Source organism: Flavobacterium glycogeni, from assembly GCF_048286775.1.
Classification (GTDB): domain Bacteria; phylum Bacteroidota; class Bacteroidia; order Flavobacteriales; family Flavobacteriaceae; genus Flavobacterium.
Genome location: NZ_JBLVPV010000023.1, coordinates 1 through 57,671 on the forward strand (window position 1 = coordinate 1; position 57,671 = coordinate 57,671).

Annotated in this window: 45 protein-coding genes and 1 tRNA gene (1 of these 46 running past the window's edge); 21 read left to right on the forward strand and 25 right to left on the reverse strand. The window is 34.3% G+C overall.

Translation table 11 applies throughout. The annotated features are described in order from the left end of the window. Nucleotides 1-75: 75 nt before the first annotated feature. Together ACNQGX_RS15050 and ACNQGX_RS15055 are read right to left on the reverse strand one after the other, a co-directional pair. Nucleotides 76-2,265 carry a SusC/RagA family TonB-linked outer membrane protein gene (locus tag ACNQGX_RS15050; protein ID WP_417977599.1) on the reverse strand — a complete coding sequence of 730 codons (2,190 nt, stop codon included), beginning with the start codon at nucleotides 2,263-2,265 and terminating at the stop codon, nucleotides 76-78. Nucleotides 2,266-2,700: 435 nt separating this feature from the next. Then, a tRNA-Met gene (locus tag ACNQGX_RS15055) sits at nucleotides 2,701-2,777 on the reverse strand. 155 nt (nucleotides 2,778-2,932) lie between these two features. Between ACNQGX_RS15055 and ACNQGX_RS15060 the strand changes: the two genes are divergently transcribed. Further along, on the forward strand, nucleotides 2,933-3,325 hold the full coding sequence (locus tag ACNQGX_RS15060) for an START-like domain-containing protein (protein ID WP_131915224.1): 393 nt from the start codon (nucleotides 2,933-2,935) through the stop codon (nucleotides 3,323-3,325). 55 nt (nucleotides 3,326-3,380) lie between these two features. After that, nucleotides 3,381-4,220 (forward strand): aminotransferase class IV, encoded by an 840-nt coding sequence (locus ACNQGX_RS15065; RefSeq protein WP_417977601.1) that lies wholly within the window; start codon nucleotides 3,381-3,383, stop codon nucleotides 4,218-4,220. Here the strand turns inward: ACNQGX_RS15065 and ACNQGX_RS15070 are convergent. The 5 genes from ACNQGX_RS15070 to ACNQGX_RS15090 all read right to left on the reverse strand — a co-directional run bounded on the left by ACNQGX_RS15070 (nucleotide 4,217) and on the right by ACNQGX_RS15090 (nucleotide 8,809). Next, nucleotides 4,217-4,777, reverse strand: coding sequence for a YqgE/AlgH family protein (locus tag ACNQGX_RS15070; protein ID WP_131915222.1), 561 nt, complete (start codon nucleotides 4,775-4,777; stop codon nucleotides 4,217-4,219). The genes ACNQGX_RS15065 and ACNQGX_RS15070 overlap by 4 nt on opposite strands. A gap of 117 nt (nucleotides 4,778-4,894) precedes the next feature. Continuing rightward, nucleotides 4,895-5,167 (reverse strand): HU family DNA-binding protein, encoded by a 273-nt coding sequence (locus tag ACNQGX_RS15075; RefSeq protein ID WP_073017033.1) that lies wholly within the window; start codon nucleotides 5,165-5,167, stop codon nucleotides 4,895-4,897. A gap of 181 nt (nucleotides 5,168-5,348) precedes the next feature. Further along, the gene (fmt, locus tag ACNQGX_RS15080) at nucleotides 5,349-6,296 is read right to left on the reverse strand and encodes a methionyl-tRNA formyltransferase (protein ID WP_417977604.1); all 948 of its coding nucleotides are present in this window, start codon (nucleotides 6,294-6,296) and stop codon (nucleotides 5,349-5,351) included. Further along, a complete protein-coding gene (locus ACNQGX_RS15085) occupies nucleotides 6,296-8,191 on the reverse strand; it encodes a RecQ family ATP-dependent DNA helicase (RefSeq protein ID WP_417977606.1) in 1,896 nt (631 codons plus the stop codon). The genes fmt and ACNQGX_RS15085 overlap by 1 nt, the downstream gene beginning before the upstream one ends. An 81-nt stretch (nucleotides 8,192-8,272) precedes the next feature. After that, entirely contained in the window at nucleotides 8,273-8,809 is a 537-nt protein-coding gene (locus ACNQGX_RS15090; protein WP_131915219.1) for an AAA family ATPase, read from the reverse strand. Nucleotides 8,810-8,956: 147 nt separating this feature from the next. Here ACNQGX_RS15090 and ACNQGX_RS15095 point away from each other — a divergent pair, with 147 nt between their 5' ends. From ACNQGX_RS15095 to ACNQGX_RS15110, 4 genes are all read left to right on the forward strand, one after another. Beyond that, on the forward strand, nucleotides 8,957-9,241 hold the full coding sequence (locus ACNQGX_RS15095; protein WP_417977608.1) for a DUF493 family protein: 285 nt from the start codon (nucleotides 8,957-8,959) through the stop codon (nucleotides 9,239-9,241). An 89-nt stretch (nucleotides 9,242-9,330) separates the two neighbouring features. Beyond that, entirely contained in the window at nucleotides 9,331-10,056 is a 726-nt protein-coding gene (locus ACNQGX_RS15100; RefSeq protein ID WP_131915217.1) for a DUF4290 domain-containing protein, read from the forward strand. A gap of 79 nt (nucleotides 10,057-10,135) precedes the next feature. After that, the gene (gene murA, locus ACNQGX_RS15105) at nucleotides 10,136-11,446 is read left to right on the forward strand and encodes a UDP-N-acetylglucosamine 1-carboxyvinyltransferase (RefSeq protein ID WP_417977610.1); all 1,311 of its coding nucleotides are present in this window, start codon (nucleotides 10,136-10,138) and stop codon (nucleotides 11,444-11,446) included. Between the two features lie 115 nt (nucleotides 11,447-11,561). Continuing rightward, nucleotides 11,562-12,428 carry a cation diffusion facilitator family transporter gene (locus ACNQGX_RS15110; RefSeq protein WP_417977612.1) on the forward strand — a complete coding sequence of 289 codons (867 nt, stop codon included), beginning with the start codon at nucleotides 11,562-11,564 and terminating at the stop codon, nucleotides 12,426-12,428. Between the two features lie 103 nt (nucleotides 12,429-12,531). On the opposite strand, the gene ACNQGX_RS15115 is transcribed toward ACNQGX_RS15110, so the two are convergent. From ACNQGX_RS15115 to ACNQGX_RS15125, 3 genes are all read right to left on the reverse strand, one after another. Further along, nucleotides 12,532-15,018 (reverse strand): DUF5686 and carboxypeptidase regulatory-like domain-containing protein, encoded by a 2,487-nt coding sequence (locus tag ACNQGX_RS15115; RefSeq protein WP_417977614.1) that lies wholly within the window; start codon nucleotides 15,016-15,018, stop codon nucleotides 12,532-12,534. Nucleotides 15,019-15,115: 97 nt separating this feature from the next. Continuing rightward, nucleotides 15,116-15,529 carry a type II 3-dehydroquinate dehydratase gene (gene aroQ, locus ACNQGX_RS15120; protein WP_417977616.1) on the reverse strand — a complete coding sequence of 138 codons (414 nt, stop codon included), beginning with the start codon at nucleotides 15,527-15,529 and terminating at the stop codon, nucleotides 15,116-15,118. A 76-nt stretch (nucleotides 15,530-15,605) separates the two neighbouring features. Next, nucleotides 15,606-16,169, reverse strand: a complete 564-nt coding sequence (locus ACNQGX_RS15125; protein ID WP_417977618.1) for a porin family protein — start codon at nucleotides 16,167-16,169, stop codon at nucleotides 15,606-15,608. Nucleotides 16,170-16,494: 325 nt separating this feature from the next. Here ACNQGX_RS15125 and ACNQGX_RS15130 point away from each other — a divergent pair, with 325 nt between their 5' ends. The 3 genes from ACNQGX_RS15130 to ACNQGX_RS15140 all read left to right on the forward strand — a co-directional run bounded on the left by ACNQGX_RS15130 (nucleotide 16,495) and on the right by ACNQGX_RS15140 (nucleotide 19,759). Next, nucleotides 16,495-17,064, forward strand: a complete 570-nt coding sequence (locus ACNQGX_RS15130) for a porin family protein (RefSeq protein ID WP_417977620.1) — start codon at nucleotides 16,495-16,497, stop codon at nucleotides 17,062-17,064. A gap of 80 nt (nucleotides 17,065-17,144) precedes the next feature. Next, nucleotides 17,145-18,041, forward strand: coding sequence for a site-specific tyrosine recombinase (locus ACNQGX_RS15135; RefSeq protein WP_417977622.1), 897 nt, complete (start codon nucleotides 17,145-17,147; stop codon nucleotides 18,039-18,041). A gap of 191 nt (nucleotides 18,042-18,232) precedes the next feature. Further along, the gene (locus ACNQGX_RS15140) at nucleotides 18,233-19,759 is read left to right on the forward strand and encodes a PAS domain-containing sensor histidine kinase (RefSeq protein ID WP_417977624.1); all 1,527 of its coding nucleotides are present in this window, start codon (nucleotides 18,233-18,235) and stop codon (nucleotides 19,757-19,759) included. Between the two features lie 281 nt (nucleotides 19,760-20,040). On the opposite strand, the gene rny is transcribed toward ACNQGX_RS15140, so the two are convergent. The 3 genes from rny to ACNQGX_RS15160 form a co-directional block, all read right to left on the reverse strand. After that, nucleotides 20,041-21,606 (reverse strand): ribonuclease Y, encoded by a 1,566-nt coding sequence (gene rny, locus ACNQGX_RS15145; protein WP_315211536.1) that lies wholly within the window; start codon nucleotides 21,604-21,606, stop codon nucleotides 20,041-20,043. Nucleotides 21,607-21,814: 208 nt separating this feature from the next. Continuing rightward, a complete protein-coding gene (locus ACNQGX_RS15155; protein ID WP_282718127.1) occupies nucleotides 21,815-22,108 on the reverse strand; it encodes a cell division protein ZapA in 294 nt (97 codons plus the stop codon). Nucleotides 22,109-22,116: 8 nt separating this feature from the next. Beyond that, nucleotides 22,117-22,407, reverse strand: a complete 291-nt coding sequence (locus tag ACNQGX_RS15160) for a hypothetical protein (protein ID WP_417977626.1) — start codon at nucleotides 22,405-22,407, stop codon at nucleotides 22,117-22,119. Nucleotides 22,408-22,581: 174 nt separating this feature from the next. Here ACNQGX_RS15160 and ACNQGX_RS15165 point away from each other — a divergent pair, with 174 nt between their 5' ends. The 3 genes from ACNQGX_RS15165 (at nucleotide 22,582) to ACNQGX_RS15175 (ending at nucleotide 27,606) form a co-directional block, all read left to right on the forward strand. Continuing rightward, a complete protein-coding gene (locus tag ACNQGX_RS15165; RefSeq protein ID WP_417977628.1) occupies nucleotides 22,582-24,279 on the forward strand; it encodes a M23 family metallopeptidase in 1,698 nt (565 codons plus the stop codon). A 12-nt stretch (nucleotides 24,280-24,291) separates the two neighbouring features. After that, nucleotides 24,292-26,763: a TonB-dependent receptor gene (locus tag ACNQGX_RS15170; protein ID WP_417977630.1), complete on the forward strand. Its 2,472-nt coding sequence runs from the start codon at nucleotides 24,292-24,294 to the stop codon at nucleotides 26,761-26,763. Between the two features lie 120 nt (nucleotides 26,764-26,883). Beyond that, on the forward strand, nucleotides 26,884-27,606 hold the full coding sequence (locus ACNQGX_RS15175; protein ID WP_417977631.1) for a hypothetical protein: 723 nt from the start codon (nucleotides 26,884-26,886) through the stop codon (nucleotides 27,604-27,606). A gap of 11 nt (nucleotides 27,607-27,617) precedes the next feature. Here ACNQGX_RS15175 and ACNQGX_RS15180 read toward each other — a convergent pair whose 3' ends face one another. The 6 genes from ACNQGX_RS15180 to ACNQGX_RS15205 form a co-directional block, all read right to left on the reverse strand. After that, nucleotides 27,618-28,319: a hypothetical protein gene (locus ACNQGX_RS15180; protein WP_417977633.1), complete on the reverse strand. Its 702-nt coding sequence runs from the start codon at nucleotides 28,317-28,319 to the stop codon at nucleotides 27,618-27,620. Nucleotides 28,320-28,395: 76 nt separating this feature from the next. Next, the gene (locus tag ACNQGX_RS15185) at nucleotides 28,396-30,264 is read right to left on the reverse strand and encodes an ABC transporter ATP-binding protein (RefSeq protein ID WP_417977635.1); all 1,869 of its coding nucleotides are present in this window, start codon (nucleotides 30,262-30,264) and stop codon (nucleotides 28,396-28,398) included. Further along, entirely contained in the window at nucleotides 30,265-31,302 is a 1,038-nt protein-coding gene (locus ACNQGX_RS15190) for a PDDEXK nuclease domain-containing protein (RefSeq protein WP_417977637.1), read from the reverse strand. A gap of 8 nt (nucleotides 31,303-31,310) precedes the next feature. Then, entirely contained in the window at nucleotides 31,311-33,038 is a 1,728-nt protein-coding gene (locus tag ACNQGX_RS15195) for a phospho-sugar mutase (RefSeq protein ID WP_417977639.1), read from the reverse strand. A 492-nt stretch (nucleotides 33,039-33,530) separates the two neighbouring features. After that, the gene (locus tag ACNQGX_RS15200) at nucleotides 33,531-34,487 is read right to left on the reverse strand and encodes a glycosyltransferase family 2 protein (protein WP_417977641.1); all 957 of its coding nucleotides are present in this window, start codon (nucleotides 34,485-34,487) and stop codon (nucleotides 33,531-33,533) included. Nucleotides 34,488-34,493: 6 nt separating this feature from the next. Then, nucleotides 34,494-35,024: a DUF4199 domain-containing protein gene (locus tag ACNQGX_RS15205; RefSeq protein ID WP_131915195.1), complete on the reverse strand. Its 531-nt coding sequence runs from the start codon at nucleotides 35,022-35,024 to the stop codon at nucleotides 34,494-34,496. Between the two features lie 240 nt (nucleotides 35,025-35,264). On the opposite strand from ACNQGX_RS15205, the gene ACNQGX_RS15210 reads away from it, so the two are divergent. Both ACNQGX_RS15210 and ACNQGX_RS15215 read left to right on the forward strand, forming a co-directional pair. After that, nucleotides 35,265-35,516, forward strand: coding sequence for a type B 50S ribosomal protein L31 (locus tag ACNQGX_RS15210; RefSeq protein WP_039109118.1), 252 nt, complete (start codon nucleotides 35,265-35,267; stop codon nucleotides 35,514-35,516). 177 nt (nucleotides 35,517-35,693) lie between these two features. Then, nucleotides 35,694-36,869 (forward strand): GlmU family protein, encoded by a 1,176-nt coding sequence (locus tag ACNQGX_RS15215; protein WP_417977643.1) that lies wholly within the window; start codon nucleotides 35,694-35,696, stop codon nucleotides 36,867-36,869. A gap of 77 nt (nucleotides 36,870-36,946) precedes the next feature. On the opposite strand, the gene ACNQGX_RS15220 is transcribed toward ACNQGX_RS15215, so the two are convergent. Further along, nucleotides 36,947-37,480 carry a murein L,D-transpeptidase catalytic domain family protein gene (locus tag ACNQGX_RS15220; RefSeq protein WP_417977645.1) on the reverse strand — a complete coding sequence of 178 codons (534 nt, stop codon included), beginning with the start codon at nucleotides 37,478-37,480 and terminating at the stop codon, nucleotides 36,947-36,949. A gap of 391 nt (nucleotides 37,481-37,871) precedes the next feature. Between ACNQGX_RS15220 and ACNQGX_RS15225 the strand changes: the two genes are divergently transcribed. Together ACNQGX_RS15225 and ACNQGX_RS15230 are read left to right on the forward strand one after the other, a co-directional pair. Further along, nucleotides 37,872-39,506: an ABC-F family ATP-binding cassette domain-containing protein gene (locus ACNQGX_RS15225; protein ID WP_417977647.1), complete on the forward strand. Its 1,635-nt coding sequence runs from the start codon at nucleotides 37,872-37,874 to the stop codon at nucleotides 39,504-39,506. A 370-nt stretch (nucleotides 39,507-39,876) separates the two neighbouring features. Further along, nucleotides 39,877-40,395 carry a hypothetical protein gene (locus ACNQGX_RS15230; RefSeq protein WP_417977648.1) on the forward strand — a complete coding sequence of 173 codons (519 nt, stop codon included), beginning with the start codon at nucleotides 39,877-39,879 and terminating at the stop codon, nucleotides 40,393-40,395. Nucleotides 40,396-40,462: 67 nt separating this feature from the next. Here the strand turns inward: ACNQGX_RS15230 and ACNQGX_RS15235 are convergent, their stop codons facing one another. Further along, entirely contained in the window at nucleotides 40,463-41,410 is a 948-nt protein-coding gene (locus tag ACNQGX_RS15235; RefSeq protein WP_417977649.1) for a TerC family protein, read from the reverse strand. Nucleotides 41,411-41,706: 296 nt separating this feature from the next. Between ACNQGX_RS15235 and ACNQGX_RS15240 the strand changes: the two genes are divergently transcribed. Then, nucleotides 41,707-43,896, forward strand: coding sequence for a glutamine synthetase III family protein (locus ACNQGX_RS15240; RefSeq protein ID WP_417977651.1), 2,190 nt, complete (start codon nucleotides 41,707-41,709; stop codon nucleotides 43,894-43,896). Between the two features lie 112 nt (nucleotides 43,897-44,008). Beyond that, nucleotides 44,009-44,854 carry an OmpA family protein gene (locus ACNQGX_RS15245; protein ID WP_417977653.1) on the forward strand — a complete coding sequence of 282 codons (846 nt, stop codon included), beginning with the start codon at nucleotides 44,009-44,011 and terminating at the stop codon, nucleotides 44,852-44,854. A 203-nt stretch (nucleotides 44,855-45,057) separates the two neighbouring features. On the opposite strand, the gene ACNQGX_RS15250 is transcribed toward ACNQGX_RS15245, so the two are convergent. Then, nucleotides 45,058-45,339 (reverse strand): DUF4242 domain-containing protein, encoded by a 282-nt coding sequence (locus ACNQGX_RS15250; protein WP_417977655.1) that lies wholly within the window; start codon nucleotides 45,337-45,339, stop codon nucleotides 45,058-45,060. Nucleotides 45,340-45,959: 620 nt separating this feature from the next. On the opposite strand from ACNQGX_RS15250, the gene ACNQGX_RS15255 reads away from it, so the two are divergent. Beyond that, the gene (locus tag ACNQGX_RS15255; RefSeq protein ID WP_417977657.1) at nucleotides 45,960-47,138 is read left to right on the forward strand and encodes an AIR synthase related protein; all 1,179 of its coding nucleotides are present in this window, start codon (nucleotides 45,960-45,962) and stop codon (nucleotides 47,136-47,138) included. Nucleotides 47,139-47,156: 18 nt separating this feature from the next. Next, nucleotides 47,157-47,516 carry a hypothetical protein gene (locus tag ACNQGX_RS15260; protein ID WP_417977658.1) on the forward strand — a complete coding sequence of 120 codons (360 nt, stop codon included), beginning with the start codon at nucleotides 47,157-47,159 and terminating at the stop codon, nucleotides 47,514-47,516. A 207-nt stretch (nucleotides 47,517-47,723) separates the two neighbouring features. On the opposite strand, the gene ACNQGX_RS15265 is transcribed toward ACNQGX_RS15260, so the two are convergent. Together ACNQGX_RS15265 and ACNQGX_RS15270 are read right to left on the reverse strand one after the other, a co-directional pair. Further along, nucleotides 47,724-50,564 (reverse strand): M16 family metallopeptidase, encoded by a 2,841-nt coding sequence (locus ACNQGX_RS15265; RefSeq protein ID WP_417977660.1) that lies wholly within the window; start codon nucleotides 50,562-50,564, stop codon nucleotides 47,724-47,726. Nucleotides 50,565-50,903: 339 nt separating this feature from the next. Next, nucleotides 50,904-54,761 carry a TIM-barrel domain-containing protein gene (locus ACNQGX_RS15270; RefSeq protein ID WP_417977662.1) on the reverse strand — a complete coding sequence of 1,286 codons (3,858 nt, stop codon included), beginning with the start codon at nucleotides 54,759-54,761 and terminating at the stop codon, nucleotides 50,904-50,906. A 166-nt stretch (nucleotides 54,762-54,927) separates the two neighbouring features. Here ACNQGX_RS15270 and ACNQGX_RS15275 point away from each other — a divergent pair, with 166 nt between their 5' ends. Beyond that, the gene (locus ACNQGX_RS15275) at nucleotides 54,928-55,563 is read left to right on the forward strand and encodes a GNAT family N-acetyltransferase (RefSeq protein WP_417977664.1); all 636 of its coding nucleotides are present in this window, start codon (nucleotides 54,928-54,930) and stop codon (nucleotides 55,561-55,563) included. On the opposite strand, the gene ACNQGX_RS15280 is transcribed toward ACNQGX_RS15275, so the two are convergent. Next, nucleotides 55,560-57,671, reverse strand: partial view of a PAS domain S-box protein gene (locus ACNQGX_RS15280; protein ID WP_417977666.1) — the 3' portion only. It continues 42 nt past the right edge of the window; only the last 2,112 of its 2,154 coding nucleotides appear in the window; the start codon falls outside the window, past its right edge; the stop codon is at nucleotides 55,560-55,562. The two genes, ACNQGX_RS15275 and ACNQGX_RS15280, sit on opposite strands and share 4 nt — an antisense overlap.

Sequence of the window (57,671 nt, forward strand, 5' to 3'; positions counted from 1 at the left end):
GATTTCATTACTAACCTCGTAAAAGCTACAAGCAAAAAAGAGGTAATGAGTATCTGTGGATATAGCTATGTGTTTTTAGATGAAATTTGGACTATATAATACATGTGTTTGGTATAATGTTACTCTTTTGTTGAAAAACTGAGCTTCAACACCTACTTCATAGGATGTTGCGATTTCAGGTTTCAAATTGCTGTTTAAAATAGTACTTGGATTTGTTAATGTACCTGCTAAAGCTCCATTTTCATACGTTTTTACTAAACGGTACGGATCAGTATCATTTCCTACAGATGCCGCATTTGCTCTAAATTTTAAAAAATCAATGTTTTTATTCATTTCAAACAATGAAGTAGGGATAAAACTCAAAGATGCCGAAGGATAGAAATAAGAATTGTTATCTGCCGGAAGTGTAGAAGACCAGTCGTTTCTGGCGGTCAGATCTAAATAAAGATAATTTTTGTAGCCAATATTTGCCATTCCATAAGTACTATTTATACGTTTCTTATAAATATTTCGGGATTGTATAGGCATTACATTAATGTTCTGTAAGTTGTAAATTCCAGGAATACTAATTCCCTGTCCTTCAATTTTACCTTCAGATGTGTATTGATTCATTCGGTTTGCACCCAAAGAAAATTTTGTGGAGAAATCTCCAAAAGTACGATCGTAAGTAAGTAAAGCATCTGCATTGTACTCCGTAAAAGCGATACTTTGTTCACGGTACATTCCTTGTGGATATCTGGAAGATCCAATAGGTCTTCGTGACCAACGGAAATCATTAGAATTGTCCATTCCCATTCGAACCATTAAAGAAAGGTTTTCATTGAAATCATACGTTGATGCCATGTTTCCAAATAGACGTCCCTTTTTAAAGGCATTGATGTTTTCATAAGCAATTTTAAAAGGATTGTCTCCCCAGCTGAACATGCTGTTTTGTTTGACATCTTTTATAATCCAATAATCCTTAAGCCAGTCTAAATCAACATTGGTATGATTCCATAATAGATTATACATCAGCCCTTGACTTCCATATCCTGTTACAGGAGTATTGTCACTGCCGCTTTTTGTATAGGTAGCTATCGTTATTACTTTCCATTTATCAGAAATTTTATAGTTTAAGTTTAAACTGATATTGTCTCTTTTTAAATTTGAATTCGGTACAATATCTTCACTTGTGGTTTTTCCATAACTCAAACGAAAGTTAGTTTTCTCATCTGAACCGGTTATGGATACCGAATTAGAAATTGAATTTCCTTTTCTGAAAAAGTCATTCAAATCATATCTGAATTGGAAAGGAAGTGCTACTCCTTGACCAACAGAATAGCCTGGGCTTCCGTTTTGTAAAATAGACAATCCGGCATCTAATCTAGGACCTAAATTAGTATCTGCTCCCGGATCATAGGTTAGTTTCGATCCTGCACCGTAAACACCTTGTATTTCTGGTAGTCTTAACGCTTCACTTGTCATGAAAGAGGAAGAAATGGAAACGCCGAGTCCTTTATTTTTTTTACCTGATTTTGTGGTAATGACAATAACACCATTTGCCGCTCTTGATCCGTACAGGGCAGATGCCGCTGCACCTTTTAATACATTCACACTTTCTACATCTTCTTGGTTTATTTCGGATGCGCCATTTCCATAATCCGTTGGTAAATCACGTTGATTGGTTGAGTTGCCTCCAACTCCATACGTGTTGTTGTTAATCGGTATTCCGTCAACAACAAATAATGGGCTGTTATTATTAATGTTTAAAGATTTATCGCCGCGTATCACCACTCTCGAAGAGCTTGTAATTCCATTTCCGGAACCTGTTATTTGAACACCGGCCACTTTTCCTGATAAATTGGAAACAAAATTAGTGGAGTTGACTTTATTGATGTCATCTGATTTTAATTCTTGTGAAGCATATCCAAGAGCCCGTTTGTCTCTTTTGATACCTAAAGCAGTTACTACGACTTCCCCCAAAGCCATTGAATTATCATCCAATACCACATCTACTTTAGATGCGTCGGAAGTTAAAATCTCTCTAGTTTTAAAACCCATAAAGGAGAATACTAACGTTTTCCCATTTTCAGCTTTAATGGAATAGTTTCCATCTAAATCTGATATGGAACTTAGTTTGCTCTCTTTGACCATTATACTGGCGCCTGGTAATGGAAGCCCCGATTGGTCGGTTACTTTTCCTGTAATTGTTTTTGTTTGTCCATTAATTAAATGAACAGAAAAAACAAATAAAAAAAACAATAATTTTTGTCCTAAGATTTTCATTTTTTGTAAAGTTTGATTTTCAAGGGCAAACTTAGTTGTAGGATGTTTATAGGATATTATGATACTTTTAACAAAACGTATTCTTTTATTAAAAAACAAATCATAATGTAAAGTTATTGGTTAGTGAGCTTTAAGGGAGTGTTTAAGAAATTTTAGTCGTGCCCTAAAGTTGCAAGTCATAAAGTTTTAAATCCTTATAGATCTTGCATTTTTTGATTTTAAGCTTTCAATAGCAATGTCCTGTAGATTCAAATCTCTTGAAAGAACTTCATTTTCTCTTATTTTGATAATTGATTTTATAGAAGGATGTCTAATTCGTGGATATAAATCTTGATTTTTGAATACTTTTTTATGTTCTAATGGTGTATTTTTAGTAAAACAAAAAAGTGCAAGCATAAAAAAATCCCTAACACTTTAGTATTAGGGATTTTACCTTGGTAGCGAGACCGAGATTTGAACTCGGGACCTCAGGGTTATGAATCCTGCGCTCTAACCGACTGAGCTATCTCGCCATGATTCCGGATGGATAACCATCCCTGAATGCGGGTGCAAATATAAAAATAAAATTAATGCTTGCAAGCATATTTTTAATAAAAAAAAATATTTTTAAAAATGCTTTTTTTTCGGAGTTATATTCTATATATTTCCAAAAAATTAAATGTAGCTCATGGATCAAAAAGTACGTTACGAAATCGAGTTTCCCATAAATTCTTCGCCTCAATTATTGTATCAATATATATCGACTCCGTCAGGTTTGTCTGAATGGTTTGCCGATAATGTGAACTCTCGAGGTGAGTTTTTTACCTTCATTTGGAATGACTCCCAAGAAAAAGCCAGACTTGCTTCCAAGAAAACAGGTGAAAAAGTAAAATTCAAATGGGTCGATGAGAATAGCAAAGACACGGAATACTTTTTTGAATTGCATATTTTAGTCGATGAACTAACCAAGGATGTATCTTTAATGGTTGTTGATTTTGCCGATAAGGATGAGGTTGATGAAGCAACATTGCTGTGGGAAAATCAAATTTCGGATCTTAAACATCTCATCGGTTCCGTATAGTAAAATAGTATTTTATAACTTATATTTGCCCTGAATAAAATTTAGGGCTTTTTTTATGATTAATTTTAATGGGACTATTGTATCTGAGGATGCTAATATATTGACACAAAACCGAGCTTTTTTATATGGCGATGCCGTTTTTGAAACGGTTAAAATACTAAACAGTAAAATCCTTTTTCTCGAGGATCATTATTTTAGGTTAATGTCTTCGATGCGTGTCGTTCGAATGGAAATTCCAATGAATTTTACCATGGAATATCTTGAAGAACAAATACTTTCTTTAGTGAAAAAAAAGGCATTGACTGATTCTTCTCGAGCCCGAATCACCGTTTATAGAAATGATGGAGGTTATTATTTACCACAAAATAATACGGTATCTTTTTTGATCCATACAGTAGCACTTGAGAACACGTTGTATTCAATTGAAAAAAAGCAATATGAAGTAGATTTATACAAAGATTTTTACATTACAAAACAATTGCTTTCGTCTATTAAAACGACTAATAAAATCATAAATATAACAGGAAGCATTTTTGCGAATGAAAATGGTTTGGATAATTGTCTATTATTGAATGACAGTAAAAATGTTGTTGAGGCATTGCAGGGGAATATCTTTATGCTGTTGGGAAGCAAACTAATTACCCCCCCGATTTCTGAAGGATGTTTGAATGGTGTTATGAGAAAGCAGATTCTAGCTTTGGCTAAAAAAATAGAAAATTTAGAAGTTGTAGAGGAAGTAATCTCTCCGTTTGACCTTCAAAAAGCGGATGAATTATTTATTACTAATGTGATAAAAGGAATTCAACCGATAACCCAATACCGAAAAAAAGTATTTACTACCGCTATATCAGTCCAATTGACTGAAAAGCTTAATGAAATGATCGGTACTACTTAATTTAAGTATGGATTTTCAGGGGCATTAGACCAGATGAGGTATTCTCCACCTAATTCCATGATTTGTTCTTTCCAGAAATGTGTTGCTGATTTTCCAATTATTTTATTTTCATAGCTATTTGCGGTAATAATCCATGAATGGCTTTCCATTTCGCTCTCTAATTGGTTTTCGTCCCAACCTGTATACCCTAGAAAGAATCGGATGTTATCATTGTTAATTACGCCTTTATTGATGAGTTCTTTTGTCGATTCAAAATCACCTCCCCAATAAATTCCATTAGAGATTTCGATACTATTAGGAATCAAATCTGGAATGTTATGAATGAAATAAAGGTTGTCTTGTTCTACTGGACCGCCATTATAAATCTTAAATCGTGCGTCAATATCCGGGATTAAATCATGAATGGTATACTTCAAAGGTTTGTTAATTATAAAACCAACTGATCCTTCCTGATTATAATCAGCTAATAAAATTACCGATCTGTTAAATGATAGATCCCCAATTATCGTAGGCTCTGCAATAAGCAGATATCCTTTTTTTAGTTTATCTGTAATCATCGGAATATAATTTTTATTAAATTTAAGTTTTTTATTATAATAGTACAAAATAAAATCGTTGAAATGCATAAAAAAACCTTCCATCTGGAAGGTTTTAGTTATATTGGAAAACTTAAATTAGTTTACCGCTCCTTCTAATTCTGCACCAGCTTTAAATTTCACTACATTTTTAGCAGCGATTTGAATCGTTTTTCCTGTTTGAGGATTTCTACCGTCTCTAGCAGCTCTCGCTGAAACTGACCATGATCCGAAACCTACTAAAGATACTCTTCCACCTTTTTTCAAAGTACCACCTACGTTTCCTAAAAATGACTCTAAAGCTAATTTAGCTGCAGCTTTTGTAATTCCTGCATCAGCAGCGATAGCATCGATTAATTCTGATTTGTTCATAATAAATAGTTATTAATTGTTGGTTAAAAAAAAATTGTTAATACACAAATTTAGTAGGAAATACGTTCCTTGCAAGCGTTTTGTACGATTTTAGTTTGTTTTGTTGATAACTTGTTTTATTTGTTAACAAAAGCAAGGTTTTTTCTGATTAAAATGAACAAAATACCCGTTTTTGTTGATGTTAATAGGCCTTTGCCTCAGCTGAAAATGTGATTCCATTGAGCAATTCGGGTGTATTCATCTTCTTTTTACCTGGAAATTGTAAACTCAACACGTGTATAAATCCATTTTTTACCGCAACCTTCATTTCTTTTTTGGTACAAATCAGACTTCCAATCGTGTGATTATGATCTTCTAAAACAATTTTAGTTTCGTATATTTTTACATTCCACTCTTCATTTTTATCTCCAATAAAACACCAAGCTGCTGGATACGGACTCAAACCTCGAATCAGATTGTTTATTTCTAAAGCCGGTTTTGTCCAGTCTATTTTGCAATTTTCTTTGTTAAGTTTGTAAGCCGTTTTAATATCGGCAGTGTCTTTTTGAATAATTGTGGACACATTTCCTTTTTCAATCATCTCCAAAGTATCAATAACGGTCTTGCTTCCCAAATCCATTAATCGGTCATGCAATTGACCCGCATTTTCGGTTTCGTCAATTGGTGTTTCCGAGCTTAAAATCATTGCGCCGGTATCAATTTTATCGTCAATAAAAAAAGTAGTCACGCCCGTTTTAGTCTCTCCATTTATTATTGCCCAATTAATAGGTGCGGCTCCGCGATAGTTCGGTAGGAGTGAAGCGTGAAGATTGAAAGTTCCTAACGATGGCATTTCCCATACTACTTTTGGTAACATTCTGAAGGCAACCACAATTTGTAAATTGGCATTCAATGATTTCAATTCCGATAAAAAAGTTTCGTCTTTTAGGTTTACAGGTTGTAATAAAGTAAGATTATTGGCTAGCGCATATTCTTTTACTGCTGAATATTTTAATTTTTGTCCACGACCGGCAGGTTTGTCTGCGGCAGTAATGACACCCACAACTTCGTAGTTGTTTTTAAGTATTGTATCTAATATTCCCACAGCAAATTCGGGCGTTCCCATAAAAATAATTCGTAATTTTTCCATTATGTTCTTAAAGTATATTTATTATTTGGTTTAACCAAAATAGTGTTGTTTTCTAATAAATCCTGAAGTACAAAGATAACTTCGTCAGGACTGTTTTTAGTTTTATTTTGAATGTCTCTCGAATTTAAATCTTCGGTTTGCAATAAAGCAATGATTTCTTTCGAAAGTAACGTACTATCTTTTTTCTTGATTTTTTTGGTAATGCAAAACGAACAAATACCGCAATCAACGTTTGTTTCTTCGCCGAAATAATTCAAAATCAGTTTGTTTTTGCACACCTTTTTCTCATTGACATAATGAAGAACGGACTGGAGTTGTTCTTTTTTTAACTGATTTTGATTTTCTAAATATTTTGAAACCCGACTGATAGTTCTTTCATCTTCTCGAATTTCATTAAATAATATTGTGGCATCATTATTTTTCGAATGGTACTCAATAATCTCTTTTTCTTTTAATTTATGTAAAACTGCTTGTATTTCAGATTCCTTGTGATTTGATTTTTTGGCAATCAATTGTAAGTTGAAAGCAGTTTGCATTTCATAAATTCCGGGATAGGTTCGCAATATTGCCAAAATAATTTCCTCGTCATTAGGATTCAAACTCATATAACGAATCACTTCTTTGGAAGGAATAAGAAATTGTAACGTGATTTTTTCAGAAAATTCTTGAGACAAATTGATAATTCCTTGTCGATCCAGAAATTGCATCGCATTGTATGTTTTCAATGTGGGGAATTCATATTTTAAACAAAAATGATGCAAATTGAATGTAAACTGTTCGTTGATTCCTTCTCCGTAAGCAATCTGGAAATAATTACAGAGTTTGACATACATTAGATTCAAAAACTTTTTATCGGGAAGAATATTTATAAATTGATTTTCAGTTTGTATTATGTCAGAAGGGCTGGTCAATAAGATTGCAAATGCTCTTTCTCCGTTTCTTCCAGCACGTCCCGCTTCTTGGTAATAATTCTCCATGTTTTCGGGAAGTTGAATGTGAATTACAGTTTTTACATTGGCCTTGTCAATTCCCATCCCAAAGGCGTTGGTCGCCACAATAACGGGTACGTCTTCATTCATCCACAACTGCATGTTTTTATCTTTTTCTTTGGACGAAAGTCCACCGTGATAATACGTTGCTTTAAATCCTAACGAATTTAGTTGTGAGGAAATGTCCAAACAGGATTTTCTGTTTCGCGCATAAATGATTGATGGTTGCGGGTTTTTCTTCAGGATTTGTTCTGTTCTGAAAAGTTTATCTTCCACTTCAAAAACCATGTAGGCGATATTTTCTCTTTCAAATGATTTTTCGAACACTTGCGGATCATGCAATCCCAGTTCAGTAATGATGTCTTCTTTGACTTTTGGAGTCGCAGTAGCCGTTAATGCAAGGAAAGGTACTTTAGGGAAATGTTTTTTTAATGCGGAAATCTTCAAATAAGCAGGTCGGAAATCATGTCCCCATTGCGAAACACAATGCGCTTCATCAATGGTAATTAAGTTTATGGGAAGGTTTTTTATTCGTTCCAGAATCCAGTCAGATTGCAAGCGTTCGGGAGATAAATAGAGAAATTTATAATTACCGAATTGACAATTGTCCAGCAAATCAATCATTTCTTCGGATCTGATGCCGCCAGTTAATGCAATGGCTTTGATGTTTCGCTTTTGCAAATTAGCAACTTGATCTTTCATCAGCGCTACTAATGGCGAAATTACAAGACAAATCCCTTTGTTCATCATTGCCGGAATCTGAAAACAGACTGATTTGCCTCCGCCGGTTGGCATCAATGCAAAAGTATCTTGGCCACTTAAAACGGAATCGATAATTTCCTTTTGCAGTGACCTGAATTTGTCGTGTTTCCAATATTTTTGAAGAATAGCTAACGCTTCAGTCATTGTTTGAGAGTTATGAGTTATAAGTTATAAGTTGTTGATGAATACAGTTAGCATGTGCACACAACACTTAACTCTTAACTTTTAACTAATTTTGTCTAAGATAAAAAGAATTCTGTTATCCAGGGTATCTTTAGGGACTTCTATCAGTTCGTAGCCGTAACTTTGATACGTTTCAGTAAGGTGATTACAGATGAGTTTAGCTTGTTCAAAGTTTTCATAACGTTCGTGATCGCTAATATAGATTTCTTCCCAAGGCGGAAGAAAGAAGATTTTAGAGTACTTATGTTCGCGACAAGCTATATCAAAAGTAGCAGGATAGCTATCGCCAATATAATGCATGTAAGCCAAAACATCCGGAATTCCCCGGTCAATAAAAACGACTTCATGTGGCTCTTTTGAAGCATTCTGGAATTGTTTTTTTCTTCCTTCAAGAAGTAATTCGCTGAATAGCAGTGGTTTTTCGAGGAATAATTGCTCGATTCCTTGTTTTTTTGCTTCTAAAGTTACTTCCCGCGAAATTTCGGGATAGCAACAATATCCATTAGCTATCAATCCATCGATGATAGTTGTTTTACCTGTTCCTGGACCGCCAATGATAACTATGATTTCTTTCTGCACTTTTAAAAAATAAGGGGCAAATTTACTTAAACTTATTGGGATTTGAAAAAATCATTGCGGTTAAAATAATATTAGGTAAAAAATCATAATTCAAAATTCATAATTTACGTTTGAAACTGTATATTTGCCTTTATTTTTAAATAGAAAATGGATAAGAACACTCAAGAATTTTATGATAGATTAAAAGTAGAGTTGGATATGAGCAATACATGGCCGGCGGAATACTTATTTAAATTTATTGTGCCAACAGATAATGATAATATTGAACGTGTTGAGTTGGCTTTTGATTGTATGGGAGCGGTTATAAAAACGACAAAATCGAGGACGGGCAAGTTTACCAGTATATCTGTTGACGTAACCATGAAAGATTCGCAAGAAATAGTAGATAAATACCTAGAAGTTTCTACCATTAAGGGAATTATTTCTCTTTAGATATAAAACAAAATTTTTGATGCAATATACTCGAATGATTATAAATCTTCGAAAAAGAGCATGTAAGATCAAAAAATATACATTCGAATATGAATTCAAAATATATTAAAGAAAACTCGAACGATGTGGTGCATCATTTGGAATACAATGCGGAAAGATCGCATTTGATTATTCCGGAATATGGACGCCATTTGCAAAAACTGATTGATCAGGCAACTAAAATTGAAGATGATGTGGAGCGCAACAAAGCTGCAAAATACATTATTCAGGTTATGGGTAGCTTGAATCCGCATTTGCGTGATGTTCCTGATTTTCAGCACAAATTGTGGGATCAGATTTTTATCATGTCTGATTTTAAATTAGTGGCTGATTCTCCGTATCCAATTCCATCCCGTGAAGTATTACAATTGAAACCGGATGTGTTAAGTTATCCTCAGAATTTTCCAAAATACAGGTATTATGGCAACAACATAAAATACATGATTGATGTGGCCAATAAATGGGAAGATGGAGAGATGAAAAGTGCTTTAGTGAAAGTGATCGCTAATCACATGAAAAAATCCTATTTGAGTTGGAACAAAGACACCGTTAAAGATGATGTCATTTTCGAACATTTATACGAATTGTCAGATGGTAAGCTGAATTTGCTTCAAAGTACGGAAGAGCTGCTGAATACTACTGATTTATTACGAACGAATAAACGGGTTTCGAATAAAATCTTGCCGGTAGGGCAGCCAAAAATCCTTAGCAATAAGAATGTAAAAACTGGAAAACCAAATCCGACGCACAAAAATCAAAATAGAAAACCTTTATAAAACAGTTATTGGTTAAGAGTTATGCGTTCTTTATGAGCAACCCATAACCCATAACCCGTAACCCATAACCTAAAAAAAAATGGGAATTTTCAAAATAGAAGGAGGCATTAGTCTAAAAGGAGAAATCACGCCACAAGGGGCAAAAAATGAAGCATTACAAATTTTATGTGCTGTTCTTTTAACGCCTGAAAAAGTGATTATTAATAATATTCCTGATATTATTGACATCAACAAACTAATTACGCTTTTAGGAAATTTAGGAGTTAAAATCCAAAAAACAGGATCTGGCTCTTATACTTTTCAAGCTGACGAAGTGAATATAGAGTATTTAGAAACCGAAGCCTTCAAGAAAGAAGGCGGTTCTCTTCGTGGATCTATTATGATTGTTGGACCACTTTTGGCACGATTTGGAAAAGGATATATTCCAAAACCAGGTGGTGATAAAATTGGACGCAGAAGATTGGATACTCACTTTGAAGGTTTTATAAATCTTGGAGCTAAGTTTCGTTACAACAGAGAAGATCATTTTTATGGTGTAGAAGCGCCTAAAGGATTGAAAGGTGCCGATATGTTACTGGACGAAGCATCCGTAACCGGAACCGCTAATATTGTTATGGCTGCCGTTTTGGCCAAAGGAAGAACAACAGTTTATAACGCTGCTTGTGAACCTTATTTACAACAATTGTGTAAAATGTTAAACTCCATGGGAGCTAAAATAACGGGTGTTGGATCTAACTTATTGACTATTGAAGGTGTTGAAAGTTTAGGTGGTTGTGAGCATAGAATTCTTCCTGATATGATCGAAATAGGAAGTTGGATTGGTCTTGCTGCAATGACAAAATCGGAGATTACGATAAAAGATGTAAGTTGGGATAATTTGGGTGTTATACCTAATACTTTTAGAAAACTTGGAATTACTCTGGAACGTAAAGGAGACGATATATACATTCCTGCTCACGTAGATGGGTATGAAGTAAAAACAGATATTGATGGTTCTATTCTAACAATTGCAGATGCACCTTGGCCTGGATTTACTCCTGATTTATTGAGCATTGTTCTTGTAGTTGCCACTCAAGCGAAGGGTGATGTATTGATTCATCAAAAAATGTTTGAAAGCAGATTGTTCTTTGTTGATAAATTAATCGATATGGGAGCTAAAATCATGTTGTGTGATCCACACCGTGCAGTTGTTATGGGACACGATTTCAAATCACAATTGAAAGCGACTACAATGTCTTCTCCGGATATTCGTGCGGGAATCTCATTATTGATTGCAGCGCTTTCGGCAAAAGGAACGAGTACCATTCAGAATATTGAACAAATAGACAGAGGGTACGAGCGCATTGACGAACGATTGAGAGCCATTGGAGCCAATATTGTACGCGCATAAATCAAATAAATAATTATAAAATATCGTTTAAGTAAACCAAATAGGATTTGAATCTAAGCATTCAATACGGTTTACTTAAACGTTTTTAATTTTAATTAATCTTTAGAAAAAGATCATGTCAACCGAACAAACAGCGATAAAGGCTACTTATTTTAGTATTGTTGGAAATACATGTCTGGCAATTATAAAAGGATTGGCGGGATTTTTCGGGAATTCGTATGCTTTAATAGCGGATGCAATTGAATCTACCACTGATATTTTTGCTTCTTTTTTGGTGTTATTTGGAATTAAATATTCTAATAAACCAGCGGATAAAAATCATCCTTATGGGCACGGAAGGGCAGAGCCTTTAATCACTTTTTTGGTTGTTGGTTTTTTAATCACTTCTGCCACCATTATTGCTTATGAAAGTGTCATCAATATTGGCACACCACATCAATTGCCAAAACCATGGACATTAATCGTTCTTGGGGCAATAATTATTTGGAAAGAGTATTCTTTTCGATTAGTGATGAAAAGGAGCATTCAAACCAATAGTTCCTCACTGAGAGCTGATGCCTGGCACCATCGCAGCGATGCAATAACTTCCGTGGCGGCATTTCTTGGGATTTCAATTGCTTTGATTTTAGGTAATGGATACGAATCAGCCGATGATTGGGCAGCACTTTTTGCTTCAGGATTCATTCTTTATAATAGTTATCAAATATTCAGACCAGCTTTGGGGGAAATAATGGATGAACATTTATACGATGATTTAATTGAACAAATTCGGATAGTTTCACTTCAAGTAGACGGAATCATAGATACGGAAAAGTGTTTTATTCGAAAAGCAGGAATGCAATATCACGTAGATTTACATGCAATTGTGGATTCAAATATTACAGTAAAAGAAGGACATGACTTAGCACATAAACTGAAAGACACTTTGCGAGAGAAAATCCCGGAATTGGGTCACGTTTTGATTCATGTAGAACCGAATTAATTTCATTATTTAAATTATTTTTTAAAATTATAAAAACTAAAAAAGGCACAAGAAGATTAGTTCTCGTGCCTTTTTTCTTGTTGTTAAACTATTTGTTGTTGTTTTACTCTAAAATGTTTAAAAATTTAAGTCCAAAAACTACTCCGTCGCCTTGGAAACCATTTTGGTAAGAACGCACATAATCAATACGTAGCATCTTAAATTTCCCAAAACCTAAATTATCCAAACCAACCGTAAATTCTGTGTAGGGCTTAACATTTGGTGTAGAAAGTGTATGAGCACCCAGTATTAAAGTTGATTTTAATTTATTCAACAGCGGAATTTTATTCATAATATAGCCTTCGTCATTGTATTCTCCATGTGCTTCAAAATAGCGGTTGTTTGTACTGTTGGAATAATAAGGCAATAAGTTGAAAACATTCAAATAGCGTTCTGACTGGCCTATATGTGTTTGATTTCCATTGAAATGTTTGTAGTCTACAAAGGAGATGTTTTCTGCATTCAAAAATTTACCAGCTTTTAAATTCATTCCTATAGTTCCTTTGTTTTCCAATTTTAAATCATAGGTTAATCGTGCATTAATGTGGTCAAATTCATATTTTTTTTCATTGGCAGCAAACCCTTTTTCATAGCCTAAATAAAGAGTCGGATATTTTTCATTTCGGATGTTAAATTTCCCATCGGGACGCGAGGAATACTTGTTTCCAAAATTTATTTTTGCATTTAGAGTAGCTTTCATCAAATGATGCTTTTCAAAAGCAGGAGTAATAAAGTCATCTGGTGCCAGCGGATTATTAGAAGTGTATAAATCGTCCTTGCTAAACAAAGAGAAATCAGTGTTGTTGAATAATGGTTTGCGTTGTTGGTATTCTATCTTTCCATTTAGGTTTACTCCATTTACAATATCCTGGCTGTACCCAATAGCTGCCGATTCTAGATTATACAACTTCATGAAATTGTTCTTGAATGCCAATGAACTTATCGTGTTTATAACTTTACTGATGGGTTCATTGGGATTAAATTGCTTGACGGAACTGCCTCCTGTCAAGTATACAGTGGCATAATTCTGATTGTTGAACCGATGGATAAATTGCCCTGTTACACGCAAACGATCTTCAGCAAAACCGTAATTGAGTTTTGTACTGATGGAAGTGTATATTCCTTTTTTTTCCTGATTTTTCCAGTTGGTGTATCTAAATCCAGAATCAAAATTATATCCTTGAACGGTATTGAAACTTAAGGAGCCCAGATTTAATAATCCTTCATAACTAAAGGATTTTTTCTCGGTACTATTTTTATAAGTGTAACCCGTTAGGATCTTCAGCAGTTTGAATTTATTCCCTTTTGCATCAATAGAATCTAAATATATTTTAGAATTTCGAACCTTGTAAATACTATCTTTTCGAATGTAATCGGTGCTTTCTTCGATTGTTAAAGGAATGGGCCTGTTGCTATTCCAAAAAACAGAATCTTTTTTATTTGAATTTATTTCGACACTTGTAATTTCATTTGAAAAAGTTTTTTTAGCAAAGGAGTTTACAAATTCATAATTACTATACACATAGGTATATTTTCCATTGAATTTTATTCCAAAGGCTCCGGCTGAAATATCAAGACTTTGGGTATTTTTAGCCCAAATTTTACTGCTTTTATTGTAACTGAAGTTTTGTTTTAAGGTCATGACATCAACAAATTCCTCTTTCATTCGGTATCCTTTTATATCCAAGTCAACGGCATATATGGCCCATGAATCTTCAACAATATAAATGTAACCTTCAAAAACAGGTTCGCTGTCACGTTTTGCAGTAACTTTTATTTTATTGATCATTTGATTATTGGCATCATAAAAAGTACTTTCCAGTTTATATTTATAATAATTGAACGCATTATTTGCGATTGGAGAAATCATATTAACCCCAAAGTCAATCGTATTGTCATAGAAATCATAAAAAGATGATCGGGCCGTATTATAGCTGTAGCCATTGTCTCTTCCGCTTACTTTAGAGGCGGTGACCACTTCTTTTAAATTGTTGGGTTTTTCAAAAGTAATCTTAGAGAAAGTTTCAGACAATGAAATAATTCCGGTTCCTGTAGAATCCAAAGAGCCATTCATGTCACCAATTTTTTGACCGAATATTTTTTTAGGGGCATTTTTTAGTTTAAAAATACCTCTGGAATAAAAATCGGCGTTGAAACGAGCTGTTTTTTCGGTATTTTCTTTTTTACTGGCAATTGCATTTTTTATGATAGCAATTGCAGGATTAATTTTGGTGTTGATTACAACTTCATTCAAAGAATAACTTTCTTCAATCATTTTAACGTCAAATGAATACGGTAACTTATCCTTCTGAATTGTTATTCTTTGCGTTTTAAAACCTAAAAATTGAAATACGACTGTTTGCTTTTCCGATTTTTTCAGGTTTAACTCATATTTTCCGACCTCATTTGAGGTAGTTCCATTATAGGTTTCCTCTTGAAAAACGGTTACAAAAGGCAGGGGATTCCCTTTTTCATCCGAAACGGTTCCTTTTATTTGTGCATGGTTGGTAAGTGATACCAAAGAAATCAGCAGTAGGTAATATTTTTTCATGAAAGTTTTTTCTTTCGCAAAAATATAAGAACTTTAAAAAGAGGGTATTAATTATTTGTTAAACATTTATAGGAATATTTTTATTTTAATTGGGGAGCTACAAGAAAGATTGTATGGCTAATTCATAACTTTTTAGACCAAAACCCAGAATAACTCCTTTTGCATTTCCAGAAATATAAGATTGGTGTCTGAAGCTTTCACGCGAAAATGTATTCGAAATATGCACTTCAACAACAGGGGTTGTAATGGCTTTTATGGCGTCGCCAATGCCAATGGAAGTATGGGTATAGGCACCGGCATTTAGAATAATACCATCGTATGAAAAGCCAAATTCCTGAATTTTATCGATCAATTCTCCTTCTATGTTGCTTTGGTAATAGGTCAATTCCAGGGCCATGTATTTTATTTGTAAAGAGGTAAAATACTCTTCAAAAGTTTGACTGCCATAAACCTCGGGCTCACGTTTGCCTAAAAGATTAAGATTTGGTCCGTTGATGATGATGATTTTCATAGTTCGTTTTTTGTAAAAATAAAAAAACCGTTCCAATTTAAAGAACGGTTTTGATAAATTTAATTTTTTATTGGAATTAGAACGTAAATCCAGCTGATACTTGAACAACAGAGTTCTTAACTTCGGCTTCTTTTGAAGCTTCAGTTAGTCCTAATACATAACGACCTTGTAGAAAAAAGTTTTTAGTAATATTAAGACCTAAACCTCCAGCTACTCCAAATTCAAAAGTTTCTGCATTTTCTACATTAAATTCTTTTCTCTCACTCAATAAAAAAGATGCTTGTGGACCAAGATCTAAACTGACTGTTTTATTCAAATGAAATTTTGCCAAAACCGGAATTGATAAATAACCTAACTCCTTTTTGAATTCTGTAGCTGCATATTTGTATGTTGCTCCCTGTGTCGAATATAATAATTCGGGTTGAACAGAAAAACCATCGGTTAACTTAATCTCGGCTACTAAACCAGCGTGATAACTGGTAATGGCTTCCTTGTCATAATTACCACTGTTTATTGTAATATCACTTCCGGTTTGATTGGCGTAGTTTAAACCAGCTTTAATTCCAAATTTAACTAATTGAGCTTGCATAGTACTTGAAATAGCGAGCAGTAAAACGGTAACCAAAATTGTCTTTTTCATAATATTGTTTTTAATTATTGTTCTTAATTTGAACCTGCAAGATAAAACTCTTAAAGTATAGAAATATTATAATTTTATATTTTTTACTTATAATATTCACTTACTTTTAAAATCAAGTTGATGCTGTTTTAAGTTGCTGATTAGGTCTGTTTTTTTATGCAAAATCGTTTTGTAATTACGTAAATAGCTCTAAATCAAGTTGTTAAATGTTAGTTTTTGTTGTTTTTAATCGGATTAATTTGGTGTTCAACGAGTTTTATTGATTAATAAGTGATTCTATAGATGATTTTTTAACTTTGGGTCTATAAATTTTAAATGATAAATCATGAAAAAAATTATTTTAACGGCAGCCGCAGTATTCACATTTGGATTTGCAAATGCCCAAGACAAAGAAGAAATGTCTTTTGGAGTTAAAGGAGGTTTGAACATTTCCTCAATTACTGATGTTGATCAATATGGAGTAAATTCAAACGCTTTAGTAGGATTTCACGTAGGAGTTTTTGGAGAATGTATGGTAAGTGACAAATTCGCAGTGCAACCTGAATTGCTATACTCTACACAAGGAGTTAAATTTGATGAAGGAGGAGATACGAAACTGAATTATATCATTATTCCAGTTATGGCTAAATATTATGTAGCTGATGCTTTTAGTTTGGAATTAGGACCTCAAATTGGTTTCTTGGTGTCTGCCAAAGAGAACGATGTAGATATTAAAGATGATGTTAAATCAACCGATTTTAGTGTAAATTTTGGTGCAGCCTATGATATTACTGAAAATTTGATGTTAGGCGTGCGTTATAATTTGGGTGTAACCAGATGGCAGAAAGAATTATTTCCTGGTGAATCGGAATCTAAAAATTCTGTGTTTCAAGTTTCTTTAGGTTACAAATTCTAATATTTTATTAAATATAATATTTCTAAGCCTCCCAATTTGGGAGGTTTTTTTATGCCTAAAAAAAGCTTTTCTTTGTAAACATGAATTGGAGTTCATACATCAAAAGTTATCAGTCTTATTTGAGAATCGAACGGGGTTTGTCAAAAAACACTATCGAAAACTATTCTTTCGATATAGAACGGCTGTGTCTTTTTCTTACAGAAAATGGAATAGTAGTTTCGCCAATACAAATAGAGGAAGAAACACTGCAACAATTTATTTACAGTGTTTCAAAGGAAGTCAATCCACGTTCGCAAGCCAGAATTATATCAGGCCTTAAAAGTTTTTTTGGCTATTTGATATTTGAAGATTACCGATTAAACAATCCATTAGAACTCATTGAAACGCCTAAAACAGGCCGGAAACTTCCAGATACTTTAACGGTCGATGAAATTGACAATCTTATTGCGGCTGTCGAATTAACATCTAACGAAGGGGAACGCAATAGAGCGATGCTTGAAACCCTTTATGGCTGCGGATTGCGGGTTTCAGAATTAGTTTCCCTAAAAATTTCTGATTTATTCTTTGAGGAAGGCTTTGTTAAAATAACGGGTAAAGGAAATAAGCAGCGTTTTGTGCCCATAAGTGATTTGACACAGAAATACATTCAAATCTACAGGAATACGATTCGGACACATAGTACTGTTCAAAAAGGTTTTGAGGATACGCTCTTTTTAAACAGAAGAGGAAAACAGTTAACCAGAGCTATGATTTTTACTATAATTAAAAGTTTAGCAGTCAAAATTGATTTGAATAAAATCATTAGTCCGCATACTTTACGCCATTCTTTTGCAACACATCTTTTAGAAAATGGTGCTGATTTACGTTCCATACAGTTGATGCTTGGTCATGAATCGATAACGACAACAGAAATATACGTGCATCTTGACCGAAAGTTTCTGACGCAAGTTCTAAATTCATTTCATCCCAGAAAATAATATTTTGTTTTATAATTGCTAATTCAGCGCTATTTAGGAAAGAAAAAGTTTACGGATCGAATCTAAAATGAAATTTCTAAATAGCAAGGCTACTATCTCATTAAATTGATGCGATTTTATTGTTAATTTGACGGTTTAATAAAAAATATAATCTAAATTGTTGGCATATTCAAATGATATAAAAAGTAGTTATGGTTTTTGATTTTCCCCAAAACGAAAATTGCCAAGAGGTAAATGATTTTTACAATAAATTATTTAATGAGATTCCAGATTTAATTTTTGAATTTGTGATTGCTCCTGACAATACCTATTTATTCCCATTAGTGAGTAAATCGGTAAACGATTTTTTTGAGTTGTCTTCGGATCATTTTTTTGACAGTGACAAATTCCTTGTCTATGACAGGATATTTGAGGCGGATCGATTGTCGTTTTTTCAGTCATTGGTAAGCGCAAAACGAAACATTACAAGATGGGATTTTGAGTTTCGGGTTTTATTACCTGAAAAGGGATTGCGTTGGCTTAAAGTTTCATCAAAACCAGAATTATATCCTGATGGGAATATTGCTTTTTATGGAAGAATTTCAGATGTAACGGACTTAAAAGAACAGGAAATCAAACTTAAAATTTCTGAAGAGCGTTTTAAATTTGCTCTGGAAGCTTCTACAGCCGGAGTCTGGGATTGGAATTTAACGACCAACAAAGTTTTCTATTCCTCACAATCGATGAAAATTCTAGAGCAGGAGTCTTTGGATATTTTTGATAATCCGGAACGTTGGGATGAAATTGTGCATCCCGATGATTTAAAAAAATATTATTCTGATATTCATGATCATTTTGACAATAAAATACCTTTTTATGAAAATTACCACCGTGTTTTAACGTCAAGTGGCAAGTACAAATGGATTTTAGATAGAGGAAAAGTAATCGAGCGGGACATCAATGGGAAACCATTGCGAGTTATAGGAACGCACACTGATATCTCTTCCCAAAAAGAAAAAGAATTAGAGTTAATAAAAACAATGGAATTGTATAGTCAGCAAAATAGCCGACTATTGAATTTTTCACATATCGTATCGCATAATCTAAATACGCAAGCGGGTAATATTAAATCACTTTTAGACTTTATAGATGCCGATGATAATTTAGAGAGCAACAAAGAAATGTTGTCTCATTTGCGCACTGTTTCGAATGATTTAAACGAAACAATAGCTAATTTGACCCAATTGGTGCTAATACAAAGTAATTCGAACATTCCGATTAAATCATTAGACTTGAATTTATATTTAAATAAGACTTTGGATTTGATTAAGAATTTAAAAAATCACAATCAAGTTACCATTATAAATGATATTGCTGATGGCGTTTTTGTCGATTTTAATCCGGCATACTTAGAAAGTGTTTTGTTGAATTTTACAACAAATGCCATAAAATATTCGAATCCTAACAAAACCGTAGAGATTAGATATTCTTTCTCATTGGAAAATGGCAAAAAAACGTTGTCGATTTCAGATAATGGATTAGGTATCGATTTGAAAAAATATGGAGATTCCCTTTTTGGAATGTACAAAACATTTCACAAGCATGAAGAAGCCAGAGGATTAGGATTGCATATAACAAAGAATCAAATAGAGTCGATGAAAGGGACTGTTTTCGTTGAAAGTGAAGTAGGAGTAGGAACTACTTTTAAAATTATTTTCAACGATAGCTTGAATGATTAATATGACTGTCCGTTAATACCAATGTATTTAATTTTGTCATTTCGACGAAGGAGAAATCTCATTAGTTGCTCTCGTTATGTGATTTCTCCTTCGTCGAAATGACAAAATAGCTAAATTTTATTCCTAAGATGTAGCTTGGTGCAAGTAACGGACAGTCATAATGATTAATCAGCGGATTTCGATAATAGACCGCATATTTTAAAGCTGTTTTTCTTTATATATAATGCAAAAAAAACTTCTCAGTGATGAGAAGTTTTTTTTATATGTAAAATTAAAATAAATTATTTGGCAATATTCACTGCTCTTGTTTCACGAATTACAGTTACTTTAACTTGTCCAGGATACGTCATCTCCGTTTGGATTTTTTGTGAAATATCAAAAGATAAGTTAGCCGCATTTTCATCAGAAACTTTTTCGCTCTCCACAATTACACGAAGTTCTCTACCCGCTTGAATGGCATAAGCGTTTTTTACACCGCTGAATCCGTAAGCTACTTCTTCAAGATCTTTTAGACGTTGAATGTAAGAATCTAATACTTGTCTTCTCGCTCCTGGTCTTGCACCTGAGATTGCATCACAAACCTGAATAATTGGCGATAATAAGGATTTCATCTCTATCTCATCGTGGTGTGCTCCAATAGCGTTACAAACCTCTTCTTTTTCACCGTATTTCTCCGCCCATTGCATTCCTAATAATGCGTGTGGTAAATCACTTTCGGCATCTGGAACTTTACCAATATCGTGTAATAAACCAGCTCTTTTAGCCAGTTTTACGTTTAAACCAAGTTCAGCAGCCATGATTCCACAAAGCTTAGAAACTTCACGGGAGTGTTGCAATAAATTTTGTCCATAAGAAGAACGGTATTTCATACGTCCTACCACTTTAATCAATTCAGGATGTAATCCGTGAATTCCTAAATCAATAACGGTACGTTTACCAACTTCTATAATTTCATCGTCAATTTGTTTAGCAGTTTTTGCTACTACTTCTTCAATACGAGCCGGGTGAATTCTTCCGTCAGTTACTAATTTATGTAATGCCAAACGCGCAATTTCTCTTCGTACAGGATCAAAACAAGAAAGGATAATAGCTTCCGGTGTATCATCTACAATGATTTCTACTCCAGTTGCAGCTTCCAGTGCGCGGATATTTCTACCTTCACGACCAATGATTCTACCTTTTACATCGTCAGATTCAATGTTAAATACAGAAACACAGTTTTCTACGGCTTCTTCTGTACCAACTCTTTGAATGGTATTGATGATAATTTTTTTAGCTTCTTGTTGTGCCGTCAATTTTGCCTCTTCAATAGTGTCTTGAATATGAGACATTGCTTTGCTTTTTGCTTCTGCTTTCAATCCTTCTACCAATTGATCTTTAGCTTCTTCAGCAGATAAACCAGAGATAACTTCCAATTGTTGCAATTGACTTTTATGTAATTTGTCAACTTCAGTTTGTTTTTTATCTAGATTTTCAATTTTAGTGGTGTATTCTAAAGTTTTAGATTCAAAATCATCATTTACTTTTTTAGCTTTTGATAATTCATTAGAAATTTGAGATTCTTTATCGCGAACTCTTTTTTCTATTTCGGCAACTTTTTTATCACGGGATAAAATAACTTGTTCGTGTTCTGATTTTAATTCAATAAATTTCTCTTTTGCTTGAAGAATTTTATCTTTTTTTATGTTTTCAGCTTCCAGATTAGCATCTTTCAAAATGGATGCTGCTTCTTTTTTTGCGTTTTTAATTAAGTTTGAAATATTGCTTTTTTCTATCAGTTTGGCAATACCAAAACCTCCCGCAATACCTATAATTCCTGAAATAATAATCGTTAATATGTTGTCCATGTTTGTTAAAATTTATATATAAAAAAGCCTACATTAGATTGCTTGTATAAACTCGAAAAGACAAGTTTTGAGCTAACTCACTGTTCAAGTTTCCTCACCGAAGTGTGGCATGCTTTAGTAGTGATGATTTGCTCATTCTAAATTGTTAGTGTTGAGTTTACCAAATATGAACTAATGTAGGCAGTATCTTAGTTTTTGTAAAGAACGTTTATTTGTCGAGATATTGATCTAAAATCGCATTGATTTTTTTAATTCTTTCGATGGTTGCTTCTCCATCTATGGCATTATCAATTTGTTTTTGTTCCGTTTGCGAGGCAAATTGTAAAGCACACATTGCCAATACATCTTGCTTGTCACGAACCGCGTAATTTTCTTCAAATTGCTTGATCATCTTATCAATTTTTTTAGAAGCGCTTCTAAGGCCTTCTTCCTGCGAGAAATCAACCGTTAACGGGTAGACTCTGTCTGCGATTGATATTTTAATTTTAAGCTTTTCGTCCATATCTTTTATTAATCTGATAGCTGTGCTATACAGTAATCAATTTCGCGAATTAATGAATTTATTTTAAGCTTCGTATCTCTTTTATTATCGTCACTGCCTAGTAATGTATTTGCTACTTTGAGTGTTTCATACTGCGTTTTTAGCGCTTCAATCTCTTGTGATTGAGTTTGTATTATGTATGCAGTTTTTGTTAATTCGTTTTTCAAATCTTGATTATTTTTCTCCAAACCTTTCATTTTTGTAAAAAGTTTTTCAATCTTATTTTCAAGAGTATCAATAATTTCTGCAATTGCACTCATTATATATCTTATTCATTACATAATCATACAAAGTTAGTATTCCTTTTTAATTTTGCAATATTTTATTTTTTTTTTTGCATTAAATTAATTAAATATCAGTTTTACAAATGGTTACGAACTATTTTTTTTAGCGCTGTTTTGAATACTTTTTTTATCTTAGCAAAAATGTAAACGATGAGATTTTCTGTATTTTTTTTATTTTTTTGCACTTCTGTTTTTGCACAAGTTGACTATCCAAAAGATTATTTTAGTTCACCATTAGATATTCCGATGCAATTATCCGGGAATTTTGGAGAGTTGAGACCCAATCATTTTCATGCAGGTTTTGATTTAAGAACGCAACAAAAAGAAGGATTAAAAGTGTATGCAGTGGCCGATGGTTATGTGTCAAGAATAAAGATATCTACTTTTGGTAACGGAAAAACTATTTACATCAACCATCCCAATGGATATACATCCGTTTATGGGCATTTAAAAATGGCCAATGGTGAAATAGAAAACTACATCAAGAAAACGCATTATGCAGCACAATCATTTGAAATTGAAATGTTTTTTAAGCCAGATGAAATGGTGGTCAAAAAAGGAGAAATCATTGCTTTTTCTGGAAATACAGGAGCTTCCGAAGGACCACATTTGCATTTTGAATTTCGGGATACTAAAACAGAGTTTATAATAAATCCGATGCTTTTTGGGTACAATAAATTTTTAAAGGATAGTAAGAAACCCGTTGTTTCAGGAGTTTATGTGTATCCTTTAGATTCGAAAACTACGGTCAATCATTCGAAACGACCTTTATTACTGAATGTTTCATTGCAAAAAGACGGAACGTACCTATCAGATAAAGTAGTTGCAAATGGTACAATAGGTTTTGGCATTTCTGCTTATGACACTGATGATGTTTCGTTTAATAATAACGGAGTGTATAAAGTGCAGTCTTTTTATAATGGAAAACCAAATTTCGGATATGAATTCAATACGTATTCATTTGACGACATGCGTTACATTAATGCGCTGATCGATTATTCGCGATATAAGAAAATGCAACAACGGGTTCAGAAATTATTCATGAAAAACCCGTATAATTTGAGCATTATCCAAGCTGATGAAAATAAAGGAGTGCTACAAGTAACGCCAAATTTAGCATCGCTGTATCGTATTGAAGTTTCAGATTTCTTTGGAAATAAAAAAACTATAGCTATTCCTGTTCAATATGATGTATTGCCTACAATTATCAGTCCGGAACCTGTTCAGTCGAATTATTTTGTGAAAGCCAATAAAGACAGCAATTTTGCTTTAGCAAATATGTCGGTTTTCTTTCCTGCGGGAACTTTTTACGAAGATTTTGATTTGAATTTTGATGTGAAAAATGATACTTTGTTTTTACACGACGATACTGTTCCTGCTCACACTAATTTTACGGTTTCAATTGAAGATACAAAATCGACTGAAGCGCAAAGAGAAAAAATGTTCATTGGCAGAATCGAAGGGAGAAAAGTAAATTACAATCCAACCTATAGAAAAGACAGCGTTTTCAATACAAAGGTTAAAATTTTAGGAAAATATGCTTTAGTTGCAGATACTATTGCACCAAAAATTAGTATGGCCGTTCCTGTAGAAGGGAAATGGATCAGCGAGCAAAAAACAATTCAGCTTTCTATTTACGATGACGTGTCAGGTATAAAATCATACAACGGCTATTTAAACGGAAAATGGGTACTATTCGAATATGATAACAAAACCAGAAAATTAACTCATTATTTCAATGATGGAATTGTAGCTGATGGTGCCAATGATTTAAAAGTTGTGGTGATTGATAATGTAGGAAATTCAACTACCTTTGAAACTCGTTTTTTTAGAAGCCAAAAAAAATAAAAACCAAATCATTTGAGCACTAATAAATTAATTTTTGTTTTCTTTTTTTGCTTCGTAAGCCTACCTTTATTGGCCCAAACGGCTAGAATAAAAGGAGTCATTTTAGACAAAAACAATCAACCGGTAGAAAACGTAAATGTTTCTTATTCCAGTATTGGCACTCAATCCAATAAAAATGGATTTTACGATATAAAAGTTCCTGCGAATCAAAAAGTAACGTTAGTTTTTACGCATGTCTCGTTAAAAAAAATAGCGATAACTTTTTCTTTGGATTCCAATGAACAAAAAGAGTTCAACCCAGTGATGAGTGATCAGGAAGAACAAATGGGTGAAGTGATTGTGACATCCAATAACCGAAAACTGATTCAGGGTGTTGCAACAATTGAGCCTGAAATCATCCGAAAAATTCCAGGAGCTAATGCCGGTATCGAAAACATTTTGAAAACCTTACCCGGAGTAAATTCTAATAATGAATTGAGTACGCAATACGCCGTACGCGGTGGAAATTATGAGGAGAATTTGGTTTATGTGAATGAAATTGAAGTGTATCGTCCGTTTCTTATTCGTTCGGGACAACAAGAAGGGTTGAGTTTTACCAATACGGATTTGGTGCAAAATGTTGATTTCTCAGCGGGAGGTTTTCAAGCGAAGTTTGGAGATAAATTATCCTCGGTTTTAGATATTACCTATAGAAAACCGGTTAAGTTTGGCGCAAGCCTTGAAGCGAGTTTTCTTGGCGGAAGCCTTTCCATTGATGCTGTTTCCAAGAATAAAAAATGGTCTGCGGTTACGGGAGTTCGATACCGCAACAACAGCCTTTTGGTGAACAGTCAGGAAACACAAACGAATTTCACCCCATCCTTTGCGGATATTCAAACCAATATAAACTTTCAGGCTTCTGCAAAATGGCAATGGAGTTTTCTGGGGAATATTTCTCAAAATAAATACCAATATAAGCCATTAACCAGACAGACTAATTTTGGAACCATTGATAATCCTATGACACTTACCGTTTTTTATGAAGGTCAGGAAAAGGATAAGTACGATACGTATTTTGGAGCTTTAAAAACAACTTTCAATGTTTCGGATAACTTTACTTTGAAATTTATCGGTTCTGTTTTTCATACTTTAGAACAAGAATATTTTGATATTTTCGCCCAATACCGTTTAGGCGAAGTGGATTCCAGCATTGGATCAGAAACCTTTGGAGAAGTCGCTTTTACAAAAGGAATTGGTTCTCAGCTGAGTCATGCCAGAAATGATTTAGACGCACTAATTGTAAATACAGAGATAAAAGGATTCCACGATTGGAAAAAAAATCAATTTGAATGGGGAATAAAATATACACGAGAATCCATTCGTGACAGAATAATAGAGTGGGAGGTAATTGATTCGGCTGGTTTTTCATTGAATCCACCAATTATTGATTTACCTAAAAATGACCAGCCGCATTCGCCTTACACCGGACCGCTTGTTCCGTATCAAAATATCCGAGCGACTAATTTTAACTCCATCAATAGATTTTCAGGGTATGGTCAATGGAGTTTGAAATCGAATATTGGTACGAGTGAAGTTTGGTATAATGCCGGCGTGCGCATGCACAATTGGGAAGTTATAGGCTCTACTATAACAGGGAAATCCCAAATTACTTTTAGTCCCAGAGCACAATTTGCGATAAAACCAGATTGGGAGAAAGATATGGTTTTTAGGGTTTCTGGAGGATTATACCATCAGCCGCCATTTTACAGGGAATTAAGAGATGCCGATGGAATGGTGCAACCCAATACGAAAGCGCAACAATCTGTTCATTTTGTTTTTGGGAATGATTACAGTTTTAAGATGTGGGATCGTCCTTTTAAGTTGGTTTCAGAGTTGTATTATAAATCGCTGACAGATGTAAATACGTATACGATTGACAATGTTCGCATTCGTTATGCAGCCAACAATAATGCAATAGCTTATGCGCAAGGATTAGATGTTCGCTTGAATGGTGAGTTTGTACCCGGAACCGAATCGTGGTTTAGTTTTGGTTATTTGAAAACAGAAGAAAACAGCAATGATAAAGGATATATTGCCAGACCTACAGATCAAAGATTGAAATTTGGGCTTTTGTTTCAAGATTACATGCCTAATATTCCAAGTATAAAATTGTACTTGAATTTAGTTTATAATACTGGATTGCCGGGAGGTTCGCCATCCTATGCTGATCCTTATTTGTACCAAAGTCGATTGAATGATTACCGCCGTGTGGATGTTGGTTTCTCTAAAGTTTTTATAGATAACACTACAAAAAAAGTGAATAATACGGGTTGGTTCAAAAACTTTAAAGAATTGGCGATAGGATTAGAGATTTTTAATCTTTTCGACAATCAAAATGCCATTACGAATACTTGGGTTCGGGATGTGTATTCTAAAAATCAATATGCGATTCCTAATTACATGACCACTAGAGTTTTTAATTTGAAATTGACTGCGAAGTTGTAACCGTTATAAATCACTTAGCTTTAGCATAAGTTTAACTCAATTTTAATTAGTTAAATCAAGTACCGAATACCATTACCATTTTTAAAAATGATTACATTTGAATTTTAATAGTACAACAACATGAAAAAACTACATATCACAATATTAGGAATCGCAGTTTTACTTTTAGCCAGTTGCAAAGAGGAAATCGAAAAGCCAAAAGTGACTTATAACGGATCTAATAAAGGAAAAGCAATTGCCATAGCCGATTCTACTCAAATACAAATTGCCGATTTGCCGCTTCAAATGGAAGGGACGGATTATTTGATTCATCCTGTGGCTGATTTAAGTATTCGTGAGAAAGGGATAAAATCGCGATATGGTTCTTCGAGTGTAAATGATTTGAGTTTTACCATTTCTAATTATGGAGAATTTGAAATTACCGGCTTTTTACAGAATATAAAATTTCAAAAAGTAGATTCAGATTCCATTAGAAAATTGACTGATAAGCCTGTTTTGATTCAAACAGCTACGTATTTGAAGTCGGTTGCTGATAAAACCAATAATCAGATTATGGTGTACACGATGGTCGACATGGATACAAACAAAGACGGAAAATTAGATACAAGTGATATAAAAGCATTGTATTTAAGCGAAATTAGCGGTAAAAAATTCACTAAGATATCGTATAATTTACAGGAATTAATAGATTGGAAATTGATTGAATCTAGAAATCGTTTGTACTACAGAACCGTTGAGGATACCAATAAAAATGGAGAATTCGATAAGAAAGATGTGGTGAATTACTACTATATCGATTTGTCAAAAAAGGAATGGAAAATAATTGGTTACGAGCCGGTTTAGAGGCGATAATTTTAAATCAAAATATCACTTTCCAAGTCTGATTTTTCAATAGTAAAATCAAAACCAAGTTGTTTTACTAATTGAATGACCAGATTTTTATACCAGTTTTCGGATTTAGGGTGAATGTATATTTTTTCAATCAACTGATTGATATCTACACTGATTTTCAGTCCTTCATTGATTTTAATAGTGCTTTCGCCAATGTCTGAAATAATACGAACTTCACGTTCATATTGAAAGCTTTTTCGCTTGAATAAAAAAGGGAAAAACATATCGTCAAACGGGATATGTTCCTTTTTATAATCGATGTAATTCACTTCCCCGATATATTGATTGAAATTTGTTTCAGGACCAAGAGATTCCTGTAATCTGCCAATTGTGGATTGAATCGCTAAACCTTCACTGTTTTGCGTGAAAATCTGCCACATGGCAAATGATTCATATTCATTGATATGCCAACTGCTAATGGCTACTTTTTCCCGATGGGTTTTGTAAAAATTTAAAAAGTCAGGATTGTCAATGGAAAGTTTTTTTATCTCTTCAAAAGTTGGTTCGCTAAAGGTGCCTTCATATTGATCTTCAAATTTATCCGATCGAGACATAAACAGCTTTTGTGACAGCAACAAATCAAGAAACTTAGATAAGTCAAGGTATTTCCAAACAACAGTATTTGGATCTTCAGGAAGTTTTATGTTTGGATTGTTGATGTACATTTTTTACACTTTAAGATTTAAAAAATAGAATAATTTAAAGATTTTAATTTGTCAAAAAAGGTGCAATCTTAAACCATTATTCAAAAGACTGCATTGTCACTAATTTGTTATAGGTGCCATTCATTGCAATAAGTTCGTCATGTTTTCCTTGCTCGACTATTTTTCCTTTTTGCATCACCACAATCAAATCTGCTTTTTGAATAGTCGAAAGACGATGCGCAATAACGATTGAGGTTCTGTTTTGCATCATATTTTCGAGCGCCACTTGCACAAATTTTTCGCTTTCAGTATCCAATGCTGATGTTGCTTCATCGAGAATCATAATTGGAGGATTTTTCAAAACTGCTCTGGCAATTGACAAACGTTGTTTTTGCCCACCGGAAAGTTTGTTTCCGCTGTCGCCAATATTAGTATAAATTCCAAGAGGTAAGTCTTTTACAAATTCGTATGCATTGGCAATTTTTAAGGCTTCAATGATTTCTTCATCGGTTGCGTTGTGTTTGCCTAATGAAATATTAGCTTTTATGGTGTCATTAAATAAAATACTGTCCTGTGTTACTAATCCCATCAAATCCCGAAGAGAATGTAAATTCATGTCTTTTATATCCGTTCCATCGATACTTATTGTTCCTTCATTGACATCATAGAAACGAGTCAATAAATTGGCAATGGTACTTTTTCCGCTTCCGGATTGTCCAACAAGAGCAACCGTCTGTCCTTTTTTTACTTCAAGTGAAAAGTGTTTTAAAACATTCTCATCTTCGTATTTAAAGTTAATGTCTTTAAGAACTATGTTAGCATCAAAAGAATCTTTTTTGATGGCATTGACTTTGCTTTTAATAGTATTCTCCTGATCCAGAATTTCCAGTACTCGTTCTGCAGCCGCATTTCCTCTTTTTACGGCATAAGATGCTTTCGAGATTGATTTTGCGGGCGTAAGAATATTATAGGCTAAGCCCATATAAGCAATAAATGAAGCGCCGTTTAAGGTTTCTTCTATCAAAACCATGTGACCGCCGTACCAAAGTAAAATAGCAATTACCATAATTCCCATAAATTCACTTGCGGGTGAAGCTAGATTTTGTCGGTTACCGATACTATTTGATAAGGTAAAAAAACGTTGTGTAGATTCCTGAAAAATTTGATTGAAATAATGCTCGGAATTGTATCCTTTTACAACTTTTAATCCACCTAATGTTTCTTCAATTGTCGATAAAAAGATACCTTGTTCTTGTTGTGCTTTAGTCGATTTCTTTTTCAATTGTTTTCCTATCAAGGAGATAACATAACCAGAAATCGGAATGAAAATAAATACAAAAAGAGTCAGTTTTACGCTTATCGAAAGCATTGCGATTATCGTGAAAATAATCGTCAAAGGCTCTTTTACAATGAGTTCAAGGATTGATAAGAAAGAAGTTTGTACCTCGTTTACATCGGCAGAAATTCGGGCAATTACATCTCCTTTTCTTTTCTCGGAGAAATAGGATAAAGGCAAATCAATCGTTTTTTTGTACATCGCATTTCGCATGTCTCTCAAAATTCCGTTTCTTAAAAACGTAATGAAAAACATGGCTAAATAATCAAACAAATTTTTCAATAAAAAGATTGAAATAATAACCGCCACCATGATTGATAGCGTGTAACCTATCCCGTTAGTTGCTGTAGTTGTTGTGATGAAGTAGCTTAAGGAATTCTCAAGAAATTGTTTTGTACTTTCAAAATAATGCTTTGCATCTTCAAAAAGATGGTTTGTATTCACAAATCCTTTATAGATTGGTGCTACCGTATTTTTTTTGGTTTGGTCAAATAAAACCTGCATCATTGGAATTAATGCCATAAAAGAAAGCGTGCTGAAAAGCGCATATAAAACATTGAAAAAGATGTTCAAATAGGCGTACTTTTTATAGGGAATTATAAAAGGAAATATTTTTTTAAAATTGCTCATTTATTTTCGGGTATTGTTTTCTGCTATAGCTATGGCTTTTTCCAATTTTTCTAGCAATATTTTTTTTTCAGGTAATTGGGTTAAATATTCTGCGACTTTTATGTGTTCGTCAGTTTCAAGCGTTAAGTATTTAATTTGTTCAGCAGATTTTTCGCTGCAAAGTATTAATCCAATAGGTTTGTTTTCGCCTTCTTTTTGTTCGTTTTTTTCTAGCCAACGGAGATACAATTCCATTTGCCCTTTGTAACCAGCTTTGAATTTTCCGAGCTTTAAATCGATAGCGACTAAACTTTTCAAGCCTCGATGGTAAAAAAGTAAATCAATATAAAAATCTTCATTATCAATGATTATCCTTTTTTGACGAGCCAAAAAAGCAAATTCACTTCCCATTTCTGTGATGAAATATTGAAGCTGTGCCAAAATTGAACTTTCTAAATCTTTCTCAGAATAACTATCATGCAGTCCTAAGAAATCAAGAAAATAAGGATCTCTGAAAGTTAAATCGGGACTTATTTTTTTGTCATTTTTTAATGTTTCTAACTCATTGATAATAGTTTGCTCCGGTTTTTTACTGATAGCCGTTCGTTCAAAAAGCATACTGTCTATTCGCTCTTGCAAAGTTCTGACACTCCATCTTTCAAGAACAGCCATTTGAATATAGAATTCTCTTTTTATGTTGTTTTCAATATAAATCAATGTTCTAATATGTGACCAACTCAATTTTGCACACACTGTGTGCAAAATTGAAAGATCTTCAATACTAGCATTTAACTTAATAAAACTTTGTAAATTTCTTTTATTAAAACCTACTCCGTATCTATTGGTAAGTGCTGTACTTAAGACTGGAATTATCTTCTTACCATAATCAGCTCTATTGTTATTTAGGATCTCATCGTTAATGCTTTTACCGATGTTCCAGTACAATAAAGTAAGCTCTTGGTTGACAGTTTTTGCAACATTATGACGCGTCTGGTCTATTAAACCGATAATCGAATTTAATAGCTGTGGCGTATCATTAATGCTGGGTTTGCTGTTCATGTATTGAATTAGTTCAATTGCATTGATGCAATAATATTTTTTATTTTTTCGTCTAATGAGCGTTCCACTTCCGTGAAATCCTCTACATCATAGAGCTCGGTATTTACACTGATATAGAATTTTATTTTAGGTTCTGTCCCACTTGGTCTGGCGCAAATTTTAGAACCGTCTTCCGTATAATAAATCAGCACATTTGATTTTGGGATTTCCATTTTGGTTTCCTCGTCGGTAAGCAAGTTTTTAGCAATTGAAGATTGATAATCCTCCACCATAATTACTCTTTGCCCGTTGATTTCTTTCAATGGATTTTCGCGTAAATCAATCATCATCTGATTAATTTCCTGTAAACCATCCATTCCTTTTTTAGTCAATGAAACTAAATGTTCTTTGTAAAAACCGTTGTCAACATACAGTTTCAGCAATTCTTTGTAAACGGTGCTTCCTTTGGCTTTGGCTTGAGCCGCAACTTCGCAAATCAATAAAGTGGCCGCAACTGCGTCCTTATCACGTACCGCATCGCCTACCATATATCCAAAACTTTCTTCCCCGCCACCAATGAATTCCAATTCTGGAAAATCCTTAATCATTTTGGCGATCCATTTGAAACCAGTCAAACCAATTTTGCATTCAACATTGTAATTAGTGGCTAATTCCATCATCATAGGAGTAGAAACTATCGTAGAGCCCACGAATTGTTTACCATTGATTTTCCCCGCTTTTTTCCATTGCTCCAATAAAAAAGCAGTCATCAAAATCATGGTTTGATTTCCGTTAAGCAAGGTCATTTTGCCTTCGTTATTTCTAACCGCAACTCCCAAACGGTCACAGTCAGGATCAGTCCCAATAACAATATCCGAATTGGTTTTATCAGCCAAGGCCAATGCCATCGTCAAGGCTTCCGGCTCTTCAGGATTTGGAGATTTTACCGTTGGGAAATCACCATTTGGAACTCTTTGTTCTTCAACAATATTCACGTTAGGATAACCCGCTTGCGATAATGTATCAGGAACTGACTTTATAGATGTACCGTGCAAAGAAGTGAAAACAATATTCAGATTTTTTTTGGCTTCAGCCGAAGTTCCAAAACTGGCATTTTCGATAGTCGATTTGATAAAAGCTTCATCAACTTCCGTATCAATATAATGTATCAAATCGGCATTGGCAGTGAACTTGATTTGATTGTAATTTAAATTTTCAATAGTATCAATTATAGCCTCATCTTCCGGTGGAACAATTTGTCCGCCATCTTCCCAATACACTTTGTATCCATTATATTCCGGTGGATTGTGAGATGCAGTAAGAACAATTCCGCATTGGCAACCTAAATGTTTAAGTGCAAATGATAGCTCTGGTGTTGGTCTCATATCCGAAAACAAATAAACTTCAATACCGTTAGCCGAGAAAACATCCGCAACTAATTTGGCCAAAGTATCACTATTATGACGACAATCGTAAGCAATAACAGCTTTCAAGGGCTGGTTAGGAAAAGCAGTATGCAAGTAATCCGAAAGTCCTTGCGTACTTTTCCCAAGCGTATATTTATTGATGCGATTGTTTCCTACACCCATGACACCGCGCATTCCGCCTGTTCCAAATTCAAGATTTTTATAAAAACTCTCTTCCAGTTCTTTAGGAGATGTAGTCATTAATTCGGTAATAGCTTCCTGTGTTGTCGTATCAAATGTTGGCGTAAGCCATTCGTTTACCGCATCCAAAATGTTTTGTTTGATATCCATTCTATATGTCTTTTCGTTTCTAAATTCGTAATTTAAATAGAGTTACTTCTGTTTTATAGGAGCTGTTTACTTCGTCAGTTCGCTACGCTCGTGTCCTGCTATCCGCTGTATCTTTTTCTTTTTTTAAAGAAAAAAAAGAAAAAGGATGCCGCTACTATCAGGGCTAGTCACGTTTATATTGAAAATCAGTTTTTATACCCAATTTTGTTTCTTTCGTCGTTATTTTCAGAATTCTAGTTTGATAAAACTTCATATGACAGTCCGTTACTTGTCCCCAGATACATCTTATAAATAAAATTTAGCTGTTTTGTCATTTCGACGAAGGAGAAATCTCACTAGTTGCTCTCGTTATGTGATTTCTCCTTTGTCGAAATGACAAAATTAAAGACATTGGTATTAGTAACGAACAGTCACAAAACTTTATTAATCAGTATTAAGCAAAATTTTTCGGTTTCGTCTCCCTCTTCTTTGGAGAGGGTTGGGGTGAGGATTTTAAAAATTAACCTCACTCGAAACTTTATAACGTTCTTCATTGTTTTTTGTTCGCAAAATGATTTCGCCCAGAAATCCCGCCAAAAACAATTGCGTTCCCAAAACCATTGTGGTAAGTGCAATATAAAACCAAGGATTGTTAGTTACTAAGGTATAACGCATGTCATTATACATGTGATATAGTTTTGAAATACCAATATATCCGGCAAGCATAAAACCAATAATAAACATTAACGATCCCATGGCGCCAAACAAGTGCATTGGTCTTTTTCCAAATCTCGAAAGAAACCAAATGGTAATCAAATCCAGAAAACCATTGATGAAACGTTCCATTCCAAATTTAGTTTCGCCATATTTTCGGGCTTGATGCTGTACTACTTTTTCTCCAATTTTTCCAAAACCGGCATTTTTCGCCAAAACTGGAATGTATCGGTGCATTTCACCTGAAACTTCGATGTTTTTTACAACAACATTTTTGTACGCTTTCAGTCCGCAATTAAAATCATTCAATTCAACCCCCGATGTTTTTCTGGCGGCCCAATTGAATAATTTAGACGGTAAGTTTTTAGCCACTACGGAATCGTAGCGTTTCTTTTTCCATCCGGAAACCAAATCATATTTTCCATTGGTAATCATATCGTACAATCCCGGAATTTCTTCGGGGCTGTCTTGCAAATCAGCATCCATAGTTATAATGACATCGCCTTTCGCTTTTGCAAAACCAGCATGTAGCGCCTGTGATTTCCCAAAATTTTTCATGAAACGAACCCCTTTTACATGAGGGTTTTCATTTGCAAATCCTTCGATAATAGTCCAGGAATTATCCGTACTTCCATCATCCAGAAAAATGATTTCATAAGAGTAATTATGAGATTGCATCACTTTAATGATCCAATTGTAGAGTTCATTAAGTGATTCCTCTTCATTAAGAAGCGGTATGAGTATAGATAAATTCATTAATTTTTATTCTTGTGTAGTTTTGCTTTTGAAAAATGCAGCCAAAATTAATCCTAATATAGAGTAACCAACAAGGCTAAAAACTAATGCTTTCAGTTGTTCTAAAGTCGAAAAAGGATTGTTTTCTTTCATTTTTGCTAATGCTTCGTTTATGGCAGATGCTGGTGTTCCAAATTTTTGTAATGTTTCAGCCATATACTTTACAAGTAAATCGTTTACAGTGTCTTTTGCACTAGGATCAATTACGTTAAATAATAAAACGCTTAATAATGTTGAAATTAAAAGAGCGATTACAACGGTAATGAAAAAAGCAGTAAATGCATCTTTAAAGGAGAAAAATCCATTAATGTCTTTTTTTGTTTTTGTAAGCAATAAAATACCAATTACTAAATAAATAACAAATGTCAAGCCTCCAATCCAGCCAGAAACAAACAATTTTAAATCAATTGCGTACATTGTAGCCGTAATTAAAGCTAAAATAACACCTAAAGTAATTCCGTAAGTAACCCCGTTCTTTTTAATAATTTCATTTATCATTGTTGTTGTTTTTAAATTAATCCACAAATATAACAATTCCCAATATATTCGTAGCTAAAAATCGTTTTTTACGATTATATAAAAAAAGTGATGCAAAGATTTGTTTATTGGAAAATAATTGTAAATTTGCAAACTCAAAATAATATTGTAAAACAAAAAGTTATAAGGAGTTTATACCTTTTCTGTTAGAAGAAAAGCTTCAAGACAAATTATAATTAACAAATAAAAAAGATTAACAAGATGAAAAAAGGAATTCACCCAGAAAATTACAGATTAGTTGCATTTAAAGACATGTCAAATGACGAAGTTTTTATCACTAAATCTACTGCAGATACAAGAGAAACATTAACAGTTGATGGAGTTGAATATCCAGTTGTAAAAATGGAGATCTCTAGAACTTCTCACCCTTTTTACACAGGTAAATCTAAACTTATTGATACTGCAGGACGTATCGACAAATTTAAAACTAAATACGCTAAACACGTTAAATAATTTTAACTTGTTATCAAATACAATCAAGCCTTCCTTTTTGGGAGGCTTTTTTTATGGAGTTTATTGAATTGATTTATCGGATTAAGAAAGGCGGCTTTCAAGTAAACAGATAAAATATTTGTAACTTTGGCCTTGATAACCAAATCACATTTTAACAATTTACAATTCAATTTATTTATGAACTATATTCTTTTTGACGGTCCCGCTCGAAATGCATTATTGCCCTTTACTTTCACACGTCCTGTTGCTGATATTCTTATCGGAATCATGACTATTCGTCAAAAATGGGAAGTGCGTCTGGGGTCAACTACAACTACATTGACAGAGGAATATTTGTCAGAGAAATTCCCAATGGTAGAATTAGAAGAAAATGTAATGATAAACGCTTCCTTTCTTCCTAATGATGTTTTAGCAGAGATGGTTAGTAATCTGGAACCAAATCAAGCTATTTTTAAAGGGGATGAAGTCATTGCTTTTTATACTAATGAAGAGCAGGAAGAAGTAGATTTTGATTCCTATGAAATTATTGAATACCATGATGATTGCTTGACAGTTGAGCATACTTGGGATATTTTTTCTAAAAATGATGCTGCGATACGAGAGGATTTCGAATATTTAACTGAAGACAGGAAATCACAACCCATCCCAAAAAGTGTCAATGTCATTGCGCCGGAGAACATATTTATAGAAGAAGGGGCAAAGTTAGAGTTTGTTACTTTAAATGCTTCAGCAGGTCCTATATATATAGGTAAAGATTCTGAAATTATGGAAGGTTCCGTAATCAGAGGGCCTTTTGCCTTGTGCGAAAATGCACAAGTAAAAATGGCTTCAAAAGTATATGGCGCTACAACTGTTGGGCCCTATTCCAGAATTGGTGGTGAGGTAAAAAACACAGTGCTTTTTGCGCATTCGAATAAAGGGCATGATGGATTTCTTGGAGATTCTGTTCTTGGCGAATGGTGTAATATTGGAGCTGACAGCAACAATTCTAATCTAAAGAATAATTACGAAGAAGTGAAATTGTGGAGTTATGAAACCGAAGGTTTTGCTAAAACGGGACTTCAGTTTTGCGGATTGATGATGGGAGACCACAGCAAATGCGGAATTAATACCATGTTTAATACAGGAACGGTGATAGGAGTGAGTGCTAATATCTTTGGTAGTGGGTTTCCTCGCAACTTTGTGCCTAGTTTTTCCTGGGGTGGCGCTTCCGGTTTTACCACTTATGTGACTAAAAAAGCTTTTGAAACCGCACGATTAGTAATGAGTCGTAGAAACGTGGATTTTGACGAAAGAGAAGCAGCTATTCTGGAGCATGTTTTTGAGGAATCAAAAAAGTGGAGAAAAGAATAATTTCTACTTTATATACAATGTAAAAAGCCTCTTGATTGAGGCTTTTTTTAGTGTAAGTTCCGCTAAGTAAACGTTTTTTATTGATAAGCGTAAATAAGGGAGCCGTTTTTTATCAAGTCAATCAGGGGATTGGCATTATTGTCCGGAACAGAAAAACATCCCCAACTGAATTTACTAAACATTTTTTTTGACGAATGGACCACGATATTTCTTTTCAAAGCATTCGAATTTTTATCGTTTTCTAAACCATCTAATCTTAAAGAATATCCCCACATGCCTTGATAGGTCTGTAATGTAAGATAGCATCCTAATGAAGTGGCCTTGCTTCCTTCAATATTGCTAAATGAACTGGGAGTCAATCCAGTTCCTGAGCCGGAACCATGATCAACATTGCTGGTTAGAAGTATTTTGTTATTTTTTAAATCAATAACATAAAGCCTTGCTTCGTTGATCGATTTTGAAAAATCAATTAGCGTAATAATATTTTTATTTTTGGCTTTAGAACCCCATTTTGTTTGTACTTCGCAAGCTTTCTTTACAATTTCTTCATTGCTCTGAGCTACAATAAAATTAAAAGCGCATAAGAGAATAATTGTTAATGTTTTTTTCATGAACTAGTTTTTAAATTTTCATTCAACCTAGAAAAATTAGGTTTTTCGTTTACACATCGATTTTGTTTTCTACACTATTCTCCTGTTTTTACATTGTTTAAACATGGATTACTGTTTTCATCATGATTTAGGGATTTGTTGTTTTTAAGATTTTTCTTTTGTTTCAAATACAAGATTTTTTTAGTTAGTAAATATCTAAATATCAGATACAAAACTATAAAAAAATATTATTATTGTGCTCCGTTTAATTTTTATATTTTTTATATTCAAAATTTAAATTGTTATAAATTATTCAATTGTCCAATTCCTGAATTAATCTATCTTTGCACTTTTAAAAAACACTTGCTGAGAAGTCTAAAAATCTAAGCAGTCTAAAAATCTAAAAATCTAAATGATTACAGTTAACGATATCTCTGTGCAGTTTGGTGGTACAACACTTTTTAGTGATGTTTCTTTTGCTATAAATGAAAATGATAAAATTGCCCTAATGGGTAAAAATGGAGCAGGAAAATCGACGCTGCTTAAAATTATTGCGGGTCAAAGCAAGCCTTCAACCGGGAGTATTTCGGCACCAAAAGATGCTGTTGTGGCGTATTTGCCTCAGCATTTATTGACTACAGATGGTGCGACGGTGATGGAAGAAACTTCGAAAGCTTTTGGAGAAGTTTTTGCAATGAAAGCGGAGATCGATGAAATCAATGAGCAATTGACCATTCGTACAGATTATGAAAGTGATGCGTACATGAAATTAATCGAAAGAGTTTCGGACTTGAGCGAGAAATTTTATGCGATCGAAGAAATAAATTATGAAGCCGAAGTAGAGAAAATTCTAATCGGTTTGGGATTTATCCGTGAAGATTTTAGTCGTCAAACTTCAGAATTCTCTGGAGGATGGAGAATGCGAATTGAACTGGCTAAAATCCTTTTGCAAAAACCAGACTTAATTTTACTGGATGAGCCTACCAACCACATGGATATTGAAAGTATTCAATGGTTAGAGGATTTCTTGATTAATTCAGCCAAAGCAGTTGTGGTAATTTCTCACGATAGAGCTTTTGTAGATAATATTACCAATCGTACCATCGAAGTTACAATGGGACGTATTTATGATTATAAAGCCAAATATTCTCATTATTTGGAACTTAGAAAAGACAGACGTGTGCATCAGCAAAAAGCGTATGATGAGCAACAACGAATGATTGCTGATAATAGAACTTTTATCGATCGTTTTAAAGGGACGTTTTCAAAAACGGATGCCGTTCAATCCCGTGTTAAGATGTTAGAGAAGCTTGTTATTGTTCAGGTTGATGAGGTGGATACTTCGGCTTTGAAACTAAAATTTCCGCCTGCTGCCCGTTCAGGACAATATCCGGTAATTGTAAAGGATTTGTCAAAATCGTATGGCGATCATGTGGTTTTTTCGAATGCAAATATGGTTATTGAAAGAGGGGAAAAAGTAGCTTTCGTAGGGAAAAATGGGGAAGGAAAATCAACGATGATTAAAGCCATTATGAAAGAAATCGAAATAAATGGCGGAAGTTTAGAAATAGGTCATAACGCACAAATTGGTTATTTTGCTCAAAACCAGGCATCTTTATTAGATGAAAACGCCACTATTTTTGAAACGATTGATGATATCGCCGTGGGTGATGTTCGAACTAAAATTAAAGATATTTTAGGGGCTTTCATGTTTCAGGGTGATGATGTTACCAAAAAAGTGAAAGTGCTTTCCGGTGGCGAGAAAACCCGTTTGGCAATGATTAAATTATTGTTGGAACCAGTGAATTTATTGATTCTGGATGAGCCTTCGAATCACTTGGACATGAAAACCAAAGACATTATAAAAGATGCGCTGCGTGATTTTGACGGAACATTAATCTTGGTTTCTCATGACAGGGATTTCTTGGATGGATTGGCAACTAAAGTTTTCGAGTTTGGAAACAAAAGAGTAGTAGAACATTTTGAAGATATTGCCGGTTTCTTGGCTCATAAGAAAATGGACAGTATGCGTGAGATAGAAAAATAGTCTTTAGTTAGAATATTTTATAGTATATAAAAAAAGGAAATCTCACGATTTCCTTTTTTTTATGCTTTTAATTCAGTTCATAACATTAATCAATATATTTTTGTCTCATCGAACTCTTTAACTTCGCCCAGGATAAACTAAAATCGAGATACGATGAAGGTTTTCGACTGCGTTCGAACTGACGAATAGGGCTGATTTTAGACAGTTTAAGGCTGAAAATCTCAAACCCTTAGATGAATTACTGTTGGTTTTAACATGCGGTGATTGATGGAAAAACAATTCAAATAATTTAGATAAAAATTAGGAAAATATTTTTTTTTGTTTATTATTTTAGATATAACTTTAATGGGAATTTAAAAAACCCATATTTATGAAAAAAATAATTTCACTTTTAGCGGTTATCGGAATAACAATATTTTCAAGTTGTGAAGGACCAGAAGGAATACCTGGACAAGACGGGCAGGACGGGCAGAGCGGATTAATAGCCGAGGTTATTGAAGTTACGAATGTTTCGTTTACTTCATCAAATAATTTCACCAAAACGGTTCTGTTTAACCCACCTATTTTTGAGTCGGATGTGGTTTTAGTTTATAGACTTGCAGGAGTGTTTCAAGGCAAAGATGTTTGGAAATTATTGCCAGAAACACATTACTCTCCCAGTGGAACCTTAAATTTTGGATTTGATTTTGATTTCACTGTAAACGATGTGGATATTTATTTAGTTGGGAATAATTTATCGACGGTTCCAAATGAATTTAGTTCAAATCAAGTTTTAAGAATAATAATTGTCCCGGGAAGTTTTACTAAAACTTTGAACACAAACAACTATGCAGAAGTTATCAAAGCATTAAATATTAATGAAAGTCAAATTCAAAAAATTAATTTTTAAGCTTTAATCATAAAAAAAAGGAAATCGTGAGATTTCCTTTTTTTATGTGTTTTTATTTTTTTTATTGCTATACAAACTCTTTGCTGCTTTTTCTAAGTGACACTGCAATCCCTATTATAAGGGATAATGCAATAAAAGCCAGCGAGCCCCATTCCGGAATTTCAATAAAATCATGAAGCAGCATTTTTAATCCTACGAAACTTAAAATAGCGATCAGGCTGTATTCGAGATAACTGAATTTTGCCAACATATTAGCCAGAAAGAAATACATGGATCGCAATCCTAAAATGGCAAAAATATTGGAGCTAAAAACTAAAAAGGGATCATTTGTTATGGCTAAAATTGCAGGAACACTGTCAATAGCAAAAACCACATCCATTACTTCGATAACTACAAGTGCTACAAAAAGTGGTGTTGCAGCTGTAATATGTCTTCTTTTTACAAAAAAATGCTCTTCATCAATGTGATTTGAGATGGGCATTATTTTTTTGAGACTTTTATAAACAAAAGATTTTTTGGGTTCAAATTTATCATCATCATTGGTGAACAGCATCTTCATAGCTGTGTAAACTAAAAAAGCACCAAATACATATGTTGTCCAACTGAATTTATTGATTAGCATGACGCCAAAAAAGATCATCAAACCTCTAAAAACGATTGCGCCTAATATTCCCCAAAATAAAACCCGATGTTGGTATTTTTGCGGAATTTTAAAAGCGGAGAAGATGATGGCAATGACAAAGATGTTGTCGATGCTTAATGATAATTCGATTAAATAACCAGTAATAAATTTTATGGATGCTGTTGCTGGCTTCAGTGCATCAGGATTAGCAATGTGATTATTACTGTAAAGCCAATAGATTACTCCGGAAAACATAAAAGATAACGCAACCCATATTGCGGTCCACTTACCAGCTTCTTTTGAACTTATAATATGTGGTGTTTTGTTGAAAACGCCTAAATCAAGAGCAAGAAAAAGCATTACTGCTGCTAAGAAAGAAATCCAGACAATCATAAATGAAATATTTAAAGTTGCACAAAGATACTTTTTGGTTTTTTAACTTCCATAAATATTTTAATCTAAAGTTCTTTTACATCGGAATTGCTGTTTTAATTTTTTTTGATGAAAACAGCAGTTAAAAAAAATAGAGTCGCTAAAATTATTATGTTGTTATTATTAGACGTCTTTTTTAAGAATTTGATAAATTTAATGAATTGCCCATAAAAAATAGAGGTAAAATTTCATAAAAGTAATAATTGAATTATATTTGCATCGAAATATTAGGGGTTTAATCTATAAAATAATTTTTTATGTCAACATTACGTTTTCAAGCTTTGAGAGAAGCATCAAACAGAAAGCCTGTTCAATTTGAAGAAACCGATAGAAAATCAACTATTTTTGGTTCGAATGTGTTTAATGATAAAGCAATGAAGCAGTATTTGACTTCAGATGCTTTTAAAGGAGTGCAAGGTGCTGTTCAGCATGGAACTAAAATAGATAGAAAATTAGCTGATTATATTGCCATGGGTATGAAAGAGTGGGCTCTGTCAAAAGGAGTAACTCATTATACACACTGGTTTCAACCACTTACAGGAACTACTGCTGAAAAGCATGACGCTTTTTTCGAAACATCTTATGATGGTAGCGATTCGGTAGAAAAATTTGGTGGGGCTCAATTAGTGCAACAAGAACCAGATGCCTCTAGTTTTCCAAATGGTGGAATTAGAAATACATTCGAAGCAAGAGGATATACCGCTTGGGATCCAACATCTCCAGCATTCATTTTTGGAACTACTTTATGTATTCCAACCGTTTTTATTTCTTACACAGGAGAAGCATTAGATTATAAAACACCTTTGTTGAGAGCCTTGACCGTTATGGACGACGCTGCAACCGAAGTGTGTAAATATTTTGATAAAAATGTCAAAAAAGTTACGGCAACCTTAGGATGGGAGCAAGAATATTTCTTGATCGACAGATCATTGGCAGATTCTCGTCCTGACCTTATGATGACAGGAAGAACTTTGCTTGGACACACCTCTGCAAAAGGCCAACAATTAGATGACCATTATTTTGGTTCTATTCCAACTCGTGCTTTAACGTACATGAGAGATTTAGAGCAAGAATGTATGTTGTTAGGAATTCCGGTTAAAACACGTCATAATGAAGTAGCTCCAAATCAATTCGAGTTGGCTCCTATTTTTGAGGAAACAAACTTGGCTGTAGATCACAACTGTTTGTTGATGGATGTGATGCAAAAAGTGGCGGAACGTCATGATTTGAAAGTGTTATTCCATGAAAAACCGTTCAAAGGAGTAAATGGTTCAGGGAAACACAACAACTGGTCATTGGCTACTGATACTGGAGTTAACTTGTTAAGTCCAAGTAAAACGCCTATGAGCAACTTGCAATTTTTGACTTTCTTCATTAACACGATCAAAGCGGTAAATGATAATGAAGCATTATTGAGAGGAGCTATTGCTTCTGCCAGTAATGATCACAGATTAGGTGCAAATGAAGCGCCACCGGCAATTATCTCTGTGTTTATTGGAGAGCAATTGACAAAAGTTTTGGCTGAATTAGAAGGCGTAACTGCCGGTAAATTATCACCGGAAGAAAAAACAGATTTAAAATTAAATGTAGTAGGTAAAATTCCAGATGTTCTTTTGGATAATACAGACAGAAACAGAACGTCTCCATTTGCTTTTACAGGAAATAAATTTGAGTTCAGAGCTGTGGGTTCTACTGCAAACTGTTCTAATGCAATGACTACTTTGAATGCCATTGTAGCAAAACAATTGAGAGATTTCAAAAAAGAAGTTGATAGCTTGATTGAATCTAAAGACATGAAGAAAGATGATGCAATCTTCAATGTATTGAGAGAATATATCAAAGTTTCTAAAAATATTCTTTTCGAAGGAGACGGTTACAGTGATGCTTGGGAAATCGAAGCAGGAAAAAGAGGTTTAAGCAACTTCAAAACAACTCCACAAGCATTAAAAGCGAGAGCTTCAAAACAAGCTTTGGATTTATTTTCTGAATTGGGTATCATGAACCACATTGAAGTGGAAGCGCGTTACGAAATTGAATTGGAAGAGTACACTAAGAAAATTCAAATTGAAGGTAGAGTTTTAGGTGATATTTCTAAAAATCACGTAATTCCTACTGCTATTCGTTACCAAAATACTTTAATTGAAAATGTTAAAGGTTTGAAAGATATTTTTGGAGCTGAATTTGAATCGATTGCCAAAGAGCAAATCATCTTAATCAGAGAAATTTCGGGTCATATCGAAGGAATCAATTCTAAAGTTGAAGCGATGACAAACGAAAGAAAGAAAGCGAATATTTTGACTGATGCCCAAGAAATGGCGGAAGCATATTGCGATTCAGTAAAACCATATTTTGAAGTAATCCGTGAACATTGTGATAAATTGGAACTTTTGGTTGACAATGAACTTTGGACATTGACTAAATACAGAGAATTGTTGTTTACAAAATAAAAGATTTTTTTTTTAATTTCACCCGATGCACTTTTATAGTGAATCGGGTGTTTTTTTATACGATTTTTTTTATTTGTGCGTTATTTCAGGGTAAAATATAACTTTTTATACTATGAGAATAAAGATCCTCTTGGTTTTGTTGTTTTTTAAAACGATGACTTTATTCGCTCAAGATAAACTGGTTTTGTTTTTTGATTTTAATCAAGATATAATTAATGAAAAATCACAACATGATTTTTGTAAATGGTTAGAAAATTCGAAAGGCAAAGAAGTTTTAACAATTCAAGGGTATTGTGATAGTATAGATTCCAATTCTTATAACAAGGAATTGTCTTTTAGAAGAGCTAATAATGTACTCGCACTTTTAGAATTTAATAAAGTTCATCTGAGCGAAAAACTTGAATTATACGGTTTGGGAGAAGATTTTCAACAATTAAAAAATCAAAGCGATAACCGAAAAGTTTTAATTTATTATCAAGATAAGCTATCTATAAAGAAAAAACTGGATAACGGGAATTTAGCTTTTGAAAATACGCGAGGCAAAGAAGTTCCGGTTGATGAAACGAAAAATAATGTTTCTCTAATTGAAAAAGTCAATACTGCTAAAATAGGGGATTTAATAAAACTTGAAAATTTGAATTTTCATTTTAATTCAGAAAAAATAATTACAGAATCAGAGCCAATTCTTTCGGATCTTCTTCAGGTTCTGAAAATGAATCCTCAATTAAAAATTTATATATACGGGCATATTTGTTGTAACAACAACCCAAACGACGTAAAACTTTCCTACAGAAGATCAAAATTTGTATTTGATTATTTAATAAGAAACGGAATTGCCACTTCAAGATTGGGTCATAAAGGATTTGGAAGTACTAGACCCATATATGCGTTGCCGGAAAAAAATGAAGCAGAACGAATTGCCAACAGAAGAGTGGAGATTCTTGTCGTGAAAAAATAGTGCAATACTGTAAAACTATACTTCGAAATCATCAGAAACCACTGTGACAGACTAGAGTTACTGATAAATAATGAACTTTGGACATTGACTATGTCCAGAGAGTTGTTATTTGTAAAATAATAACAAACGTTTTTTTATAGAAAATGCCTTTCCGTTTTGGATAGGCATTTTTTTTGAAGTTAAATGCATTTAATTTTAGTTTGCTAAACTGTTTCTTCTGCGGTTGTCGGGTCAATAATTGCCGATATTCGATTTATGGAATTTGCAGGAAACCCACCTAGTTTCGCATGTTCACGAATCATTTCCTCATTGGGTGCAATATAAGTACAATAGATTTTGTCAGCGGTTACTTGGCTGTTGATCCACTGGATTTGTGGTCCCATTTTACCCAACACTCCACAAGAAGTTTGGGAAATAGCTTTCAATTGTTCGGCGTTTAATTTACCGGCACCGGGAATCTCTCTTTCAATTACATATTTAGGCATGATGTTGTTGTTTTAATTTCCTACTCATAAGGCTTTTCGGCAAGGCCCCGTTTTTTATAGTGGTCGCTGGTTTCCACTTTTCTAAGTTTAATTCATGGTTTAAAATTTGTTAAACTTTTAAAGGTAATTTATTGATAAACTTCAATTAAAATCAATATGAATTTAGGATAATGCCGATTAAGATATACGGTATTAAGATATTGATTTTTATATGTAATTATCTAATAGATAAAACATTATAACAAATTTAATGAAATAAAACTACACTTTATAGACGGATTATAGATTTAACGAAACACTTGAAAACCCCATCAGGTCAAACGCATTAAAAATTGAACCACATAGAAACATAGAAATTAGTTTAATTTTTGATTTAAATCTGTCCCGAACAGTCGAAATTTAGGTGACATAGAAAAAAAGCTAATGCTTTTTTTTCTATTGTGAACTCTTATCATCGTCAAAATTTATTTTTGCAGGAATAAACACTATGTTTCTATGTGGTTTAAACTTCAACTTATTTTAATGCGTTTGACCTGAAACCCCATAGGTAAAACCCAAAAAAAATAATTATCTTTGCCGCACAACTAGCTGCCATAAAGCAGGCTTCACAACTATACTACATGAGTTCAGATACTTCAAAAAGATATGCGCTTCGCGGTGTTTCGGCATCCAAAGAAGATGTTCATAATGCGATAAAAAACATTGATAAAGGATTATTTCCACAAGCTTTCTGCAAAATTGTTCCTGATTATTTAACTCAAGATACGGATTATTGCCTTATCATGCATGCTGATGGAGCAGGAACTAAATCCTCCTTGGCTTACATGTATTGGAAAGAAACAGGAGATATTTCCGTTTGGAAAGGCATTGCTCAAGATGCTTTAATCATGAATATTGACGATTTATTGTGCGTTGGTGCAACGGATAACATTTTGCTTTCATCTACCATTGGAAGAAATAAAAATCTAATCCCGGCCGAAGTAATTTCAGCAATTATCAACGGAACTGAAGAGTTAATTAAAGAACTGGATTCTTTTGGCGTGACTATCCATTCAACAGGTGGTGAAACGGCAGATGTGGGCGATATTGTTCGAACTATAATTGTAGATTCAACAGTAACAGCTCGTATGAAACGCAGCAAAGTAATTGATAATGCTAATATTCAAGCAGGTGACGTAATTGTGGGATTGGCTTCTTTTGGTCAGGCTACTTACGAGAAAAGCTATAATGGCGGGATGGGAAGTAACGGGTTAACATCGGCACGTCATGATGTTTTCGGGAAATATTTGGCAACCAAATATCCGGAGAGTTTTGATGCTGCGGTTCCTGAAGAATTAATCTATTCCGGACAAGTACAATTGACAGATGCAGTTGAAAATTCGCCAATAGATGCGGGACAATTAGTGCTTTCGCCAACCAGAACGTATGCGCCAATTATCAAGAAAATTTTAGACCAATATTCTTCTAATGAAATTCACGGAATGGTGCATTGCAGTGGAGGAGCACAAACTAAAATTTTACATTTTGTAGAAAACCTACACATTATAAAAGACAATTTATTTCCGGTTCCGCCATTGTTTCAGTTGATACAAGAGCAATCTAAAACGGATTGGAAAGAAATGTACCAAGTTTTCAATTGCGGTCACCGTATGGAAATTTATGTTCCGGAAGCAGTTGCCCAAGATATTATTGCGATTTCAAAATCGTTTAATGTTGATGCACAAATCGTAGGTAGAGTAGCGGCAGCCGATGCTAAAAAACTGACGATTACCAGCGAATACGGAACTTTCGAATATTAAAAAGTAAAACAAAATACTATGTACGAATTGCTTTTTTGGAAATATCTGGAGGGAATTTATCTCAACCATCACGAAGTTTATGAAGCTATTATTGAAGAACAAGCCGAAATTGAAGGTTTAGAGGAACTCCCTGTTCAAGTTATCTTGAATAGAATCGCTTCCGTATTCTCAAAATGGGAAAAAGTAGACGATAAGAGTTGGAAAAACAACACTGGTGTAGGAGCTTTTCACATCAGAACGACTCCCCAAAGTATAAAAATTGATTGTTATGGTACTGAAGGAAAGACAATGGATACATTAGTGAATATAATGGAAGAATTCAAATGTCCGCTGTATGATCCGCAAGTTCCGGAGCGATATGACGAAATGAGTGAATAAAATTTTTAGGAGCTATCCCGATGGCTATCGGGACAGCTATACATTACAAGCCCACAGCATGAAAAAATATTTTTCTAAATCCTGAAAGGAGCTTACGTTGGTCGCTCTTTCAGGACAAGAAAAATTATTTTTTTGAGTCCGGGATTTTCACTTCGATCTGGGCTAATGACGATCAGTGATGTATAACCCGGAATATTAAATCAGCGTTTATTTTATCGCCGGTTTATTCAAAAGAATTGGTTCTCCAAAACCAATCTGCTCTAGTTTTTTCAATTGCGTTTCAGCATCGCCTACCACTAAATAGATCATTTTACCAGTATTCAAATACGTCTCTGAAAGCTTTTTTAGTGCTCCAATAGTGCTGTTTTTTACAATGCTTTCTTGTTTTTTCGCGTAATCATCAGAGTAGTTGTAGTTACTGATATCATACAGCATTTCCAGTTTTGCCGAAAGCGTTTCAAATGCTCTTGCATTACTTTTGATTAAGTATCCTTTAGTCACTTCAAGATCATTCTCGTTGAAATTTTTTCCATATTGCGCTACAATTTCTTTTATCAAACTAACGGATTCAAACGTTACATTAGAACGTACACCACTAGAAATAGTAAATGGACCTTTATTCGTAGAACCATCAAATGAGGAACCAATGCCATACGTATATCCTTTTCCTTCACGTAATTCTTGTGTCAATTGTGAGGCGAAACCACCACCGCCTAAACGGTAATTCATGATTTGGGCTGGATAAAAATCTTTGTCAGTAGCGGCAAGAGCAGGATAACCAATTCGGATTACAGATTGTTTTGCACCTGGAACGTCATAAAAATAAATTTTTGATGATGCAACCGTATTTACAGTTGCGATTTTAGGAATCGTAACTTTTTTAGCCTCCCAATTTTTATTTAAAGTGGCTAATGAATAAGTCACATCTGTTTTTGAAATAGCACCAACAATTTGAAAATCAGCAACAGATGGAGCAGTGTTTTTAGTGTAATAATTTTTCAAATCATCAATAGTAATACTGTTTACAGAATTTTCGGTACCGATGCGGTTGTTTGATAAAATAGATTCTTTTCCATGAATTAATTTTTTGAATTCATTTCTGGCAATACTATTTGGATCTGCTTTCTGTTGTAGAATTTGGCTTAAAGTGCTTTGTTTGATCAAATCAAATTCCTTGGTATCCCAGCGGGGTTGCAACACTATTTCTTGAACTAATGCCATAGTTGCATTGTAATTCTTTGCCAGGGTATTTCCTGAAATAAAAATGGATTCATCAGTCGCATACGCTTTAATTGTGGCTCCTAGACTTTCAATAGCATTTTCCAGTTGCTCCGGAGTTTTGTTTTTGGTACCTTTTGTCATCAGTTCAGCCAGCATAGTTGAAACTCCTATTGTATCGGTATTTTCAAGTAGCATTCCGCCTTTAATTTGCAATTGAAATTGAACAAGAGGCACTTCGTGGTTTTCGATACCTAAAACATTTAAACCGGATGATAACTTGCTTTTCCACACTGAAGGTAATAGTACATCAGGGCTTTCTCCATAAGCGGGTTCAATAGTTCGATCAAATTTTGAAGGTGTTTTTCTATACGTTGCTGCAATGCTGGCATCAAATGAATCTTCTTTTCCTTCAATGATTTTTTCCTCAATAACGGTTGCTAATGATGAACCATTTAGGATTAAATTTGCCTCTCCTTTTGGTACAAAACTAGTGGCAACAAAGTGTTTCCCTTTGATGTATTTTTGATACACACGCATTACATCTTCGGTAGTTACCGCAAGAATATTTTTTACATCCTGATTGATATAATCAGGAGTTCCTAGAAAAATTTCATATTGCGCCAGTTGAAATCCTTTTCCTAATACACTGGATAGATTCGTGTAAAAAGCAGTTTCTTGTCCCGCTTTAATTCTATTTAAATCCTGTTGAGAAATTCCTTCGGTCTCAAAGTTTTTAAAAGCTTCATTTACGCCATTCATTACATCATTCAAATTTGTTTTTTCAAAAGCAGTAACACTTAGCATATATTGACCCGCTATTTCTGAATTGTATTGGAAAACATCAGCAGCATCCGTTAATTTTTTGTTTTCTACCAAGGTTTTGTATAAAGGAGCTTTTTTACCTTTTGAAAGATAGCTGGCTAAAACTTCCAAGGCATAACTGTCAGGATGGTATTCATAAACAGAAGGCCATGTCAGTGTGAGTTGCGGTAACTTGGCAAAATTATCTTGATAATATAGTTTTTTGGTTTCGGTCAATGTTACCGGCTGTTTTTCCATTTTAGGAATTGCTTCCCCACGTTTTATTTCTCCAAAATATTTTTCGACCCATACTTTGGTTTGTTTGAGATCAAAATCACCAGCTATAGTTAACGTAACATTATTAGGTACATACCAGCGATTGTAAAAACTTTTTACATCTTCCAGTGTGGCATTTTGTAAATCTTCCAAGGAACCAATAACTTCCCAACTGTACGGATGCGTTGCCGGGTATAAACTTTTTGAAATTACAGAAAAGTTGTGCCCATAAGGTCTGTTGTCATAACTTTGTCTTTTTTCATTTTTAACAACTTGTTTTTCTTTGGCTAAAACCGGTTCTGTTACGGTGTTAATGAAATAGCCTAATTTATCAGCTTCAGCCCAAATCATTTTTTCCAATGCGTCTTTAGGAACAGTTTGAAAATATTCGGTACGGTCTCTATTAGTTGAGCCATTGGCACCAGAGCCGCCAATTCGGGCACTCATTTTATCAAGTCCTCCTTTGCCCAAGTTTTCAGATTCCAAGAAAAGCAAATGTTCGAATAAATGCGCAAATCCGGTACGACCCACTTTTTCTCTCGCAGATCCCACATGGCTGGTCAAAGCAACAGCAACAACTGGGTCAGATCGATCAATATGTAAGATGACTTGCAGTCCGTTTTCTAGGGTGAACGGTTCAAATTCTACTTTAAACTCTTTTGATTTATCCGTTTTACTTTGATTTTGGGAATAGGAACTGAATGCAGTAAAAAGAACGAAATGAAGGATTAAAAACTGAATTGGTTTCATTGTTTAATTTTTAAAATTGGAGTTCGTAGTTATTTAGTCAAACTAATTTTTTGCTACCGACAACGAAATTAAGAAAATAAAAACAATAAATCTTTAAATCGGAAGAAGTTAAATGTAGAGATTTGTATTAAATTTACGACTTGATTTGATATCGGTCCTCTGTCGAAAATTTGATTTTAATATTTGAATAAAGGGATACAAATGGGAGCATAGATTATCATTCTAGAAGGTAAAATTGTATAGGAATGAAAAAAAATAAAAGTAAAAAGCTCCCCGAAATTTTCTTTCGGGGAGCTTTTTTGATATTATATCAGGTTGGTGAAGACACCGACCATTAGCTTAAAAAGAAACCGTGTTTAACGCTTTGTCAACCAATAAACCATCTACTGGTTTTAGGCTAACGGATACTTTGCGTTTCGCTTTTAATTTAATAATGAATAAATCAGCAGTACCTTTTAGCGTTTCTTTATCTCCAATGTTCACAAAAGTTGGATACAATGCTTTTTTGCCGCTGGTATGCAATCTATCGTAAGTAAGGTTTTGCATATCCTTAACGGCTAAAGCTTGTACGCCTACAAATTCGAAATCTTGTGGATTGTAAGGTAAGCCAAAACTTAATGCATTTACGCTGGCTAAATTTGCACCTTTTACGGTTATTTCTACAGTTTCGCCAGAATTGTAAGTTGTTTTAGCAGTGCTTATGGTTAAACTTCCAACCAATTTATCGGCTTTGCCAATTTCTACGCCAGCATCCAATTGCGTGGTCACATTCGAAATATCGAAAGCATCAATTAAACCGTTTTTGTTGATATCGCCATTACTGATGTAACCATCAAAATCGCCATCGCCTTTGCGTAAACCGGTGTAGTTGGTGTATGAGGTTAAATCGTTTTCATCAATCAATTTATCGTTATTGATATCACCAGGGAAGAAACTTTCTGTTCCAGGTACTTTAAACACATATAGTTCTCTACCAGAACCAAAACCGCCAACACCTTCGGTAATAGCTAGTTTAATGTAGCGGGCAGTTGGGTGATTAGCGAAATCGAATGTTTTTGTGTCGCCATTTTTGGCCCATACAAATTTCCCAGCCTCTGTCCAGGTAGTTTTATTGGTGCTATAAAATACCGTTCCTTTCAACAATATGCCATTACCACCGCCAACACGTGGCAAGTACTGGAATTTCGCTAACTGGTTCACACTCTTCAAGTCCATCACCACATCAAAAGGCAATGAGTTTAAGCCCCAGATGGTGTGCCAACCATTATCTTGATCAAAATCAAATAATTTATTTAAACCAGAACCTTCCTGACTTTCAGCAGTACTTGTCGCTTTAATTCCTTTAATGGCAAACTGTAACGGATTGGCGGTTGTTTTTGCATTAATGCCTGCCCAATCAGAATAACCATCTTTATTAACTGCTCTCAGTTTAAAAGAATAAGCAGTTTCGGCTGTTAAACCATCAAATAACATTGTAGTGTCTTTAATGGTGGTGTATAACATAGTGTTGAACTCTATTTCGTAGAAATCGGCATTGCTTACCGTTTTCCAAGTTGGTTTTAATGTAAAAGCAGATGCATTTTTTTCGCTAACCTGTGCTAAATCGGGTGTTTTTAATGCGCCTGTAGAAATTCGGTGTTTATCTGCAGGTTCGAAAATGTAGCCTTTAATATCAAGTGTAATTCCATTTACAGTTACATCGGTTGGGGCTAATTTTACCAGCAATTGTGGGTTTTTAGCCATCACCACTTTTTCAAATTCACTTCCTTTGGTAGCAAATCGGTTTAAATTAGGTGTAGCATCGTAAAAATAAACATTCTGTTGTTTGGCAAATTCATCTGCTGATTTAACCATTTCCAGTTTCAGGCTTTTGCCACCAACTTTTGCCGTAACGGTATTAGGTTGTTCGGTTACGTTAATAACAAAGTTTGTTGCCTTCTCTTTTACAAAACCTTCGAAATCACCTTTGGTAGGTTCAATAGTAATGGTGGCATTGCTTTTATTTGCCGAAGAAGAAATTAAGGTTGAAGCACCTTTACCTAGTTTGTAGGCTTCGGTTGTTCCGTCATCATCGTATTCGGTAAAACTGCTATTCCCGGCCGGATAAATCTCGTAAGTACGCAATACTTTATTAATTTCGGCTACGTTGTTTGTGGCATTTGCCATCGGTATAATCGCCCCGCTTTTTACAAAAACAGGTAGTTTCCAAATTGGCGTTTCGAAACTATTGATGATTGCGTTTCCAGTATATTTCTCTCCCGAAAAATAATCAATCCAAGTGCCTTCTGGTAAGTAAATATTATCACGGATGTCGTTTCCTTTTTCATCAATCTTGGTGGCTTGATAAATTGGCGCTATTAAAAAATTAGGTCCAAACAAGTATTGATATTGCGTAGCAGACCCCAATGTATAAGCATTTGAACTGGCTAAAAACATCGCTCTAATCATTGGCAAGCCATTTACTGCTTCTTTCGCAATGCTGTATTGGTAAGGCAAAAGCTCAGATTTCAGTTTTAAATAATTACGGTTAATAGAGGCAACTGGTTCACCTTGTGCGTGTGGGTATTTTTGACTAGAACCCCAACCATCCATGTTCAACTGCATAGGCGTAAAGGTTTTCCATTGGAAATCTCTGATATTCATTGATCCATTTTTACCTCCAAAAATACCATCCATATCAGAAGTGATGTTTGGCTGGCCAGATAAACCAGAACCAATATAAGTAGGGATATGGAAACGGATGTACTCCCAATTGCCACCGGTTTGGTCGCCACTCCAGATTGTTGCGTAACGTTGTGTACCGGCCCAGCCATCTAACGAAATGATGAAAGGTCTGGCATCGTTACCGTAATAAGGCATAGTTTGTCCAACATCGGCTACGCCATTTAAACCAAATGAATAACCTGCACCTACCCAAGCCACATCGGTTTTAAGTACCCTAACACCGGCATCTCTTACTTCTTTTAAAATATCTCTTTGCAGCAATGCGCTCACTTCTGGTTTAGGATGTAGGTCAGACTGGGTCCACAAGCCAATTTCAACGCCGTTTTGACGGGCGTAATCGCCAAAGCTTTTTAAGTTAGCGATATTGCCATCTAATGTTTCTGTTTGACCATAACCTGCGCCATAACCATCGTTTGGCAAAATCCAACCCAAGGGCATATCGTGTTTTTTGTAGCGGTCGATAACGCCACGGGCTGAAAACTGGTAATTGTTTTTTTCGCCATTAAGCGATTCTTTTATACCGCCATTGTCTTTTTGGCTTTCTTTATAGGTCTTTCCGTCTTCAAATAAAATCCCGGCAGGGTCTTCTTTCCAATAATCGCGGTTAAAAGCATTCAAATGGCCTTCGTAAAAACCGAATTTTGGCAATAAAACCGGATTTCCGGTCAGTTGATAAAAATCGTTCAATAAGGGAACAATACCATCATTGATCATGAAAAATAGATCCAAATAATCTGTTTCGTGAAAAAGTTTTACCGATCCTTTATCTTTTGCGCCAAAATCGTATCTGCCTTGTTTAAAGGTGTACCACATTAGGCCGTACCCTTTGGTACTCCAATAATAGGGTGTTGGAGAGGCTACACCGCCATCTGTCCAGCTGTTTTGGTTTTCAATGGCAATCGATTTTCCTTTATGGGAGAAACGGCCATTTTGTACACCGCCACCATAAAAATACTCTTGCGGGTTTTCTTTTAGCGTAAGTGAAACTCTGCTTTTTTCGAATTTTACAGGTTCTGTTTCTTCCAAAACTATCTCCTGGTTTTCTTTTTTAACCACCTTAAATAAGGAGGTATTTTTATTGATGATAATGCTGATTTTGCCAGTTGATATCACCAACTCTCCATTTAGATCGGTTAAAGTCAATTTTGAAACCGGCTTACGTGGATTGTTCACCAAAATTTGCGCTTCGGGTTTAGCTTCCGGATCTCTGATGACACCGCCATTATTGTCCTGAAAGAATCTAAAAATATTCTCTCCATAAAAATCGATGGTTAAACGCTGGTTGTCGGCGTACAATACTTCAACAGTTGTTGGGTTGATGATTTTTGCGCCGGTAACTTTTTGCGCTTCCTTAAAATGCGATAAAGGATACTTTATTTTTGTGCCTGCATTGACCTGAAGGTTAGAAAACAGCATTGCGAATGCCATTACAGCTGTTATACTAAAGCTGCTGTTGCGAATAATTTTGTTCATAAATTTATAATAAGCCACGTTTTGTTTTGATGGTGTATATTTGTGAACTGACAAAAGTAAAAAAAAGGAGCAATTTTTTAATTTGTTCAGGGTCTTTTAACAAATTCAGTAATTTTAGAGAGAAAATTAACAGCAGCAGAAATTTCAAAGATTAAACAGTATAAATATGAGCATTAATTTATTCCAAAATACCATCCTAGAAGACGAAACTGTTTTACTGCGCCCATTACAGGAATCAGATGTTGAAAATCTATTGGAAATTTCCCTCAACGAGCCTGAGACTTGGAAGTATTCTCTTGTTCAGGCAAACGGGAAAGAAAATCTAGAGAAATACATTCAAATTGCGCTAAAAGCCAGAGAAAAAGGAACAGAATTTCCCTTTATCGTTTTCGATAAAAAATCAGGAAAATATGCTGGAAGTACCCGTTTTTACGATATTAATTTAGAATTCAAAACACTTCAATTGGGGTATACTTGGTACGGTAAAGCGTTTCGCGGAACTGGGTTAAACAAGCGCTGTAAATTTTTGTTATTGCAATTTGCATTCGAAACTTTAGGAATAGAACGTGTAGAATTTAGAGCTGATAATAATAACGAACGAAGTATTGCGGCCATGAAAAGCATCGGTTGTAAAGTAGAAGGGGTGTTGCGCAATCACATGCCAACTCTGGAAAGTGAAGTTCGACGGGACAGTATTATACTAAGTATCTTAAGAAACGAATGGTTTGATGCCGTTAAAGAGAATTTGAAAAGAAATTATAGCGCAAAAGTTATTGGTTCCCAGATTTCGTTTAGTGTTTAAATCATGGTGTCGGTACTGCCTTTTTTGTAGCCTATTAATTGTCTGCATTTTGATTCGGATTCTTTCAAATCTTCCTCCATTTGTTTGTATTTGCTAATATCTTTTATCGTTACAACAGCTAAAACCACATTATTATTTTGATCGACTAATGGTCTGCCGCTAATCAGCACTCTTTTCTTTTCCTGTGCTATTGGATTCCAAAGAATTATTTCAACATCAGTGGTCACTTCTCCGCTTAGTGCGCGTTCCATAGGTAAGTTTTGCGAAGGGAAAATGGTTTTTTCATCAGGGAAATAGAGCTCAAAATGATTGCTTAAATTCGGGGATATTTTGTCGTCCTCTTCGATTCCAAAAATCTCATTAGCCATGTTATTGGCCATGATTATTTTTTTATCGGAGTTTGCCACAATAATTCCCTCACTAATATTTTCGACTATTAATCGTAATTTTTCTTCATTTTCATAGAGATTATCTATGGCTGTTTGCTGTTCCTTTTCGAGCTCTACAAGTTCCGTAACATTTCGTCCAACAGAATAAAATACTCCGTTTTTAAGATCAATATTGCTATTCCAATCGAGCCATTTGTAGGAACCGTCTTTACTAATAAAACGTGTTCTAAAATTAACAATTGATTCCCCTTTTAAATGTCTTTCCAGTACTTCTCTCGCAGTTTTCTTATCGTCGGGATGAATTAAATCCATGAGTTTAATCCGATCCATATCTTCTTGATTGTACCCGAGGGTTTTCGTGAAAGCTGGATTAATTTTGATAAAATGCTCGTCTTTGGCAACAGTTAAAATGTCGAATGCCATGTCAAAAAACATATTTGCGATCTTCAAGGATTCTTCATTTTTAATCAATTCCGAAACATCTCTTGCCACGGCATAAATTATTCCTGTTTGAATATCAATTGTGCTTGTCCAATCAAACCATTTATAAGAGCCGTCTTTAAGTCGTTGCCGTACTCTATGACTTATAACGGAGTCGCTGGCTTGTAATTTTTTTACACCATCCATAAATATGGTAGCGTCCTCAGGGTGTATGAAATCTAAAAAGGGCTTATTGATTATTTCCCTTTGGTCGTATCCAAGTATTCTTGTGAAAGCCGGATTTACTTTTACAAATTTTTCATTTTTAATGACGACTAACATATCAAAGGACATGTAGAAAAATGTATTAGCGACATTTAATGCGCTTTCAATTTCTTTTTGAGCGGTAATGTCGCTGGCTACTGCATACAATAGTCCAGACGGGATATCAGGAAATATGGACCATATGAGCCATTTTATGGACCCATCTTTACAAATATATCTGTTTTCGAATTTTATTGTTGGAACTCCGGTTTGAAGTTTAGAGACTTCTTTTCGTGTAATTTCAATATCATCAGGATGTGTGAATTCGAGAAAGCTTTTACTTAATAATTCTTCCTCTGAATATCCTAAAATTTTACTCACTGCCGGATTTACTTTTAAAAACGTATCCATAGAGGAAATAATCATCATGTCTACTGACATCGTAAAGAATTTATCGGCGGCTTTGGAAGATTCTTCCAGTTTTTTCCTTTCGGAGATATCAGTAAAAATCCCACCAATGGCATAAATTCTTTTTGAGGAATCATAGATGGGAAATTTCACGGCAATATACGTATGCATGCCGTCAGATTGTTGAATAGTTTCCTCTGTTTTTAATTCTTTTAATGCTTTTACAACCTCAAAATCAGAATTTCGGTACGTATCAGCTATTGACGCTGGTAAAAAATCATGGTCGGTTTTACCTGTTATTTCTTCATTTGAGATTTGAAATAAGGATTCAAACTGTTTATTGATCAACAGATATTCGCCATTTATTTTTTTTATAAACATTGGACTCAAAGTGTTGTCAAGAATCGATTGCAGTAACTGTTTGTTTTCCAAAAGTAAATCTTGAGAAACATTTTTAGCCCGCAGTTGGGACCGAATGATAAAATAAACAATGGTCAACAAAATAACTGAAAGAATCATCAATGCAATTTCTATCCAATTCAATGAAGTATCCAAAGCTTGGTTTCTTTGCTTGTCAATCCTTAAAATAAAAATCCAGGCTATGGCAAAAACAACGAATAGGTTGAG

Excerpts from the sequence above, each read along its gene's own strand:
- ACNQGX_RS15250 (WP_417977655.1), bottom strand. The coding sequence starts at position 45,339 with ATGCCTAAATATGTAATTGAAAGAGAGATTCCCGGTGCCGGTAAATTA.
- ACNQGX_RS15060 (WP_131915224.1), top strand. The coding sequence starts at position 2,933 with ATGGATCAAAAAGTACGTTACGAAATCGAGTTTCCCATAAATTCTTCG.
- ACNQGX_RS15135 (WP_417977622.1), top strand. The coding sequence starts at position 17,145 with ATGAATTGGAGTTCATACATCAAAAGTTATCAGTCTTATTTGAGAATC.
- ACNQGX_RS15230 (WP_417977648.1), top strand. The coding sequence starts at position 39,877 with ATGAAAAAAATAATTTCACTTTTAGCGGTTATCGGAATAACAATATTT.
- ACNQGX_RS15070 (WP_131915222.1), bottom strand. The coding sequence starts at position 4,777 with ATGATTACAGATAAACTAAAAAAAGGATATCTGCTTATTGCAGAGCCT.
- ACNQGX_RS15205 (WP_131915195.1), bottom strand. The coding sequence starts at position 35,024 with ATGATAAATGAAATTATTAAAAAGAACGGGGTTACTTACGGAATTACT.
- ACNQGX_RS15130 (WP_417977620.1), top strand. The coding sequence starts at position 16,495 with ATGAAAAAAATTATTTTAACGGCAGCCGCAGTATTCACATTTGGATTT.
- ACNQGX_RS15065 (WP_417977601.1), top strand. The coding sequence starts at position 3,381 with ATGATTAATTTTAATGGGACTATTGTATCTGAGGATGCTAATATATTG.
- ACNQGX_RS15240 (WP_417977651.1), top strand. The coding sequence starts at position 41,707 with ATGTCAACATTACGTTTTCAAGCTTTGAGAGAAGCATCAAACAGAAAG.
- ACNQGX_RS15215 (WP_417977643.1), top strand. The coding sequence starts at position 35,694 with ATGAACTATATTCTTTTTGACGGTCCCGCTCGAAATGCATTATTGCCC.
- ACNQGX_RS15085 (WP_417977606.1), bottom strand. The coding sequence starts at position 8,191 with ATGACTGAAGCGTTAGCTATTCTTCAAAAATATTGGAAACACGACAAA.
- ACNQGX_RS15100 (WP_131915217.1), top strand. The coding sequence starts at position 9,331 with ATGAATTCAAAATATATTAAAGAAAACTCGAACGATGTGGTGCATCAT.
- ACNQGX_RS15185 (WP_417977635.1), bottom strand. The coding sequence starts at position 30,264 with ATGAGCAATTTTAAAAAAATATTTCCTTTTATAATTCCCTATAAAAAG.
- ACNQGX_RS15175 (WP_417977631.1), top strand. The coding sequence starts at position 26,884 with ATGAAAAAACTACATATCACAATATTAGGAATCGCAGTTTTACTTTTA.
- ACNQGX_RS15050 (WP_417977599.1), bottom strand. The coding sequence starts at position 2,265 with ATGAAAATCTTAGGACAAAAATTATTGTTTTTTTTATTTGTTTTTTCT.
- aroQ (WP_417977616.1), bottom strand. The coding sequence starts at position 15,529 with ATGAAAATCATCATCATCAACGGACCAAATCTTAATCTTTTAGGCAAA.
- ACNQGX_RS15160 (WP_417977626.1), bottom strand. The coding sequence starts at position 22,407 with ATGAGTGCAATTGCAGAAATTATTGATACTCTTGAAAATAAGATTGAA.
- ACNQGX_RS15245 (WP_417977653.1), top strand. The coding sequence starts at position 44,009 with ATGAGAATAAAGATCCTCTTGGTTTTGTTGTTTTTTAAAACGATGACT.
- ACNQGX_RS15235 (WP_417977649.1), bottom strand. The coding sequence starts at position 41,410 with ATGATTGTCTGGATTTCTTTCTTAGCAGCAGTAATGCTTTTTCTTGCT.
- ACNQGX_RS15195 (WP_417977639.1), bottom strand. The coding sequence starts at position 33,038 with ATGGATATCAAACAAAACATTTTGGATGCGGTAAACGAATGGCTTACG.
- ACNQGX_RS15155 (WP_282718127.1), bottom strand. The coding sequence starts at position 22,108 with ATGGACGAAAAGCTTAAAATTAAAATATCAATCGCAGACAGAGTCTAC.
- ACNQGX_RS15115 (WP_417977614.1), bottom strand. The coding sequence starts at position 15,018 with ATGAAAAAATATTACCTACTGCTGATTTCTTTGGTATCACTTACCAAC.
- ACNQGX_RS15260 (WP_417977658.1), top strand. The coding sequence starts at position 47,157 with ATGTACGAATTGCTTTTTTGGAAATATCTGGAGGGAATTTATCTCAAC.
- fmt (WP_417977604.1), bottom strand. The coding sequence starts at position 6,296 with ATGGAAAAATTACGAATTATTTTTATGGGAACGCCCGAATTTGCTGTG.
- ACNQGX_RS15165 (WP_417977628.1), top strand. The coding sequence starts at position 22,582 with ATGAGATTTTCTGTATTTTTTTTATTTTTTTGCACTTCTGTTTTTGCA.
- ACNQGX_RS15255 (WP_417977657.1), top strand. The coding sequence starts at position 45,960 with ATGAGTTCAGATACTTCAAAAAGATATGCGCTTCGCGGTGTTTCGGCA.
- ACNQGX_RS15180 (WP_417977633.1), bottom strand. The coding sequence starts at position 28,319 with ATGTACATCAACAATCCAAACATAAAACTTCCTGAAGATCCAAATACT.
- ACNQGX_RS15225 (WP_417977647.1), top strand. The coding sequence starts at position 37,872 with ATGATTACAGTTAACGATATCTCTGTGCAGTTTGGTGGTACAACACTT.
- ACNQGX_RS15275 (WP_417977664.1), top strand. The coding sequence starts at position 54,928 with ATGAGCATTAATTTATTCCAAAATACCATCCTAGAAGACGAAACTGTT.
- ACNQGX_RS15210 (WP_039109118.1), top strand. The coding sequence starts at position 35,265 with ATGAAAAAAGGAATTCACCCAGAAAATTACAGATTAGTTGCATTTAAA.
- ACNQGX_RS15140 (WP_417977624.1), top strand. The coding sequence starts at position 18,233 with ATGGTTTTTGATTTTCCCCAAAACGAAAATTGCCAAGAGGTAAATGAT.
- ACNQGX_RS15265 (WP_417977660.1), bottom strand. The coding sequence starts at position 50,564 with ATGAAACCAATTCAGTTTTTAATCCTTCATTTCGTTCTTTTTACTGCA.
- ACNQGX_RS15270 (WP_417977662.1), bottom strand. The coding sequence starts at position 54,761 with ATGAACAAAATTATTCGCAACAGCAGCTTTAGTATAACAGCTGTAATG.
- ACNQGX_RS15095 (WP_417977608.1), top strand. The coding sequence starts at position 8,957 with ATGGATAAGAACACTCAAGAATTTTATGATAGATTAAAAGTAGAGTTG.
- ACNQGX_RS15190 (WP_417977637.1), bottom strand. The coding sequence starts at position 31,302 with ATGAACAGCAAACCCAGCATTAATGATACGCCACAGCTATTAAATTCG.
- ACNQGX_RS15075 (WP_073017033.1), bottom strand. The coding sequence starts at position 5,167 with ATGAACAAATCAGAATTAATCGATGCTATCGCTGCTGATGCAGGAATT.
- murA (WP_417977610.1), top strand. The coding sequence starts at position 10,136 with ATGGGAATTTTCAAAATAGAAGGAGGCATTAGTCTAAAAGGAGAAATC.
- rny (WP_315211536.1), bottom strand. The coding sequence starts at position 21,606 with ATGGACAACATATTAACGATTATTATTTCAGGAATTATAGGTATTGCG.
- ACNQGX_RS15125 (WP_417977618.1), bottom strand. The coding sequence starts at position 16,169 with ATGAAAAAGACAATTTTGGTTACCGTTTTACTGCTCGCTATTTCAAGT.
- ACNQGX_RS15110 (WP_417977612.1), top strand. The coding sequence starts at position 11,562 with ATGTCAACCGAACAAACAGCGATAAAGGCTACTTATTTTAGTATTGTT.
- ACNQGX_RS15200 (WP_417977641.1), bottom strand. The coding sequence starts at position 34,487 with ATGAATTTATCTATACTCATACCGCTTCTTAATGAAGAGGAATCACTT.
- ACNQGX_RS15220 (WP_417977645.1), bottom strand. The coding sequence starts at position 37,480 with ATGAAAAAAACATTAACAATTATTCTCTTATGCGCTTTTAATTTTATT.